Consider the following 47,980-nt stretch of genomic DNA (forward strand, 5'->3'; position numbering starts at 1 on the left):
GGCAATAGCGCTACGCACGACGATTACTTTAACTGGTATACCGATAGCCTGGTTAGCGCACTTGGTGTTGATGGATGGAATGGATTGGGAACTACATGGGAACGTACTCGCCACCAACTACCTGCAGTTTTGGCGGGCAAAAGCAATGTGATTTTCCGCTTAGGATTTAAAGCCGATAAAGCCAACAACGATTATGGCGGCACAGCAATTGACAACTTCAAGCTATACGAGGCCCCATTTGACATTGGAGTAGAGAGCATTTTAAGCCCTTCAACTGCATGCGACCTCAGCCAAAACCAGCCCATACAGGTAAGGATACGTAACTATGGGATTAGAAATATGCAAACGGGCGATACCGTTGTGGTTAAGGTGAATATTGACCACACCATGGTACCCGACACACAGACCGATACCATGGTGCTAAGTACCCCACTGAACGCAGGCAGCTTTATGGATTACACCTTTAGCCGAGGCTTTAACATGAACATTAGCGGAAGCTATACCGTTGAAGCGCTAACTCAAATAGAAAACGATCCCGTTTTCTACTCATCGTCACCCAATGACACTGCTACAACAATAATTGCCGTTCAGAAGCCCTATGTAGAGCTTGGTAACGATATTTGGACGCTGCAACCCGACACGGTTGTACTGGATGCAACCAATCCCGATCCGCTTGTAACCTACAAGTGGTACAAGGCTCCGGATAAAGTAACCGTAATTGACACTTTACATACCTATAAAGTGGAAGATGTAAATGGCGGCAAATACTATGTACGGCTGGATAATAGTATCCCCTGCCGGGCTTGGGATTCAGTTACCGTTCACCGCTTAATCCGCGATGTAGGAATACCCGCTTTCGATAGTCCTGTAAGTTCATGCGAACTCTCGGACAAAACACCCATTAAGGTTTATGTGAAAAACTATGGAACTGACACCCTAACAATTGGAAGCACTATCAGGTTAGGCTATATTTTTAACGGCAATCCAAAGGTTGAATCTGTTTGGGTTTCCGATAGAACAATACTCCCGGGTGACTCAACAATCTTCACCTTTTCTGATAGCCTCGATATGCAAGCAATTGGCTCCTATACCCTTAAAGCCTGGGCTAATGTTTTGCTCGATAACGATGCAAATAATGATACCATAAACTCAACCATATACGTTTGGGGATATCCAACCTTTAGCTTTGCAAAAGACACTATTCATCACACGGGAGCATCGTACCCAGTAGATGCTGATAGTATTTGGTATGCATACTACTGGCACAACGACGGGTCAACCAACCGAATCTTTGTACAAACCCAAACCGGTTGGGCAAAAGTAACAGTTTATGATACCCACAACTGCCCTGCGACTGACTCTGTTTACATTGATCTCACCTTTTCCGATATTACCATTGACACTCTGCTGGTTCCTCAAACTGCCTGTGAGATTAGTGGATTGGTATACCCTAAAATAATAATCAGAAATGCGGGTACTGTTACTATTGCATCGGGCATTGACATTAACCTAAGTTACAAGGTTAATGGAGACACCAAGGATACACCCACTCTAACACTCGATGCTAACTTCCTTCCTGATGAAACTAAAGAAATCATTTTTGGTACTGGTATCGATATGTCTGTTCCGGGAACGTATAACTTTGAGTTTGTCGCCAAAACTGCAAGCGATAACAAACCCGAGAACGACACTTTAAGACAAACCGTTTACATTTATGGCTATCCAAGTCTTGAACTGGGCGATTCAGTATTTACCCGTAACAACAGTTACCTTTTAGATGCCGGATCAGGACGCGATAGCTACCTGTGGAACACTGCTGAAACCACCCGAACCATTACCGTTAACCAAACCGGTTGGTATGAGGTAACCGTTACTGAGAATGGTTTTTGCTCAACCATCGACTCGGTTTACGTAACCTTCCTAAAGCACGATTACTCAATTACCCAGGTGGTCAACCCAACCACATCGTGCAGCACCCCTGAAAAGCAAACCGTTAGCATTAAGTACACCAACATTGGCAACGATACATTAAAGGCAGGGCAGCAGGTAAGGTTTGGTTACCAGATAAATGAAAGCTACTTTGCAGAGGAAACATACACCCTTTTATCGGACTTACGCCCGGGTCAGTTCATGCTCTACAACTTCACGGAAAAGATTGACCTTTCGCAACCCCACACCCACGACATGATTGCATACGGAATTTACACCGGCGACACAAATACTTCGAACGATACGCTAATGATCTCGTTTACAATAAATGAGTCGCCCGTAGTTAATTTGGGCCCCGACAGGGTTGACCGCACCGGAAGCGTAACACTCGACGGTGGTGAGGGGACAGGTTACACCTACCTGTGGCAGGATAATTCAACCGATAGGTACTACTTTGCTGAGAATACGGGAACCTACTGGGTGGAAACAACCGCGCCAAACGGATGCTCCGATAGGGATACCGTTAACATTACTATCCTCCGCCCCGATTATAGAGTAACAACTATTATCGCACCCAGTACATCGTGTACCTTAAGTGCAACCGAACAAGTTCAGGTTGAGGTTGAAAACGCTGGAACTGATACACTTCAGGTTGGACAAAACCTATTTGTTTCGTACGAGGTGGATAACATCCTACAGCAAACCGAAGCAATAACCATGACCTCAAAGTTTAAGCCAGGCGACAAGTTAATCCATACCTTCACCAAAACTTTCAACTTTAGCACACCTGGTTCATATACCATAAAGGCCTACACCACCTCAAACGATGATGTAAACCCATTTAACAATTCTTCTTCAAAGACCATCGATGTATGGGGACTTCCCAATGTAAACCTTGGTATTGACACTGCCATTTGCCAGGGTACATCTCATACACTCAATGCAGGTGCAGGGTTTTCATCGTACCTGTGGAGCACCAGTGCTACTACCCAAACAATAGATGTTTCAACTGCCGGACTATACTGGGCTGAGGTATCCGATACCCATGGCTGCACAAAGCGCGACACAATAGTAATAGGCATAAATCCTTTGCCTACTGTTACCCACGATCCTCTGGATGCCGTATGCTTCGATGAACCCGAATTTACCCTTTCAGGGGGCAACCCATCTGGAGGTATTTACAGTGGTCCCGGAACCAATACTACTACCTTTAATGCATCGAACGCTGGCGCCGGTACCCACACCTTAACCTACACCTATACCGATGCAAATGGTTGCAGCAATAGCACTAATGTTGACATTACCGTTCATCCGCTCCCCGTAGTTGATTTAGGGCCCAACCGCTCAACAACTGAACCTCTCACCCTTGATGCAGGTAGTGGCTTTGTAACATACCTATGGCAGGATAACTCAACTAACCAAACGTTTACCGTTAATCAATCGGGGCTATACTTTGTTACCGTTACCGACAATAATGGCTGCCATGGCTACGATGAGGTTTACATCACATACCTGGAAACTCTAGACATTATTGTTTCAAATCTGCTTTCACCCGTTGATAAATGTCACAATAGCCAAACCGAGACGGTACGTGTGGAACTTTTGAACCGTGGAACTAAAACCTTTACCACAGGCGAAACCATAGAGGTTAACTACTTTATTGGCACATCAACACCTGTAAAGGAGCAATACACGTTTACATCGAACCTACCCCAAAATAGTAAGGTTGAGTTCTCGTTTAGTAATCCAATATCGTTAAGCACTGGACAGTTTAACTTCACATGTTTCACAACCATAGCAGGCGACAATGGCGATTCAACTGAGTTCACTGTTAATGTTTGGGATTTGCCAAGTTTTGACTTTGGCTCCGACACCATTAAACATTCACTTCCATACGAATTACAGTCAGGGATAGGTGGTGTAACCTACCTTTGGAACACCGGTGCAACCAGCCCCACCATAACCATCTCAAACGGACAGTGGGGCAAGTACTGGTTAAGGGTAACCGACTCGCACGGATGTATTGCTTCCGATACTGTTGTTGTTTGGTGGCCGGTTAGCGCTGAAAAAATTACTGATACCCCTTATAGAGTCTCCATATATCCCAATCCTGCAAACGATGAACTTTACATTCAGGTTGATGGTGATAGAACCAGCAACTACAAGATTGAATTCATCGCACCTTCAGGCTTAACGGTTGAACAGGTTGAAATTATTCAATCCAATAGCTTTACCCAAAGGTTTAATGTAAATAGGCTGCAAGCGGGAATGTACTTTATCCGAATCACCAATAGCCAGGGCGAAACCTTAATCAAAAAGGTTATCATAGGAAGAAAGTAAAAAGTCCCTTAAACCCCAAATAGAGCCGGAGTTAACTCTGGCTCTATTTTTTTTACCTTAGATTTTTTTCCAAACGCCAAAAACAAAACGCTCCATTGAACACATTACACAAAGCCATAAAACTAGCTATCTTTGAACAAATCAATTTTGGTAACGTTATATTAAAAAATCTACATTTATGGATAAAATAAGCATTCAGGCCGATTGGCTAGACGGCATGGCCTTTGAAACTGAAGTTAATGGCCACAAACTCATTATTGATGCCGACGAAAAGGTAGGAGGTACAAACCGTGGGCCGCGGCCTAAACCCCTCATGCTGGTTGCCCTTGCCGGGTGCACAGGAATGGATGTGGTTTCGATACTCAAAAAGATGCGCGAGGATGTAAAAAAGTTCCGCGTTAGCGTTGAAGCCCTCCAAACCGATGATCACCCAAAACATTACGTTGAAATGAAGGTTATATACGAGTTCTGGGGCAACAACCTCAACCCTGAGAATGTTAACAAGGCTGTTAAACTTAGCGACGAGAAGTACTGCGGTGTTAGCGCAGCCTATAAAAAAGGCATGAAACTAACTCACGAGGTGATTATACACAACGAATAGCCAAAATGGAAATTACGAAAGATATTAGCATTGAAGAGCTGGTTGAACAGGTTCCAGAGGCTGTATCGTTTCTTAGAGAGAAAGGTATTGTATGCCTCATTTGCGGTGAGCCTGTTTGGGGAACCCTGTACGAAATTGCCTCGCAAAAGGGTTTTTCCGATTTGGAAATCGAGGAGTTGGTTGAAGGGATAGCAAGGTTAAAGGATAAAGGATAAAAATTTAAAATTTCAGATTTCAGATTTCAGATTCATGATTGAAGGTGGTTTCTTAAACCATCAACCATCAACCATCAACTAATATGTTATCACAGAGTTACACAGTATAACACGGTGTTTCACAGAATGGCATTCACGAACAACGAGCAACGACTCACGAACAACGTTACTTGTCATTCTGAACTAGTCGAGGAATCTCGATTTATTTAAGATTTAAAATTTAAAATTTAAGAACTCACTTGTTAACACACGTCTTTCGACACGCATATTATTCGCCCTAAAAGGGCAAATCACATTAGCCCAGGGTTTTAACCCTGGGTATTGTGGTATTAAAAATTTTAGGCGATGCACGCATTACTTATTCCAAAGAGAAACACTGAATTGTTGCATCGCAACTGAAAAACATTCCAAAGAGCAAAAAGTATAAGAGAATGAAGACGCAGAGAGATGCTTCGGCGAGCTCAGCATGACAAAGGAGTCGTTGATACATAAGGTAATTGTCATTCCGAGTCCCGATTATTTCGGGATAGACTATGTCGAGGAATCTCATTAATGAAGAGTTGTAGGTGTAAAGTGATGCTTCGGCGAGCTCAGCATGACAATAGTTTCACGAACAACGAGCAACGACTCACGAACAACGCTACTTGTCATTCCGAGCTAGTCGAGGAATCTCATTAGTGAAGAATTGTAGGTGCTAAGAGATGCTTCAGCGAGCTCAGCATGACAATAGATTCACGAATAACGAGCAACGAACAACGAGCAACGAAGACCGTTTCCAGCCCCGTAGGGGCGAAATATTTGTAACCCAATGACCACTCCCATATGCATAGCGATGCACGCAATACTTTTTCCAAAGGGCATGGGTGATGCGTTGCATCGCAACAGATAATCAATGCAAAGAGCCATTTACAAGTACTTTCATGCCTTGACACAAGAAAGAACTAAAGAAAATCCATAATAAAAATTTGCATTTGTTAAATACTTTTTCGATATTGCACGTGTAAATGTGAAATTAAAATGATTCGATACTCCAAAGCCAATAATAATTCCAATTTCAACAACAACCTGTTGAAACGGGAAGGTTTTGGCGTTTGGTGAGCAAGAAACAATACTAGTTCAAGGCCTTCCTTAAAAACAGGAAGGCCTTTTTTGTTTAACACACTCCATATGCTGCAAAGAGTAAATAATAACAACAATAATCGTCCGCCACCCCCCGGGAATGGTTATGCTTTACCCTGCCCTTCCCGGTAATTCCGCGAAGGGCATTCTTTTTTCAAACTTCTAACTATCAACACTAACCAAAATAATAAAACAATGGAATCTAAAGTTTTTGAAACACTAACAGGCGACATTTGCCGTTCGGTTGAAACCGAGGACGCTATCACCCTAATCAAGGAGACCTTTCCAAAGCTACTAGCAAAAAAGCTAAACCTGCGGCGGGTTACCGCACCGCTTATAGTTGAGGCTGGTCTTGGCATTAACGACGATTTAAACGGCGTTGAAACGCCCGTAAGTTTTACCTCCAATTCCATTGGCAAACGAATTGAAATTGTTCAATCGCTTGCAAAATGGAAGCGATTAACACTTGCCCGTTTGGAATTGCCCTGTGGTAGCGGAATATATACCGATATGAATGCACTAAGGCCCGATGAAACCCCCGATGCAATACACTCAGTTTACGTTGACCAGTGGGACTGGGAAAAACGTATCGATACATCGGAAAGAGGCGTGGAATACTTCCGTAAAACAGTTAATGCCATTTATGAAGCCATCTGCGAAATGGAAATGGTGGTTGCCGCTCACGTCGATGGGATTACTCCTGAGCTACCCAAGAGCATTCATTTTGTACATTCGGCAGAATTGGAGGCAATGTACCCAACCCTATCGCCGCGTGAGCGAGAGAATGTTATATGCAAACAGTTTGGAGCAGTTTGCATCGAAGGGATTGGATACCCGTTGTCCGATGGTAAACCATCGGATGGAAGAGCCCCCGATTACGATGATTGGTCAACACTACGCCCCGATGGATATAGAGGTCTAAATGGCGATATTCTTGTTTGGCACAAGCCACTTGGAATTGCCCTTGAACTCTCATCGATGGGAATTAGGGTGGATAGCGCAGCCCTAAAGCTACAGCTGCAGATGCAAGGTTTAGAGCATCGAAGTAAATTGCACTACCATAGCTTGCTACTAAACGGGAAACTTCCACAAAGCATTGGGGGAGGCATAGGGCAATCGCGACTCTGCATGTTTTTACTCCGCAAGGTACATATTGCACAGGTGCAAGCATCGGTTTGGCCGGAAGGACAAGGGTAAGGGATAAGGGATAAAGGATAAGGGATAAAGGATAAAGGATAAAGGATAAAGGATAAAGGGTAAAGCGTGAACCGTGAACCGTGAACCGTTAAACGTGAGCCGTTAAATGGGATTGAACAATAAGCGCCCCCCTGTTATCACGAAGGATAATGGATAAAGTTTAGAGGAGGTTAATACACAAGGTTCTTTTTACGAATAACGAATCACGAACAACGCTACTTGTCATTCCGAGTAATATCCTAAAAACTAACACACATGATTTTGTCATAAAAAAAGGCATTGTTGGTTTTAATTTTTCCTAATACACTCCTACCCAAATTAACGCGCGCTGAATGATTGCGTGCGTTTTTTTTACATAACTGAAATGTATCTTTCAAATTATTACCATTTTACTAACTAAACTTACATTTTAAACCTTTTTGTTGTAAAACATCTAAAAAAATGAAGCGATTAAAACAGAATTACTTTAACTTTGTCATATCACAATATGTCCAATTCATTAAACTGTTGGAATCATGCAAAATTTAGACTGGAAGAATCTTCCTTTTGGTTACGTTAAAACCAATTATAACGTTCGATGCTATTACAAGGATGGTAAATGGAGCAGCCTTGAGGTATCGGATTCAGAATATATTAACATTCACATGGCCGCTACGGCCCTGCATTACGGCCAAGAGGCCTTTGAGGGCATGAAGGCCTACCGGGGTAAAGATGGGAAAATTCGTCTTTTCCGATGGGATGAGAACGCCCAGCGGCTTCAACACTCAGCTGAGGGGATTTTAATGGCACCAGTGCCCAAAGAACTTTTTTACGAAGCAGTGGTTAAAGCCGTAAAACTGAACGAGGAGTTTGTACCGCCATTCGGAACTGGAGCATCGCTTTACATTAGGCCTTTGCTATTTGGCTCTGGCGCCGAGGTTGGCGTTCGGCCTGCTAAGGAATACATGTTTGTTGTGTTTGTTACTCCCGTAGGGCCATACTTCAAGGAAGGCTTCAACCCTGTTAAAATTGCCATTGTTCGCGATAGCGACCGAGCAGCCCCACTGGGTACCGGTACCTTTAAGGTTGGCGGAAATTACGCAGCCAGTCTTCGGGGGGTAGAGAAAGCCCGCAAAGCAGGATACAGCTCACCAATGTACCTCGATGCCAAGGAGAAAAAGTATATCGATGAGATTGGTGCAGCAAACTTCTTCGGGATCAAGGACAACACCTATATCACCCCTAAGTCAACATCTATATTGGGCTCAATAACCAATAAGAGCATTGTCCAACTAGCCGAGGATTTAGGACTTAAAGTAGAACGCAGGCCTGTACCCGTTGAAGAACTCGAAACCTTTGAGGAGGTTGGAGCATGTGGTACAGCCGCAATTATTTCGCCTATTGGCGAGATTAAGGATTTGGAAACTGGTAAGGTTTACACTTTCTGCAAGGATGGAAAACCTGGGCCAATCTCAACCAAACTTTACGAAACCCTGGTTGGTATTCAATACGGCGAGCTTGAAGATAAGCATGGATGGGTAACCGTGATTGAGTAAGATAGATAAGGATAAAGGATAAAGGGTAAAAGGATATCTTTTGTGTGACGATAGAAACTTTAAAACCCAGATAACTTATTTTAAGCAAAACCGGATTAATAGTTCAACCCTGAACTTTTCCGGTTTTGTTTTTTTTGGGGAATAATAACGCCCTTAAAAAGTAAAATCTTAAACAGTCAGTCAACTAAGTAAGATTTTTTATCTTTACAATTAACAAAATCCATAGGCTAACCAATAAACGTAAACCATTTAAAACTATGAAATTTTTAAAAAAAATTATTGCATTTGCACTTATTGCCATTGCGCTACAGTCATTTGCTCAAACCCAAACAATCAGGCAATTTACCTTGCCCAACGGATTAACTGTTATACTTGATGAACAACACGACCAACCCGAAGTGTTTGGTCTGATTGCAGTGAAAACTGGCGGCAAAAACGACCCCGCCGATGCTACCGGAATGGCCCACTACCAGGAACATATGCTTTTTAAGGGAACAACCACGCTGGGAACCATTGACTGGGAAAAGGAGAAACCACATATCGACAGGATATTTCAGCTTTACGATTCGCTTGGCAAAACCAAAGATCCCGAAAAAAGAGCATTAATTCAGAAAGCGATAAACGAAGAGTCCGTTGAGGCAAACAAATATGCCATACCCAACGAGATGAATAACCTGCTGAATGAAATGGGTTCAACCCTAATTAATGCCGGCACAGGTCCTGATTACACCCTATACTACAACAAATTTCCGGCAAGCCAGGTGGAACGTTGGCTCGACCTATACGCCCATCGGTTCACTGAACCCGTATTTAGAGGTTTTCAGGCAGAACTCGAAGTGGTTTATGAGGAGAAAAACCTTTACAACGACCAGTTCCAAACCCGTTTACTTGAGGAATTCCAGAAATATTTTTTCAAAAATCACCCTTATGGACAACAAACCCTGATAGGAAGCATTGAGGATTTAAAGAATCCTTCGCTTACCAAAATGTATGAGTTTTTCAAAACATATTATGTGCCCAACAACATGGCCCTAATCCTATCGGGCGATTTTAATTCCGATGAAATTATTCCCGCCATTGAAGAAAAGTTTGGCAAATGGCAGCCCCGAGAACTGCCTGAACCCCGAAAATGGGATGAGGCTCCCTTTAACGGACGCGAATTCCACGAGGCAAAACTTAGCCCTATAAAGCTTGCAATACTTGGATATCGCGCTCCAAACGCTACCGATCCCCGTAAGCCTTTGCTCGATGTTACTACCCGATTACTTAACAACAGCTACTCTACCGGTTTGCTGGACAAGCTAACGCTCGATGGAAAATTGCTTGCAGCTCAAGCCATGATGATGCCATACTACGACCACGGAGCAATAATCCTTCTTGTTGTTCCCAAGGTGGTTGGTCAAAAACTTGAAGATGCCGAAAAATTGGTTCTCTCTGAAATTGAAAAGCTTAAAAAAGGGGAATTTGATGAGAGCCTGTTGGAAGCAATAAAGCTTGAAATTTACCGCAACACTAACACAAAACTCGAAAATATTCAGAACAGAGCATTAACCCTCAGCGAAGCCTTCACCCAAGGTAAAAGTGTTGATGAGGCGTTCACCTACCCCGAAAAGGTAAAATCGATAACCAAGGCCGATATTGTAGCTATTGCTAACGAGGTTTTTGGCCCTAACTACCTTGCCTTTTACTCCAAAATGGGCTTCCCCAAAAAGGAAAAGATAGCCAAGCCCGACTTCAAGCCCCTACTCTCAAATACAAAAGCCCGAAGCGCTTATGCCCAGCATTTCGACTCGCTCCCTATTCGCACCCCTAACTTTAAGTTCATTGATTTTGATAAAGATTTGAAAGTGGTTGAACTTGCCGGTGGGCATAGGATCCAATGCGTTGAAAACCCCAAGAACGATATTTTCTCTTTGAATATTGAGTTTAAAGTAGGTAAAACTTCACTGCCATTGCTTGGATTTGCTGCACAGGGTATGGCTTTAGCCGGAGCAGGCGAATACGATGTAAACGCACTGAAAACTGAATTTGCCAAGTTAGGCTCATCGTATAACATCTGGGCTAATGAAAATAAAACTACAATAAACATTAATGGCATTGAAAGCAACCTGGAACCCACACTCAAACTTGTTGGCTTACTGCTTAGCGACCCCAAACTTGAACAATCAAAAATTAAAACGATTGTAGCCAACGAGAAGGCAACGCGTAAGATGGAACGCTCCGAACCCGACAACGTGGCCGATGCACTAGTTGAATATGGGTTATATGGCGATGATTCCTACTATACCAAACGGTTATCCATGAGCAGTGTAAAAAAGCTAAAAGCCCAAGAGTTGGTTGATGCTTTTAAGCAAGCGGCTGGTTATACTGCCACCATAAGCTATTGCGGTAACACCAGTGCCGATAAAATTTCCGATATAATAGCCAGCTACTTACCACTCTCCTCAAGCCCTATGGTTGACACAACACCCCTCGATAAACCTGCTAAACAGTACACCGAAAACACCATCCTTTTTGTCAATAAACCAAAGGCACGCCAAAGCAAGATGTTTGTATTTATTAATGGCAAACCCTTTGAAATTGGTGATGCTGCATACATCGATGCCTTTAACGACTACTTTGGCGGAGGTTTTTCCGGCTTAATGCTTCAGGAAATACGCGAATACCGCTCACTGGCATATTCTACAGGGGGCTCGTTCCGCTACCCGCTAGAAAATGGTAAACCGGTTAACTTTATTGGTTATGTTGGAACCCAGTCCGATAAAACGCTTATTGCTATGGAAACCCTCGATACCCTTATCAGGCAAATGCCAGCAAAACCTGAACGTATTGAGATGATTAAAAGCCATCTGGAGCTATCGGCACAAACCAGCCGGCCAAACTTCCGTAATATTTCATCAACTGTTGATGTGTGGAAAAAAAGAGGCTTTCCGGTTGATCCACTAATTATTAAACTACCAATTTACCGGGGTTTAACATGGGAAAACATTGATGAATTCTACAAGGATCGCATGAAAAACAACCCTGTTGTTTACATGATTGTTGGCGATGAAAAGAATATCGATATGAAGAGCCTTGCTAAATACGGCAAACTAGTAAAAATCAAAGAAAAAACACTTTTCAGCAAGTAGTTCCTATTACAGTATTACAATAAAGGCAGTCCCTAATTGACTGCCTTTATTTTTTTCACTAAATTTCGATTGCCAAAAACAAAATACCATGAAAATCAAAATCATATTAATAATAGCTGTTGCAGCGACACTGGTATCGTGCCAAAGGCAAGGCTCGTCAGATATTGACAGCACTGCATACCTGGAAGAGATTACCATAAAACAGCTGCAGGACGGTTATCGCGAAAAGCGCTTTACCGTGGAGAAGGTTGTAAACGACTACCTGAAACGCATTGAACTCCTTGATAAAGAAGGCCCTTGCCTGAACTCGGTTATAGCCATCAATCCCGATGCGCTAAAAATAGCCAGGGAGTTAGATGAGGAATTAGCACAAGGCAAGGTTCGTGGCCCACTTCATGGAATTCCTGTAATCCTAAAGGATAACATTGATACGCGTGACTCTATGCCAACCACTGCCGGTGCAACGGTTTTAAGGAACTCCTATGTAGGACGCGATAGCTGGATTGCTGCAAAGCTTCGCGAAGCCGGTGCAGTAATAATAGCCAAGGCAAACCTGAGCGAATGGGCTAACTTTAGGGCGAGTCGTTCATCGAGCGGATGGAGCGGAGTTGGCGGGCAAACCCGAAACCCATACGAGCTTGACAGAAACCCCTGTGGGTCAAGTTCGGGGTCGGGCGTGGCCGTATCGGCTAACCTTTGTGCATTTGCCATTGGCACTGAAACTGATGGTTCAATCATGTGCCCGTCGAACAACAACGGGATTGTGGGCCTAAAACCCACAGTTGGGCTTATTAGCCGCAGCGGTATAATTCCCATCTCGTTCACCCAGGACACACCAGGCCCCATGTGCCGTTCGGTTTCCGATGTGGCCTACTGCCTTGGAGCAATGGTTGGCCCCGACCCAAACGACCCAAAAACACTTGACCCTAACGCCAGGTTTTATAACGACTACACCCAGTTCCTCCGACTTGACGGGCTAATGGGAAAACGTATTGGATTTATTACCAACGCATCGGGCTTTCACCATAAGGTTGACACGCTCATGAGCAAGGCCATAAGCGATTTGCGCCGTTTTGGAGCCGAGGTGTTTGAGGTTAGCCTGCCCATACCTCAAGAAGTAAACAGTGCAGAATTTCAGGTGTTGCTCTATGAGTTTAAGGATGGGCTTAACCGATACTTTGCCAGTTTAGGCGAAAAAGCACCAATTAAAAGCTTAGAGGAGTTAATTTCTTTTAACCGTGCCGACACTATTGAGCTGCGCCACTTTGACCAACATCTACTTGAACTTGCTCAAGGCAAAGGCGACCTAAACTCGCCTGAATATATAAAGGCACTTGAGACCATGCAAAAAGGGATAAGGCAGAATGGAATTGATAAAGTGATGGACGAAAACAAACTTGACCTACTCATAATTCCAACAGGTTCACCTGCATGGAAAACCGATTTGATTTTAGGTGATAATTATATAGGTGGGAACACTTCGTATGCAGCCATGGCTGGTTACCCAAGCATTACCGTTCCAATGGGGAATATTGATGGTTTGCCTGTTGGTATCTCGTTCATTGGGCGCGCCTGGTGTGAGTCAACACTTATTGAAGCAGCATACTCCTACGAGCAGGGAACAAAACACAGAATAGCGCCTAAGTTCAAAACCTCCAAGTAAGACATTGATGGTTTGTTATTTAGCATGTTAACCGAGTTGGGCACTTCAGTAAAAACTAAATTACGCCCCTACGGGGCTTGACGCGTTGTTCGTTGTTCGTGAGTCGTTTTTCGTTGTTCGTAAAATTGACCTCACCCCAAGCCCTTTTCCTTGAAAGGAAATTGATCGGAAGAAGCAAGCAGTGGCATAAAAGCCTGACCCGAGAATGGGTCGGGGGTGGAACGTGGCGGCGGTTATAGTAAGCGATACCACATGAGCCACGCCGTAGGCGTGGCGAATAGTATCGCGTGGCAGTTCCACCCGCGGGGTACCCATCGGGTCGGGCTTTTCAGCCTTGATTTTCTTTGGTTCTTTCTTGTATCAAGACAAGAAAGAACTTTTAGAAGGCTCTTTGCCATGTATTTCAGTTGCGATGCAACGTTTCCTTCTAGCTCTTTGGGCTTTGTATTGCGTGCATCGCAAAACATGGGAGTATTCATGGGGGTACAAATGTTACGCCCCTACGGGGCTGGAAACGGTCTTCGTTGCTCGTTGTTCGTTGCTCGTTATTCGTGAATCTATTGTCATGCTGAGCTCGCTGAAGCATCTCTTAGCACCTACAATTCTTCACTAATGAGATTCCTCGACTAGCTCGAAATGACAAGTAGCGTTGTTCGTGAGTCGTTGCTCGTTGTTCGTGAAACTATTGTCATGTTGAGCGCAAGCGAAACATCTCAATGGGTCGATTAGAGATCCTTCGCTACGCTCAGGATGACTAATGGAGTGTTTACTTTGATAACTTAACGACACTGACTCTCCATACTCAAATTTTGTGACATATAGATTTTTAATAGGTTGTGATGGAAATTGATTTTCGAAGATTACTGATTCATATGCAAAATGCTTATACTTTGCCTACTTTTTTTATCAACCTATATGATTTTTAAGAAAAATCATGTAGGTTTGTATGATAGTGAAGCAAGTATTTATACTTGTGCCCTAACATTAATATGTTGGCTATGCAAAAATATCTACTCGCACTAATTGCTGTTTTGGCGTTTAGTTTTGTACATGGGCAGCAAGCCGGGGGTAAAAAGCGGCAACCTAAAGGGCCATACCCCAACGACTGGGTTTTGGTGGAAAAGGGTGGCTCTTTTGGATTTATTTCCAGCACCGGAAAGGAGATTATTAAGCCTCAATACACACGTATTCATCCTTTCGATGAGTTTCAACGGGGATGGGCAATGGTTGAAAAGGATGGATTTTTTGGATTTATCTCGGCCGAGGGCAAAGAGATTATCAAACCCCTGTACACAAAAATTTACCCCTTTGGCGACTTTAACCGCGGATGGGCAATGGTAGAGGTGAACGGTAAGTTTGGATTCATATCGGTTGAGGGTCGCGAAATCATCAAGCCAATTTATAGTAAAATTTACCCTATCGGCGAGTTCTACAAAAACTTAGCCATGGTTGAGAAAGATGGATTAATTGGCTTTATATCGCTCGATGGAAGGGAAGTTCTAAAACCCCAGTACCAGAAGGTGCATCCGTTTGGCGAATACCAAAAGGATTGGGCATTGGTTGAAAAGGATGGTTTTCTTGGCTTTATCAATGGCGAAGGGAGAGAAATTGTCAAGCCACAATACTCAAAAATCGGTCAGTTTAATGAGTACCAAAAGGGTTGGGCGTTAGTACAGCGCGACAACTACATGGGATTTATTAACTCCGAGGGCAAGGAAATCATTAAACCCCAGTACACCCAGATCATGCCTTTTGACCAGGTGCAGAGGGGTTGGGCTCTTGTGGAGCGCGATGGCCTTTGGGGTTTTATTTCGAGCGAAGGCCGGGAAGTGGTAAAACCAAAGTACGAAAAGATTAGCCTTAACGATTCCACTGCCTTCCAAAAGACAAGGCCATAATGGAATACTTTGATTCTTGCTGGGTTTAATCAAAGAACTTGTTCAAACAAACCATAATCTAGTAAAATATGGGTAGATTCCGAATTGAAGCCAAATGGGCATTAATATTTTCGCTAATGACCTTGGCTTGGATGGTGCTAGAAAAGGTATCGGGGTTACACGGGAAATATATTGATTACCAGTATTACCTCACAAATCTTTTTGCTATCCCGGCTATAGCTGTTATGGTTCTGGCATTAAAGGATAAAAAACAAAATTTCTTTCATGGCAACATGAGCTACCTGAATGGCTTAATTACTGGTATTGTGCTCTCCCTATTCATTGCGATTTTAAGCCCCTTAACCCAGTGGATAATATCGTATGTGATTTCACCCGAGTATTTCCCAAATGTTATAAAACGTTCTGTGGAATTGGGTTATTACAAGTCTGTTGCCGAAGCTGAAGCCTTTTTCAACTACAAAAATTTTGCTATTCAGAGTGCTATTGGTGCATTGGTAATGGGAATTTTAACCACTGCTATTGCTATGATTTTTATTAGGACAAAGGGTTCGAATAAGTAACCTTATCGCATTCCTGCTGTCAACCTACTATTAATAGTTTACCACATTTAATCAATTCAAAATTTAATATAAGTTTTACCGCCATAAACTTCATAATTAGAATTTTTTATATATTTGTTGCCATCGAATGCCATTCTTTTTAGATAAAGAAGGGTTTGAATTATAGAGAAGAGCGGAGAGAACAGGCTCAATGAAGCTCTAGCAACCTGCCCCCCAAAAGGCAAGGTGCTAAAACCTGACCCGAGAGGGTAATTATAACTCTAAACTCTGATGTTATGCAAAGTAAACATCTCAACAGTATTGAATTGTGCGCAATCAGTTCTTTTGCGCTAAAAAATTTACTTTTTAGGCTTTCCCACTCTCTTTCAATGCGAATGCGCCCCTGCGCGCAATAGCTAATTCATAAAACCTATTGGTTTTAGCCTGCATGCCGTTTGCGGCGGGCTAAACAATTGCCTACGCATAGGCAAAAATCTTACACTTTACCATTTCCAATAAAAATATTGAGACAATGAACAATACATATCATTTTGACACCCTGCAGGTTCATGCAGGGCAAGGGGTGGATACAAACACGCTTTCGCGGGCTGTACCCATATACCAAACCACATCGTACCTTTTCCGGAATTCAGAGCACGGGGCAAACCTTTTTGCCTTAAAGGAGTTTGGGCATATTTACACACGATTAAGCAACCCTACAACCGATGTACTTGAGCAACGGCTTGCTGCACTAGAGGGAGGCAAAGCGGCTGTGGTGGTATCGTCGGGGCATGCGGCGCAGTTTATAGCGCTTACCAACATTATGGAGTCAGGCGATAATTTCGTGAGCTCTCCCTACCTGTATGGCGGAAGCCATAACCAGTTTAAGGTCACCCTTAAACGCCTGGGCATTGAGGCAAGGCTTGCAAAAAGCCTTAAACCGGAAGATTTTGAATGCTTGATTGATAGTAAAACCAAAGCCATTTACGTTGAAACCATTGGAAACCCAAGCTTTAACATTCCCGATTTTAAGGCACTTGCAACCCTGGCAAACCAACACCAAATTCCACTAATTGTTGATAACACCTTTGCAGGTGCTGGTTACCTATGCAGACCCATTGAATGGGGGGCTAACATTGTTGTGGAATCGATAACCAAATGGGCAGGAGGGCACGGAACCAGCATGGGTGGTGCCATAGTTGATGCAGGCAACTTCAACTGGGGAAACGGAAAATTTCCACAGTTTTCGGTGCCATCGGAGGGTTACCATGGGTTAGTATTCTGGACTGCATTTGGCGAGGATAGCCCTCATGGAAACATTGCATTTGCCATTAGGGCAAGGGTTGAAGGGTTACGCGATTTTGGCCCAGCCATCAGCCCTTTCAATGCTTTTCAAATATTACAAGGAATTGAAACTTTATCGCTGCGCATGGAAAAGCATTGCAGCAATGCCCTTGCGCTTGCCAAGTGGCTCAAAACAAACAGGTATGTTGAAAGGGTTTGCTACCCCGGACTACCCGATGACCCAAACCACATTCAAGCAAAAAAATACCTTAAAAATGGCTTTGGGGGAGTATTGACATTTACACTCAAGGGTAACCTGGAGCAAACCCAAATGTTTGTCGATAGCCTTAAGCTTGTTAGCCACCTTGCTAATGTTGGCGATGCCAAAACGTTGATTATCCAACCCGCTGCTACAACTCACCAACAACTTAGCGAAGAGGAACGCCTTGCAGCGGGCGTGTTGCCAAACCTACTTAGGGTTTCGGTTGGCATTGAGCACATCAACGATATTATTGCAGACTTTGAACAGGCTTTTCAAAAAATCTTTAGCTAACTCAAAGCAATTTAATACATTGTGGCAGAAATCTTTTAAAAAAACCGACATGAAAGTAACGGAAGGCAACCTGGAACTTAAAACACTCCAACTTGAATGTGGCGAAGTGCTATACGATGTAAACATTCGTTACCATATACTAGGCGATATTCAAAAAAATCCCAAGAGAGTTATTTGGATTTGCCATGCCTTTACGGCCAACAGCAATCCGGCCGACTGGTGGCCCGAGATGGTTGGACAAGGGAGGTTGTTCGATCCTGAAAAATACACTATTGTATGCGCTAACATCATTGGCTCATGCTATGGCTCAACCGGGCCTATGAGCGTTAACCCAAAAACAGGCAAACCTTACCTCAGGAGCTTTCCGTTAGTTACCTTCCGCGATGTAGTAACTGCGCACCAAATCCTTAAGGAGCACCTTGGTATTGACAAGATATGGGTATTAACCGGCGGTTCAATTGGCGGATTCCAGGCCATGGAATGGGAATGTTTGTATCCAGGCACAACCGAGAATCTTATACTGATTGCCACTGCTGCCGAGGCATCGCCTTGGGTTAAAGCATTCAGCCAATCGCAACGGCTTGCCATACTTGCCGATGGAACCTTTGACGGTGCTAATCCAAAAGGAGGTAAAGCAGGGCTTAAAGCAGCGCGTAGTATTGCGCTGCTTAGCTACCGCGGACGCAGCAGCTACAACCTTACCCAACAGGATAGTGACCCAAATCAGCTATCGGACTTTAAAGCCTGTACATACCAGGACTACCAGGGCGATAAACTGGTTAAGCGGTTCGACGCCTACTCCTATTTCTCCCTGAGCCTAATGCTCGATAGCCATAACATGGGCAGAGGTAGAGTGAGCAATGAAGCGGCGTTAAACTCAATAAAAGCACGAACACTGGTTGTGGGTATCGATAGCGATATACTTTTCCCGGTTGAGGAGCAACATTTCATTGCAAACCACATCCCAAGCGCGGTTTACCGCGAAATTCATTCCCAGTTCTGCCACGATGGATTTCTGATTGAGTACCAACAGCTAACATCAATTATCAGCGAATTCATCAACCTTTAAAAAATCAACAGAAATGGAAACTTTAACAATCACAAATACACGTAAAAACTTAAAGTCAAACGGAGTAAACCAACAGGTTATTGGTCTTTTCGGACTTGGCAATGTGGGCAATGCGCTTTACCACGTAATTTCCGAAATTCCAAAAAGCAAAGCATACATAAAGCGCATCTGTGTTAAGCAACGCCATAAAAACAGGGAGGTTCCACACGAATTAATTACCTACAATGCAAAGGATATAATTAACGATGAGGAAATTAACCTGATTGTTGAACTTATCGATAACGCCGATGAAGCATACCACATCGTAAAATCGGCGTTACTTAGCGGCAAGAGTGTGGTTTCAGGGAACAAAACCATGCTGGCACACCATCTTCCGGAACTAATTGCCATACAGCATGAAACGGGAGCGGCTTTGCTTTACGATGCTTCAGCATGCGGGAGCATACCTGTAATTCGGAACCTTGAAGAATACTACGACAACGACCTTTTAAAATCGATTCGTGGCATCCTTAATGGCTCAACCAACTATATCCTTTCCAACGTATTCAGCCAAGGGGTGGATTATCATTGGGCGCTAAAACAAGCACAGGAACTGGGCTTTGCCGAAAGCAACCCCGATTTTGATGTGCTAGGATTCGATGCACTCTATAAGCTGATAATACTTGCCGTGCATGGATTTGGTACATACGTTCACCCTAGCGATGCCTTCTGCTATGGCATAAGCAATCTTAAGGCTTACGACATACAGTTTGCCCGCGAAAAGGGGAAAAAGTTCAAGTTGGTTGCTCAGCTCCAAAAGCTAAATGCCGACTACTTTACACTTTTTGTTATCCCAACACTGGTAGAGCCCTCGGACTATATCTATAATGTTGAGAATGAGTTTAACGGGGTGGTTATTGAGGGTCAATACTACGACCGGCAATTCATGTTTGGTAAGGGTGCGGGCGGATACCCAACCGGTTCGGCTGTGCTGAGCGATATTACAGCTCGCTTCCATAACTACCGCTACGAGTATAAAAAGCAAAAATACTTTACACCACCAGCCTATTCAACAGACGTTGAGCTGGAGCTCTATATCCGATACCACAACCTAACTGATGTCAGTATTTTTGGAGAACGCAAGGTTACAGAACAACATTTTGCCGCTGATTACCGATGGGAAATAGCATGGGTAAAGCTCAATGAGCTTATCAGAGTAAAGGAGTTGCTTCCAAAGTTAAACCTGTTTCTTGCTTTTACCGGTAACTTTAGGTTTAACCCTATTGACAAGGCACTATCAAGCAGGGTAACTTGTGCTGATGATTACCAACCTATTGTTGATGCATTCTGAACATCGATTTTATGGAAAAAACAACAGTTTTGAGGGAGTTACTGAAAAGCAGGATACTGGTGCTGGATGGTGCCATGGGCACCATGATTCAAAGGAATAGGCTAAAGGAAGAGGATTTTAGAGGCGATATTTTCAAGAATCACCCCGTAAACCTTAAGGGCGACAACGACCTGCTTAACCTTACCCGCCCCGATGTGATAGGGCAGATACACCGTGCCTACCTTGAGGCTGGAGCCGACATAATTGAAACCAACACCTTTAACTCCACACGAATTTCGCAATCGGACTACGGGCTGGAGCACAAGGTTTACGAGCTAAACCTTGCCGGAGCAAGGCTTGCCCGTTCCATTGCCGATGAGTTCAGTAATGCCAATCCACAAAAACCGCGATTTGTAGCCGGTTCCATAGGGCCAACCAACCGTACTGCCAGCATGTCGCCCGATGTGGAGCGTCCTGGCTACCGTGCAGTAACCTTTGACCAGCTTGTAAGCGCATACACAGAGCAAGCTGAAGCGCTTATTGATGGTGGGGTTGATATCCTGCTAATTGAAACCATATTCGACACTCTTAACGCCAAAGCTGCGCTGTTTGCCATTTCAGAGATACTTGAACGCAGATGTATCGATATTCCTGTTATGGTGTCGGCAACCATAGCCGATAACGGGGGACGATTGCTTACCGGGCAAACCCTTGAGGCATTTGTCTGCTCTGTATCGCACTTCCCGCTCCTAAGCATTGGCCTGAACTGCGCCTTTGGCGCAGAACAGATGTATCCGTTTCTCGAGGAGCTTTCGGCTATTACACCATTTTTTGTTAGCGCACACCCCAATGCCGGGCTACCAAATCAGTTTGGGGAATACGACCAATCGGCACAGGAAATGGCTGAAATTGTAGAGCATATGCTAGCCAATGGGCTGGTAAACATTGTAGGAGGATGTTGCGGAACCACCCCAAAGCATATTGAACTTGTTGCCAACCTGGCCCAACGCTATAAACCCAGGATTATACCAGAAATTCCACGTCATACTCGACTAAGCGGTTTGGAATTGCTTGAGATAAGACCCGAAAGCAATTTCATCAACATTGGCGAGCGAACCAATGTGGCAGGGTCAAAAAAGTTTGCCCGCTTGATAGCCGAAGGTAAGTATGCCGAGGCCCTTTCGGTTGCCCGCGAACAGGTTGAGGGTGGCGCCCAGGCTATTGACATTTGCATGGACGACGCCCTAATTGATGCTCCAAGAGCAATGACTGAATTCCTAAACCTGATTGCATCGGAACCCGACGTTGCGCGTATTCCTGTAATGATTGATTCATCGCGTTTCGATGTAATTGAGGCAGGGCTGAAATGCACTCAGGGGAAAAGCTTAGTAAACTCAATAAGTTTGAAAGAGGGTGAAACGGAGTTTGCCCGTAGGGCAAAAGTTATTAAACGGTATGGCGCCGCAGTGGTTGTGATGCTTTTCGACGAAAGCGGGCAGGCTGTTACTACCGAGCACCGCTGTCGCGTTGCTGAACGTAGCTACCGAATTTTAACCGAAAAGGTTGGCTTTTCGCCTGAGGATATCATTATCGACCCAAATATCCTTGCCATTGGAACAGGCATGGTTGAACATTCAACACAAGCCGTTAGCTTTATTGAAACCATTAAATGGATAAAACAGAACCTACCCTACGCCAAGGTTAGCGGTGGCGTTAGTAACCTTTCATTCTCGTTCAGGGGCAACAACCTGGTAAGGGAGGCCATTCACTCGGTATTCCTTTACCACGCCATTCAGGCAGGTATGGATATGGGTATTGTAAACCCATCGCTGCTGATGGTTTACACCGATATTGAACCAAATCTACTTAAACTCACTGAGGACTTAGTGCTAAATCGCCGGCGCGACGCAACCGAAAGGCTTTTGGCCTATGCCAGTAAGCTTGAAGAAACCGACCTGCAGTATCACAAAACCGACGATTGGCGATTACTACCCGTTGAGCAAAGGCTTAAGCACTCGCTTATCAAGGGAACCGATGAGTTTATTCAGGTTGATGTGGAGGAAGCCTACAACAAGCTGAAATCGCCTATCGGTGTAATTGAGGGGCCATTGATGGATGGAATGCGCGAAGTAGGCAATCTTTTTGGTACAGGTCGGATGTTTCTACCTCAGGTTGTTAAAAGTGCGCGCGTAATGAAACAGGCTGTAAAGGTTTTGGAACCCTACCTCGGAGCGCAAGCAATGGATTCACAGAGGACAGAACAAAAGAAAATAGTACTGGCAACCGTAAAAGGCGATGTTCACGATATTGGTAAGAATATTGTTGGTGTGGTTCTCGCCTGCAACGGTTACAGCATCATCGATTTGGGGGTTATGGTACCTGCCGAGAGAATTGTGGAAGAAGTAAAAGCAAGTAAAGCCGATATTGTTGGCCTTAGCGGCCTTATCACACCCTCGCTCGACGAGATGGTACATGTGGTAAAGGAACTAAAACGAAACGGCATTAACATCCCGGTTCTCATTGGTGGTGCTACCACATCGGAACTGCATACTGCCCTGAAAATCGCACCTGAATACCCGGGAACAGTCGTCCATGTTAGGGATGCCTCACAGGCAAGCGGCATTGTTGCCAGCTTGCTGAGCACTGACAAGTCCGCAAGTACCATAAATGACTACCGAAAGCGTTACCAGCAACTACGCGAAAGTTATTCAGGAAGTAAAACTGTTTTAGTTCCAATTGAGCAAGCTCGCAAAAATAGCCTTAAGCTGAACTGGGAAAACTACAAACCAGTTAAGCCGAAGCAAACAGGCATCAATACCTTAAGCAATATCGATGTAAATGAGCTAATTCCCTATATCGATTGGACATTCTTTTTCAGGGCATGGGGTTTAAAGGGCCGTTACCCCGATATACTTACCGATCCTGTTCATGGCAGCGAAGCACAAAAACTTAAAGCGGAAGCCGTGGCCATGCTCAAGCAAATCATTGACCAGAAACTTTTAACCCCCGAAGGGGTTTACGGAATATTCCCAGCCGCTTCCAGTGGCGACGATGTTATTGTGTACACCGACGAAACCCGAACATCGCCCCTAACCCATTTGCCGTTCCTGCGAAACCAGGAGCAAAAGCCCGAGGGCGAGCCAAATCTATGCCTTTCCGACTTTATTGCGCCAGCAAATTCAGGCATTAACGATTGGTTAGGATGTTTTGCGGTTACTACTGGCTCCACCACTGCAACACTTATTGAGGAATACCGGAAAAATGGAAACGACTTTGCCGCCATTATGATTCAAATTTTGGCCGACAGGCTTGCCGAAGCTTTTGCTGAGTGGCTACACCTAAAAATCCGAAAGGACTTCTGGGGCTACTCACCCAACGAGTCGCTAACCGTGGAACAGCTGCTGCAGGAAAAATATGTAGGCATAAGGCCTGCTCCGGGTTACCCGGCTTGCCCCGATCATCGTGGTAAGCAATGGATTTTTCAGCTTCTCGATATCCCACGGAATGCTTCCATAAGCCTTACTGAGAATATGGCCATGAACCCATTGGCCTCAGTGGCAGGCTTCTACTTTGCCAGTAGTGCAAGCAAGTATTTCAACGTTGGTAAAATTGATAACGACCAGCTGGCGGACTATGCCAAACGAATTGGTGTTAGTACAACCGAAGCAGCCCGATTGTTTCCAACCTTTTTAGCAAACCAATAAATTTAATGAAATGAAGGTAATCGATATACTTAATAATTCAAAGTCAACGCTTTTTTCCTTTGAACTTTTACCGCCGCTCAAGGGGCATAACATTGAAACCATTTTTGCCACAATCGACAAGCTTTTGCCCTACAACCCGGCATATATAAATATAACCTACCACCGCGAGGAGGTGGTTTACATGCCCAACGAAAATGGGATACAGGTTCCGGTAAAGGTTAGGCGGCGCCCCGGCACCATTGGACTTGCCGCTGCAATACAGCAGAGGTACGCAATTGACGTTGTCCCCCATATTATATGCGGCGGATTTGACGCCCACGAGACAGAGGATGCCCTTATTGACCTCGATTTTTTGGGAATACATAACATACTCGCAGTGCGTGGCGATGCCGATAAGATTACGGGCAGGTTTGAACCCAGGGCAGGAGGACATAGGTATGCCATTGACCTGGTGAAACAGGTTACTGACCTGAACCGTGGCGTTTACCTTGAAAAGCTGATGGAGAAACCCAAACCAACTAACTTTTGCATAGGGGTGGCTGGGTACCCAGAAAAACACCCTGAATCGCCAAACTGCGAGTCGGATATTCACTACCTAAAGAAAAAGGTTGAAGCCGGAGCAAGCTACATAGTTACCCAAATGTTTTTCGACAACAAGCTTTACTTCAACTTTGTTGATAAATGCCGTAAGGCCGGAATAGCTGTCCCCATCATTCCCGGGCTGAAGCCCATCAGCATAAAGGAGCATCTTAGCATTCTTCCCAGGGTGTTCGATGTTCATATACCTCAAGCGCTGGTTCTTGAACTTGAAAAGTGTAAGACAAACAACCAGGTAGCGCAGCTTGGAGTGGAATGGGCAATTGAACAATCAAGGGAGCTAAAGAGTTCGGGAGTAAAAGCCATCCATTTCTACACCATGGGTAAGGCCGACAATATTGCACAAATTGCAAAAGCCGTATTTTAGCCATTGTTTGCATTGCTTCCACTTATTATCCTGAGCAGAGCGCAGGAAAATTTTCATTACTTTCTTAATGATATTTTCAGCCCTCTATCCCCAAAACGTCTAGCTAGGAATGCTTGTCATGTTGAGCTAAGCGAGAAACCTGAAAAAAAGCGATACAGAGGGATCCTTCGCTCCCCGCCAAGGCGGGACAGGTTGCTCAGGATGACAAAAGGAGTGATTTTTACCAACTAAACTGACAGTGAATCAGCACCCCTTAAAAAAGTTTTTGGATTACCGCCGTAAAAGTCGTATCTTACGAAAAAATCTACTACGCCTATGGCTCAGAAAAAAGTGGGCGAAAAGAGGTTTGAAGGTAGCTTTGAATACGATGGCGAACTTAAGTATAGGCTGATATTTGAAAAATCGCCTATTGGTTTATTTCAGTATAACACCGATGCTGTTATCACCGAATGCAACGACCGTTTTGTTGAGATACTCAAATCAAAGCGCGAGTTGCTGGTTGGTTTGAACATGCATAAAATTAACGATAAATCGGTATTGCCGGCCATACTCGATGCACTTGATGGAAAAAACGGATACTACGAAGGGCCATACACAACCACAACCAGCAACGCTCAGGTTTACGTTTTACTGAAAGCAGTGCCATTAACCAACCCTAAAACCGGACAGGTTGTGGGAGCAATGGGAATTGTAGAGGATATTTCCGATCTTTACCGAACACAGGAGGAGCTAACCATCAAGGAGGAACGTTTCAGAATCCTATCATCGCTCACTTCCGATTCGGCTTCAATACTCACCATTCAACCCGACGGCTCGTTTAAACGTGAGTGGCTAAGCTCCACTCTAATGGTTCAGCTTGGCTATAAGCCCGAAGATGTTGATTCATTTGAAAAATGGGCAACCATTGTCCACCCCGACGACATTGATGCTTTCAAGAAAGCCATTGGGACTATCACCCAGAAAGGCGAGAAAGTTACATTAGAGTTTAGAATAAAGGCCAAAAATGGCAAAGTGTACTGGATTGAGAATACTGTTTACCCTGAATTCGATAGCAGCGGAAAACCTTTCCGACTGATTAGCGCAGTAAAGGACATTACCGCTAAAAAGGAACAGGAGCAGGAACTTCAGCAACAGCGCAACCTATTAAAATCATTAGTTGACAATGCCCCGCTTGGCATTTGGGTTGTTAACCCCGACGGCTCATACCCAATAATAAATCCATGGTTTAGCCAAAACATAGGCTATGGCACATCGCAATTCTCCATGACCGAGGAGGAGATTGCCCAATGCCGCCGTAGCGATATGCAGGCACTAAACTCCGATGGGCCAATTGAAACAACCGAGGAGGTTACTTTTACCGATGGCAAAAAGCACATTCTTCAAATATTCAAGCAAAAGCTAACGTCTACAACAGGTGAAACCATTGGGGTTTTGGGTATTGCAAACGACATTAGCGAACGCACCCAGTACGAGAAGGCACTTGTTGAGGCATTGGAAAAGGCTGAGGAGAGCGACAGGCTAAAAACAGCATTTCTGGCTAACATGAGCCACGAAATTCGCACACCCCTAAACGGTGTTATTGGCTTTGCCAAGTTTCTCAGAAACTTCCCTGATACCACGCCTCAGGAGCGCGAGAAATTCCTGGGAATAATTAGCACCAGCGCCGATCATCTCCTTACCCTAATCAACGATATTATTGATATCTCAAAGATTGACGTTGGGCAGCTAACCATTAACCCCGAAGCGGTTAACATTAACGACCTGCTTAACGAGATATACACTTTCTTCTACAACGCAAACCCCGACTTACCCAAGCGTGAAATAGCTTTTAACTACACCACCTCGCTGCCCGACTCCAAGGCCATGGTTAATGCCGACCGCATGCGATTACGTCAGGTTCTTACAAACCTTATAAACAACGCCCTTAAGTTCACCGATAAGGGGAAAGTGGAATTTGGCTACAACATAAATAGCGAAACCAATGAGTTTGAGTTCTTTGTAAGCGATACCGGTATAGGTATTGCCAAGGACAAGCAGGAAATTATTTTCCAGCGTTTCCGTCAGGCCTATACCGATATAACCAAGCAGTACGGTGGTACTGGCTTAGGACTGGCTATCTGCAAATCGTTGGTTGAGCTTATGGGCGGCAGAATATGGGTTGAATCGGAAACGGGCAAGGGCTCCACTTTCCGTTTCACATTACCTATTAATGCTCCTACAACCCAAAATAGGGGAAAGGTTTACGGGTACGAACTCCAGGAACTGAAAAACCTACTCAAAGGCAAATCCATTCTTATTGCCGAGGACGACCCCAACTGCATGTACTACCTAAAAACGGTACTCAAGGACTTTGACATTAACATACTTGAGGCTGATAATGGCCTACTGGCAACTGAGATCCAGTATCAGCATCCCGAGATAGCCGCCATACTTATGGATATCAAAATGCCGGTGATGAATGGCTACGATGCCATTAAAAGGATACGCTCCACCAACGCCCAGGTGCCAATTATTGTGCAAACTGCGCACACCTTCAGCAATGAGCGGGCAATAAGCATAGCCTTAGGCTGCAACCAGTTTATAACCAAACCCATTGACCCAAACTCGCTCTACCAAAGCCTCTACTCAGTATTGAAGGAAAGCCGTAGGGAATAAATTCATAAAATACTTTTTATAGTAAAGCTGTAGCCCGATAGCTTTATTGGAATGTTTATACACATTTCAACCGTATTCCAAACCGCTAAAACCAAACAGCCAAAACCTGACCATGATAAATGAAATTTCCATTTGACGATTTCAAGGTATTTTATTAAGGCTCTAGACTATGAAATATTTTTCAACAGGCATAATCAAAGGCTCTCGGTTTAATGTGATGTTTCGCTAGCGCTCAACATGACAAAAACCAGTTTTACCGGGAAGTTTTTTCCGAAATAATGGGATTAAACAAAACAAAGAGAAACTGGCTTTCTGACACCTTGATTCATACGATGGAGCAATATAAGGCAAGTCCAATTCATTTAGTTTGCTATCTTTTCACCGCTCGCGGTTCACTTCACACTTTTTTTTGCTATCTTTGCAGTTGACTTTTGGGGGTGCCCTTAGGGCTGAGATCATACCCTTTGAACCTGATCCGGGTAATGCCGGCGAAGGGAAAAAGAGTTTGTCAACATCTCACAATTTCCCCCTTTATAGTTATTCAGGATTTGCGGCTTAAATGCCCGAACCTGGTTTATGTTTAACTATTTAAAGGGAAAAAAACATGAAAAAAATTGCATTTGTGCTCTATGCACTTCTGCTTGCAGGTTTTACCATGCAAGCAAATCCTACCGAGAATCTGGGATTTACCATTTACGGACAGATTACCGACACCTACGGCACTCCGTTGGTGGGTGCTACCGTTAAGCTGGAAAACACCTTTTTGGGTACCTTCAGCGGTTTCAATGGGTACTATCGGCTTACACAGGTTCGGCAGGGTAGTTACACCCTTGTTGCCTCGTACCTGGGGTACGAATCCGTTCAGGTTGAGGTTAAGGTTAATGGCGATATGGAGTTGAATCTTGAGCTAAAGCAATCGTCGCAGTACCTCGATGCAGTTGTTGTATCATCAACCCGAGCTTCGAGCCGCATGCCCATTGCACAAACCACGCTCAACCGCCAGGAACTTAAGCAGGCCAACACCGGAGGCGACACGCCCTACCTGCTGGAAATGTTACCATCGGTGGTAGTATCATCGGAAAGCGGCATTGGAATTGGCAACACAGCCTTCCGCATTCGCGGAACCGATCCAACCCGCATTAATGTAACCATTAACGGGGTTCCGCTCAACGATGCTGAATCGCAGGGGGTTTACTGGGTGGATTTACCCGATTTTGCAGCATCGGTCGATAATGTACAGGTGCAGCGCGGGGTTGGAACATCAACCAACGGTGCCCCTGCCTTTGGCGCTAGCGTAAACTTCCAAACCACAACCCTTACCCCTGAGCCTTACGCAGCCGTTGACCTACTTGGCGGGTCGTACAATACCTGGAAAACTTCGGCACGGATTGCTACCGGCCTGATGAAGAACGGGTTCAGCATGGAAGGGCGGTTCTCGCAACTCCACTCCGACGGGTATATCGAACGAGCCAACTCGGATCACAGGTCGATGTTTGTTACTGCAGCCTGGAATGGCGAGCGCAGCCTTATTCGCGCAAATGTTATTCATGGCGAGGAGCATACCGGAATTACATGGGAGGGCACACCCGACTATATGATGAGTACTAACCGCCGCTACAATCCCGCTGGCGAGTATGTTGATGATCAAGGGGTAACCCGCTACTACGACGATCAGAAAGATAATTACTGGCAAACCCACTACCACCTCATGGGTACCCACTCATTCACAAACAACCTAACCGCAAATATCACCCTACACCTAACCGATGGCAGAGGCTACTACGAGGAGTATAAACCCGATCGTAAACTCTCAAAATACGGATTGCCAAACTTTACAATTCGCGATACCATCATTAAACGTACCGACTTTATTCAGCAGAAATGGATGGACAACATCTTTTACGGGGGGATAGCCACAATGCTTTACCGCTCAGGGATATTTGAGTATACATTCGGCGGAGGTTGGAACCGTTACGATGGCGACCATTTTGGAAAAGTTCTTTGGAGTAAAATGAATATCGGTTTACCCAATAAATATGAGTGGTACAGGAACAATGGTGTAAAAACCGACTGGAATATATTCTCAAAGGCTATCTGGCAGGTATCCGATGCCATTTCGGTTTTTGCCGACATTCAGTACAGGGGTATTAGCTATAAGCTAAAGGGAATTGACTCCGATGTAATTGCATTGAACCAGGAACATAGCTGGAATTTCCTGAATCCCAAGGTAGGGGCAACCTATAGCTTTAGCTCAGGGCACGAGGCTTACATCTCGTATGCAATTGCTCACCGCGAGCCCGCCCGCAGCGACCTAAAGGATGCACAAAAGGGCTCAACCGATTTTACTCCTAAGCCCGAAAGGCTGAACGACTGGGAAATTGGCTACCGCATGCGCTTACAAAACCTTTCGGTTGATATCAACTACTACTACATGCTTTACAAGGATCAGCTTGTACTTACTGGCGAGCTCACCGATGTTGGTTATGCCCGAATGGCTAATGTTCCCAATAGCTACCGTACCGGTTTTGAGTTTACCTTTTCCGCTAAACCAGCCAGCTGGTTTAAAATTGACGGAAACACAACCCTGAGCAAGAACATCATCAAGGACTATACAAACTTTGCCAACCTTACCAATAATCCAACCGATTGGAACGACCTGCAATCGCCTGTAGCTGAACCTCTCGGCAACACAACAATATCGTTCTCGCCTTCGCTGGTAGCATTTACACGCTTTACAATTATACCTGTTGAGAATTTTCAGTTTTCGTGGCTAAGCAAGTATGTTAGCAGGCAGTATATCGATAACACCGAAAACAGAAACCGCAGCCTTGATCCTTACTGGGTTAACAACTTTATAACAGAGTATAGTTTAAAGACAAAATCGAATAAATCGATTTTTGCTCAGATTTCGGTGAACAACTTTTTCAATATCAAGTACTCCGCCAACGCCTGGGTATACCGCACACTATTCCAGAGCGGCGATCCTGAGTATGTAAGCATTGGTTACTACCCCCAAGCCGAAAGACATATTATGGTTAGGGTTGGCATCGAGTTTTAATTTGAAAAAATGATGATTAGTAAATGCAAATGTTAAGAGATAGGGAGTTGGTTTTGGCATTCAGGGTAAGAAAGCATTAAAAATCCTGAACTCTAAGAGCAAATTCCCTATCTTTACCTTTTACCCTTTAACCCTTTACCTTTATCCTTTATCCTTTATCCTTTATCCTTATCCTTAAACCTTTATCCTTAAAATGAACTGGCTACAAAACAACTACATTGAGTTAATTGGTGCAATCACCGGCCTTATTTACCTTTACCTTGAGATTAAGCAAAGGGTTTGGCTCTGGCCGCTGGGCATAATAACCTCGGCTTTCTACATCTACATTTTTTACGAGTCGAAGTTTTATGCCGATATGGGCCTGCAGTTTTACTACCTTTTCATAAGTATTTACGGCTGGTACCACTGGTTGTTTGGCGGAGCCGTAAAGGCTAAAAACTCATTACCTGTTACAAACACCCCAAAAAGCAACTACTTGCCTTTACTTGCGGCAAGTGTTGCTTTTTTTGTAATAATCCGGCACATACTAGTTCACTACACCGACTCACCGGTTCCCACAGGCGACTCTTTTACCACAGCGCTTAGCATTACTGCAACCTGGATGCTCGCCCGGAAATACATTGAGCACTGGTGTTTATGGGTGATAGTCAATTCCGTATCGCTTGCTCTATACCTTTACAAGGGACTCTACCCAACATCGGTACTGTTTGTTTTTTACACCACCATGTCGGTTGTAGGATATTACCAGTGGAAAAGGGAAAAATCCAAAACAATAACTCAACCATAAGAACAAATCTTACTCATTTAAAAAAAACAACATTATGAAAGCAGTTATACTGGCCAACGGAGAATTTCCCTCGCATCCAAAACCGCTCAATGAGCTGCTAAATGCCCCATTGCTGGTATGCTGCGATGGCGCCATCGATAGGCTTGAGAATCTTGCCATAACACCCAATGCCCTGGTAGGCGACCTGGATTCCGTTAAGGAGCATCTCAAGCGCAAGTACGAAAGCATACTCTACTACGACCCCGACCAAAACACCAACGACCTTACAAAAGCCGTTAAATGGTGCTTGAACCATAGGATTAAAAACATTGTGATAGTTGGCGCAACCGGAAAGCGTGAGGATCACACGTTGGGAAATATTGGATTGCTATGTAACTACGCCCGAATGGGAGTTAATGTTACCATGCTCACCGATACTGGCATGCTACTACCCTTACTGGCATCTACCAGGATTGACAGCTATGCAGGCCAACAGGTATCAATCTTTTCGCCAAACAATCAAACTGTAATTTACACCAAGAACCTAAAATACCCGATTGTAAACCAAACTTTGCCGGAACTATGGATGGGAACGCTGAACGAGAGTCTAGGCGACTGGTTTGAGTTAACCTTTTCACCCGGCCCAGTAATAATTTACAAGAAATACTAAATTTTAATTTATAACCATCCTATCATTCTATATATCATTATATTAGTAATTTTAACCTTTGATTAATTTTGATTTTAGTTTCATTTTATTACTTTTACAGCGGGACTAATCAAACGTTTATTGTATTATGAAACACTTAAATTCCGTAATCACCGGAACGGGTAGCTATGTGCCAACCGTTCGGGTTAGTAACCGTGAGTTCGCCCGCCATACATTTTACAACAAGGACGAAACCGCCATCGAAACGCTGGTCGACGAGGTAATTTCAAAGTTCAAGGACATTACCGGCATTGAGGAGCGACGCTGGGTAACCGACGATTTATGTGCATCGCACATAGGCGCCATAGCAGCTGAGCAGGCAATTGCCGCAGCCGGAATCGACCGTGAAACCATTGACCAAATTATTGTGGCTCACAACTTTGGCGATGTAATGCATGGAACCATTCAAACCGACATACTGCCAAGCTTGGCGTCTAGAATAAAGCACCATTTGGGGATTAAAAACCCAGCGTGTATCCCATACGATATACTTTTCGGGTGCCCGGGATGGGTACAGGGCGTTATTCAGGCCGATTCCTACATTAAATCGGGGCTGGCCAAACGCTGCCTGGTAATTGGAGCCGAAACCCTATCGAGGGTGATTGACAAGCACGACCGCGATTGTATGATATTTGCCGATGGAGCTGGCGCCACAATTGTTGAAGCACTGGAGGAGGATGAAAAAAGAGGCGTTATATCAACAGCAATGATGTCGCATACGGTTAATGAGGCTTTTTACCTTTACCTGGGCAAATCGTACCACCCTGAGGCCGACCCTACCATTCGCTACATCAAAATGGAAGGCCGAAAAATATACGAGTACTCGCTTGTTAACGTACCAGTTGCTATGAAAGTGGCTATGGATAAATCGGGGATTGATCCCAAGGAACTTAAAAAGGTAATGATCCACCAGGCAAACGAAAAAATGGACGAAGCCATTGTTCAACGTTTTATCCGCCAGTGCAAGATTGACAAAACCACAACCGAACTCATGCCTATGATGATAAAGGAATTGGGCAACAGCTCAGTGGCAACGGTTCCCACCCTTTACGACCTAATCCTGCGAGGGGAACTACCCGAACACAGAATAGGGAAAGGTGATGTTATAATGTTTGCATCGGTTGGTGCAGGAATGAATATTAACGCAATAGTTTACAAACAGTAATAAGTATTACAGCCGGACTAATTGCTAGAGGAATGAGGCGGAATAGGTGGAATGTGATGGAGTTAAATGAAGTTAGAGGAAGGTCAAATTCGTTAAACGTGAACCGTGAACCGTTAAACGGGATAGAAAAATATGTAATACCCACAGTCATTCCGAAGGATAAAGGTTAAAGGATAAAGGCAGCTAAAGGTTCTTTTAAGAACAACGGTTTACGAACAACGGATCACGAACAACGATCAACTAATCCCCTCATCCCCTCTTTTGGCGAATCACCTTCATGTAACTTGCTACCAGCCCCGTAGGGGCTAAGTATTTGTAACTCCATACCTACACCCACGTGTATAGCGATGCACGCAATGGCATTCCACAGAGCAACGGTGAAGCTTTGCATCGCAAATGAAGAGCATGATAAAGAACGATAAAAGGCATTAAGGGCATAAAGGGACAAAGAGATGCTTCGGCTAGCTCAGCATGACAATGTGAGTGAGGGGTCAGTGATGTTGTCATTCCGAGTTAGTCGAGGAATCTCCTTCTTGTTTCCAGTGGCCAGCCACGTAGGGGCGGAACATTTGTAACTCCATACCTACACCCTCGTGTATAGCGATGCAGGCTAGGACTTTCCAAAAAGCAAAACTGAAACTTTGCATCACAAAGGAAAAGCATGGCAAAGAACCATTCACATGTTCTTTCTTGTCATGATACAAGAAAGAACCAAAGAAAATCAAGGCTGAAAAGCCTAACCCGATGGATGCCCCGTGGGTGGAACTGCCACGCGATACAATTCGCCACGCCTGCGGCCTGGCTCATGTGGTATCGCTTACTAGACCCACCGCCACGTTCCACCCCCGACCCATTGCCGGGTCAGGCTTTTATGCCTATGCTTTCTTCTTACGCTCCATTCCCTCTCAGGGATAGGGGTTGGGTTGAGGTTAAAAAAGTGAACGCGTCTTCCAGACGCGTTCGAGCAAGGGGAAGCATTCATCACAAAGCGAAGAGTACAGCAACTGTTGGTAGCACGGATTACAAATCCGCGCTAGCGGGTATTTGGTGGAGTTAGAGGAAAGTTAGAGGAATAGTAAAAAATGAACAGTTAAACCCAAGTACAATGAATTAACAGATTTTTTCTATTATTTATCTAGGTTAAGAGAGAGAGGAAGCACGCAGCACTGGCGTGCTTTTTTATGGCTGATTCCCGAGCAGGTCGATATAAACCGGGAGGTGATCGCTGAAACCACCATGGTAACGGTACCCAACGAATGTTCGGAAAGGCCTATTACCACTGTACTGCTTATCGGGCTCAAGCAGCTGATCGCTTTCAAAAACCGCCGCCTTTTGCGGCGTGGTGTATAACCTATGTTTTCCGCTTAAAAGGCTTTGCGACACAATAATTTGATCAATAATTCCCCATGTACCCTGGTACTTATAACTTCCAAAACCACGGCTTTTAAGAATAGCAGCAATGTTAATTAACCCCGATGGGCAGTTGGGGTCGTTCCGTTCACTTGCTCCCAAGCCTTCAACCACCGGGGCGCTCTCTGGCTCATCGTTCAGGTCGCCCATTACAAGTATTCGGGCTTGAGGGTAGAAAACCCTTATTGAGTCGATCTTGCGCTTGAGAGTACTTGCAGCGGCAAACCTGCCGCTTTCCGATTCCAGCTCGCCACCATACTTGGATGGCCAATGGTTTACAAAAACATGTAGAGTATCGCTTCCCAGCATACCGCTTACATAGAGAATCTCACGCGTTTTACGCGCCGAATCATCAGGAAAAACAACAGGGACAAACTCACGCTCCTGAACCTTAAACCTATCGGGGCGGTAAAGCAGAGCCACGTCGATTCCGCGAGGGTCAGGCGACTCACGGTGGACCACTCTGTACTCAAACTTGCTGAGTGGGGTATCGTTTACAAGCTTGTGGAGCACAAAACCATTTTCAACCTCGCAAAGGCCAACCAGCACAGGAGGATCGAATTCACCTACGGCCATTATTACCTTGTAAATACCATTGATTTTTGTCTCCATCTTGTTCCATGTCCAATAGCGCTGGCCAGTGGGGGTGAACTCATCGTCGCGGGTTAGCGAGTCGTCGAATGGGTCAAAAAGATTCTCGACATTATAGAACATCACCCTATGCCTTGATGTGGCCTGGTTTTGAGCAAGCATTATAATGGGCAAGCCTGCTAAACAGACTAAAAAAACAAGCCTAAACAGGCAAAAAACTCGGTGTTGTAGGCTGCGTTTCATTCTCCAGAGGTTTACTCAACACGTTCAAAGGCTCCCAAATCGGGTTTACCATCGGCAAGTCGGTTAACACCCTTTAAGTCGACAGGAAAACCCGTGGCAATAGTAATGTCACCTATGTCCTTTGCTGGGCTAAGGGTATCGAGCTCAAAATTCCACTTGGCAACATCCTTAAACCTGGGGTCTTCGCGAATAACCCGGGTAAAATGCTCAGGGTCATTCAGGTTGTAGGTTGAAGGCACCCTAAGGATACAGTCGGAAAAAGAGTAATTGAAATTAGCATTAACCGGTTGGCCATTATACTTATAATCCAGCCCTAACTCATTGGATATGCTACCATAAATAATAGAATTAAAGAATGATGCCTCGTTCAAATCGCGGGGTTCAACCAGAACCGGCCCACCAGGAACAAGTTGGTATGTATAGTAGTTGTTGAGCAGGAGCGCAGGCCCTTTCCTGAACATGTAGTCGCCCCAGTAGTTAGATATTGTGGTATGGTAAAACCGGTAAGCCCCCCCAAGGGTAAGAGCCACACTTGAGTAGGCAGCATTGTAAAAAAGGCAGTTGTCAACCTCCAGCTTTGCCCCACGGGCAAGCAGGTTAACGTAACTGGAATTGCCTATTTTGGAGTGCGAGAGCACAAGGGTTGGCACACCCGGTGTAAAGCAGGTATCAACCATCAACCCAATAATGGCATTCCTAATATCAGCCCAAGAAATGGAGTTATTCCGGGAGCCTGCACTCAACCACACCCCACCCCATTGTCCGCCCTTGTCAAAGTAAAACTTTTCCAATCTATCGCCCTGCATGGTTACTGGCAAGCTAGCCGAACCTTCAACCTTTAGGGTTCCCGCTACTACAAACTGTGCGTTGTTATGGAAGTGTAATCGTGCCCCAGCAGGAATGGTAAGGGTAGCATTCTTATCCACAAAAAGGTAATCGTAAATCAGATGGGGTTTATTAACGGGGAAAACCGAATCGGCTTCAATGGTTACTCCGTTATGCATGTAAACATCCTGCCCCCAGGCAACCAGCTTAACATCCTGGACGTTAGTATTGGTAACAAAAACAATGGAATCAGGTATTAGCAAGGGTGCATCGCCAAGGGTAGGGTTAACGGTTACTTCAACCATAACAAAAAGGCTATCGCCGGAACGTAAAGGAATATCGTTCACCAATGGGCCTGGGCGTCCGTCAACATTTATTCTGTATGCCGACGTGCTGCCACCAGCCAACGATACTGACGAAATCCGCACATCGCTTTTACTCCTGTTGTAAACCTTTAGGTAACGGGTTGATGAACCAATGGTGGTAAACACGGTATCGAACAGCACCGTATCCGTGCTAAAGGTTAACTTGATTGATGGGCTGGACGAAAAGTTATCGTTTTCGCACGACCACAGCGCCAACAAAAACAGAATGATAACTAAAAACCGATTTAATACCTTTTTAAACATCAACAAAAAAATATTTTTCTACTTTTGGTAAAAACTCACAACAAAGATAGCTTAACGGAAATGAAGACAAGCTCATTATCAATATTTTTAACTATAAGTATAGCTGTTATGGCATGCACTAAACGGCAAAAAGCCGATTTAATTGTTACCAATGCAACGGTTTACACGGTTGACTCAGCATTCACAGTAGCTCAAAGCTTTGCCGTTAGCAATGGCAAAATAGTAGCCGTGGGAACAAACAATGAGATACTCTCAGCTTACTCTGCCGACACCATATTGGATCTAACAGGCAAATTTGTATACCCCGGATTTATTGATGCCCACTGCCACTTTTTAGGGTACGGGCTAAACCTACCCAAGGCATGGCTTGCGGGGGCAAAATCGTGGAACGAGGTGGTTAACCGGCTGGTTGAGCATCAAAATATATACCCTACGGAATGGGTTGAAGGCAGGGGATGGAACCAGAACGAGTGGGAAATCAAAGAGTTTCCAACCAACGAGTTACTCAACAAAGCATTTCCAAACAAACCAGTTTTTATAGTTAGGATTGATGGCCATGCCGCCATTGCCAATAGGAAAGCTCTTGAATTAGCTGGCGTAACTGCCAGCACAAAAATATCGGGTGGCGAAATAGTAGTTAAAAATGGCTCACCCACCGGGGTTCTCATTGATAATGCCATGGAACTGGTTCGTAAGCATATACCCACACCAAGTAAGGAACAAAAAGCGCAAGCTCTGCTAAATGCTCAGCAAAACTGTTTTGCCGTTGGGCTAACCGGCGTTCACGATGCTGGCCTCGATGCCGATGAGGTTGAACTTATCGACTCGTTGCAGCAAGCAGGGAACCTTAAAATGCGCATTAACGCCATGCTTAACCCTACCCATGACAATTTTGAAAAGTACATCAGCAAGGGTATATATAGCACAGCGCAATTAACGGTTAGGTCGATAAAAATTTATGCCGATGGCGCATTGGGTTCACGTGGCGCACTGCTACTCAAGCCCTACACCGACGATCCTAAAACCCGGGGTATTCAGGTGGAACCAACTGAAAAACTTGATTCGGTTTGCAGCTTGGCATACAAGCATGGCTACCAGGCATGCACACACTGCATTGGCGATGCAGCCGTTAGGCTGATGCTTGATATTTACAGCAAGTACCTACCCAAAGGCAATGATCTACGATGGCGCATTGAGCACTCACAGGTGGTTGATCCAGCCGATTTGCCGCGTTACGGGGAGTATGATGTAATCCCATCGGTTCAAACCACCCATGCCACATCGGACATGTTTTGGGCTGTTAACCGTCTGGGCGATAGGGTTAAGAATGCCTACGCCTACCAAAACCTTTTAGTGCAAAACGGATGGCTGCCTAACGGTAGCGATTTCCCGATTGAGGACATCAACCCGCTATATGGTTTTTACGCTGCCGTAGCGCGCAAAAACCTGAATGGTGAACCCCAGGAGGGATTTCAGATGGAAAATTCCCTTACCCGCGAACAGGCCATCCGAGCCATGACCATTTGGGCTGCTAAGGCATGCTTTGAGGAAGATGTAAAGGGAAGTATTGAGGTTGGAAAGTTTGCTGATTTTGTGGTACTTGACTTGGATCTAATTAATTCCGAAATTAGTAATGTCCCTAAGGCACAAGTTTTGCAGACCTTTATTAGCGGCAAGAATGTATTTACTAGAAACCAATGATGATAGAAATAGTAAAAGCAAACAAAAGCAACCTGCTTGAGGTACTTTACATTATAAGGGAGTGTTCCAGGCAACTGATAGAAAAAGGAGTTAAGTACTGGAACAACAGCCTGGCCGACAGCTTTGAAATATCCACCGATATTGAATCGGGCTACATCTACCTTATCAAATACAACTATGTACCAGTAGGTACTATTACCTTGAGGCTTTTACCTAAAAATGAGAGTTTACAGCTTGAAAGGCTTGCTATATTCCCGGCATACCAAAAGAAAGGTCTAGGTCAAAAACTCATCGAATTTGCAAAGGAAACTGCCAGGGAAAAAGGAGTAAAAAAGATACTTGGCTCAATTCCGGTTGACGATGCCGACCTAATACACCTTCTGGAACAGAATAATTTTGTAAAAAAAGGCGAAAGTATCCCAGTTGAAACAAATCCAATTGCAGTTGAACTTGAGCTATTACAATAGTTCAAAAAAAAGAAATTCCTCCAACACCTGAATTGAAAAACCTAAAAAGTAGTATTATTAAAAAATGCTAGAACGTTGGGCATGGTAGCGCCTTCCATCGCTTACGGACAACGGTTTTAAAGGTCATGGCCAACGATATCTCATGCGACCCGCCAGAGCCTATCCCTAGCCTCGATATGGTAAAGTCATAGCTGTAACCTACGCTCAGATTATCAAACTTGTATCCAACCATAAAGGCCAGGGCATCGATACGTTTATTCACTTTACCCTTAGGCATCCCTCTCCACCAAAACCCAAAACTCAAAGGCTCATTCATGAAGTATAGCCCCAAATCGAGCTGCTTATACTCGCCTTGCACCCTAAAGTTAAATGCTCCGGTTATACTTTGCTCTATTTTACTCATCAAAAAGCCCTTGGTAATATACCTGTAACCGCCGTAGAGGGAGAACTTGAAAGGAGTTCGAGCCTCATCGTTGTAAAATGAGTTTACCGGCTTAAGCATATGATCCCAGGTAAAGCCCACCCAGGTGTTATAGGAATACATCATGAGCGATGATGAAACATCGATATCCCAAACTGCCGATTTACCTGGATATATCAGCGATGTAGGCGGAGCAGGATCAAGGGCTAGCTGATCGCCAAAAGTTAGGTCGAAGAAGTTTATCGAAATCTGCTGGATGTAAAAGCCTAAACCGGGTCGCAGGTGAATATCGGGAGTTGGGGTAAAATCGTATGAGTATAGCGTACCCATTCGGGTATTGCCGTAATTACCAGCACCAGCCTGATCACGTTGTGCAACAAGCCCGAAACCGCTATGAAAAACACTCATGTTGTAATCCCATGAAACGCCATAGGTATGAAACCCCTTTGGCACCCCCATCCATTGGTTGCGGTAGTTAGCAACCGCTCTTTGTCCGGGTACACCTCCAGCAAACGAAGGGCCTAGATACAATGGATTAGAATAGAACTGGGTAAAATGCGTATCCTGTGCATGCACTCCGATAGCACCAGCACTCAAAATCAAAATCAAACCCAAAAAAACTCTTTTCATAGCTCAACTACCTTAACAATGTTACAGTTCCTCGCTGATCAAATACTTTTCCGTTTGTAAATGTTCCTATTGCGCGCCAAACGTAAACTCCCTGTTCAGCCAAACGGCCGTTAATATAGCCGTCCCATCCCACTTTCACGTCGGAAGAGGTAAACACTTGCTCACCCCATCGGGTAAAAATCATCAGCTTGTACTCAACAACACCGTAGTGAATGGGGTGGAACACCTCATTCTTCATATCATGCTCATCGTAAGCACCACCATTGGGCCCACTGGGATTAGGCTTAAATGCATCGGGGAACTTAACGTAGCCAATTCCTTCAACCCAAACAGCAGGATACTTTGATATTGAATCCCTACAAATGGCATCGCTATACTTTCTTTCAGCCCAAAGTGAAATTCGGAACTCACCCATTTCCTTGTAGGTATGAGTAGGATCTTTCTTGTTGATATACTTTGTTCCATCGCCCATATCCCAATCGTACGAACATGAATCGCAATCGGTTGTGAGATTCTGTAAACGTACGGTAGCGTCGGGCAACATTACCCGTGAAGGGTAAGCAACAAAATCGGCATTGGGCATTGGGTAAACGTGAATTATCCCGTAGGAAAAGCTTTCACCACCCTCGCCCGATGCTCTTAGCTTAACCCTATAGTAACCCGGATTCTGGAAAACGTGAACAGGTTGGAATTCCTTTACTGTTGGACTACCATCGTCAAAATCCCACTCGTACTCCTCGCCGTAAAGCGAGTTGTTGACAAAATGAACCTCGTGGGGTGCACATCCGTTAGCCATGCTCTGCGTAAAACTGGAAATTGGCTTTGGCGGCATCAGGTACACAATCTTTGAGGTTGAGTCCTTACAGTGAGGGCTGTTTATTACAAGTGAAACATCGTAGGTAAACCCTTTTTCCTTATGTCCCCAACGGGTATAGGTGTGTGTTCCGGGATTTTTCTCTGTGCTTGTAGTATTGTCGTCAAAATACCACTTGTAACTCCAGGTATTGGCTGCAGGGGCCGATTGGTTAATTATGGTAAAGGTATTATCAGGAAACTCCTTGAGTGGGGGCTCAACACCTATTAACGCCCTAGGTGTAGCCCAAACGGTAATTTGCTTCACGGTATCGTCAACACAGTCGAACTCAGAACGGGCGGTTAGTTTAACATTGAAAACCTTATCGTTTTCAGTTTCATTCAGGAACGACTGCGATGGGTTGGTGGATGATGAGGTAAACCCATCGTCAAAATCCCATGTAAACAGCATTGCATTGGTGGACAGGTTGGAGAACTGCACGTCGTGTGGGCTACAGCTTTGGTAACCCGGGGCAACATCAAAATTGGCAGTAACATGTGGGAATACCTGAATGGTTTGCGACACGGCATCGTCGCAGCTGTAATTATTTATGGCATGCAGCCAAATTTGATACGATTGGGTAACACTTTGGTTATTATCGAATACATGTACCATATTTAGTGGCGAGGTTGTTGTACTATCGGCACCATCGCCAAAATCGTAATGGTAAGTTAGGTTTGAACCCAACGTTTTATTCTCAATTTCAACATTAAATGGTGGGCAAGAGATGTAATTACTTTTTAGTTCCATTGCCGCAACAGGACGAGGGAATACTGTCACATCCTTTTTAACTGAGTCGGTACATCCGTGCTCACTGGTTGCTTTAAGCGTTATGGTAAAGTTCTTTTCATTTTGGGTTGATGTATTCCTATACTCCTGCTCAACATTAGCAGAATAGGCATAATTGCCATCACCAAGGTTCCAAACATATTGGTTATTGGCGCTAAAGGATTGGGTTTGATTGATAAACTGCACCAGATGCGGAGTACAACCTGTTGGGTTATAGGTAAAGTCGGGGTAGATACGTGGGTATATGCTTAGTGGCAACTCAAGGGTATCGGCACAGCTCGTATCGTCCTTATACTGTGTTACCAGAGTAACCGTGGGGTTTTGGATGGTTAATCCGGAGTTGGTATAGGTATGCATTCCGGGTTGCTCAACATTGGTTGTGGGGGAGCCATCGCCAAAGTTCCAGCTATACTGGTATAAAGCTGAAGTGGAAGTGTTGTTAAAACTAATATTAACCGGAGAGCAACCGGCGGTTTTATTCCACGTAAAGGCTGCTTCAACCTTGGGGTTTACTGTAATTGTTCGGCTTATGCTGTCGCTACAACCTATTGCATTTTTGGATTTGAGCCATACTGTATAGGTGGCTAGATTATCCTTCCTAGTATTGATAAAACCTATTCCCTGAGGGGAGGTTTCCGTGGATCGCATTCCGTTGCCAAAATCCCAGGTATAGCTACCCAAACCAGTAGAACTGTTAGCAAAATTAACCGTTAGCGGAGTACATCCCCTATCGGTATCTAAAATAAAATCAGCAATTACCTTGGGGTAAATATCAATAAATGGGACGCTTTTAGCGCTAGAGCAGGTTAGTCCGCTATTGGTATGCGACTGCGTTGCGGTTAGAGTTATTGTTGGTTTAATAATGGTGTTAGGTAGGTCATTATCGAAGGTATAGACATGGGAAAGGGTTGGACGTGTAGTGGTTTGCTGCTGGGGCACGCCGCCCAATGAGTAACCATAGTCCCAGCTAAAATTGGTTCCATTAAGCGATGTATTGGTAAAATTCACATTGAAAGGCACGCAAATGCTATCATATAGCATTGTAAAATCTGCCTCAACCCTAGGATGAATGGTTACTGGAACTACTACAGATTTTGAGCACCCATTAGCATTAGTTGCCCACAGGGTAACGTTGAACTGCTTATCGGTTGATGTTCTATTATCAAAATCGTGCGTGATATTATCCTGTAGGGTTGAGGCAAACGATTGTCCATCGGCAAAATCCCAGTAGTAGAGCAAATTGCCTCCGGTTGAACTATTGGTAAACTCAATAGGTGAACCAGGGCAGGCAAACTGCGATAAAGCACTTGCTTGAGGTACAACATGGGGATAAACAGTTAAGGTTTTGGTAACAGGTTGACTCACACAATTACCATTTGCATTTGAGGTAATCAGTGAAATTGTATGGGTTTTAACATTGTCGGGGTCTGAGTTATCGGCCTGGTATGTAAATGGAGTTCCATTGGTGCGATTCTCGTTGGGGAAAAGTCCATCGAATGTCCATTGGTACTGGGTAGCACCAACGCCTGTTGGCGTAAAGGTAACATTGAAAGGAGTACAATTGCCATCCATTTGCACGGTAAAACCATTGGTAAGTTTGGGGTGAACGGTAACCGTTCTGGTTTCGGAATCGGAGCAGCCGTGAATGTTTGACACGGTTAGGTTAACAGTATATGATCTACTATTTTGCGTATCGTCGTTATTAAAAGTATGCGAAACCGTTTGAAGGTTTGAGGTAAGGCCATCGCCAAAGCTCCAGCTTGTGAACTGGGGGTGATTGGTTGTTCCATTTACAGTACTGTTGCTTACAAAATTAACCGATGCACCCTCGCAAATTGTTTGGTCAACGCCAGGAGTAAAGCTGGCGGTTACTGCCGGGTAAACCCTTACCGGTATCGCAGAATTATCAGTACAACCAGCATTATTGCGTACCCTGAGCGATACGTTGTAGAGTTTCTCGGCACCTGTTAGGTTGTCCTGGGTGCGCGGAATAACTGATGGTACAGTTGCCGATGTATAGGTTTGATCAGTATTGCCATCGCCATCAAAATCGAACTCGTACTGGCTTATACCAGGGTGAGTGGTTAAATTGATATTGTAGCTGTGAGGGGCGCATCCTGCGAGGTTATCGATACTAAACTCTGGTTTGATATAGGGATAAACGGTAAGCGTTTTGGTAACTGCCGATTGGCAACCATGTTCCGAAATTGCTATTAATGAAATGTTAAAAGATTTATCGGATCCGGTAGTATTAGTAAATACATGCGAAGGCGAAACCTCCATTGATGTTGATCCATCGCCGAAACTCCACTGGTATGAGCCGTTGGTTAATACGAAACCTCCGGTATAGGTACAGGTATTATTTAAGACGAGCGACGCTGGGTTACACTGTGCACCTGCAGGTAAATTGAAATTGGCAGTAACTTCAGGGTAAATAGGTATGGGCAAACCTAACTGCTTTGAACGTGTACACCCGGCACTGTTGGTTACGGTAAGTACAGGCTGGAAGTTTCGGGTAGTGCCGCTTTGGTTTACTTCCTGGCGTGTAAACACGCTTTGTTGACCAGCCTGAGTGTAGGTTGCATCTGGTGTACCATTGCTATCCCAATCCCACTGGAACTGGTTAATGCCGGGAAATTTCTGAACGGTAAAATTTAAATCGACTGGCGAGCAGTTACCTGTGGGTGTTACAGAGAATTGTGCATCGACAAATGGCTGAACCGTAACAGGGAATAGGTTAGAGAGATACTCACAACCATACTGGTTTAAGGCCTTGAAGCGTATATTGTAGCTACGGGCAAACGCATCGTTATTCTGCAGCTGGTATGTTGTACTTTGCTGGGTTGATATAATGTTTGTATTTGCGCCGTCAATCAAATGCCACTCAAAGGTATTGGCATTGGTTACATTGGTTGCAGCAAGGTTTACATCTAAGGGGGAACACGTTAAATCGCCACTTGCGTTTACGTTAACATTTGCTGTAGGAGTGGGGTTTACTGTTATGGTTTGAGAGTACTCATTAATGCATCCTCCGCTATTTTGAACCCTCAACCTGATGGTAGTGGGTAGCGGGCTGCCCCCGCTATTTGTTTTACTGAAAGTCCAGTTTGCAGGGTCGGTGCTATCAAAAGCACCATCACCATCCTTATCCCATTGCCAGGCGGTTATACCTCCTGTGCTGTTGTTTGTTACCAAAACACTAAATGGCGAGCAGCCTGTTACCCGCTCAACAGCAAAGTTTGCCCTTATATAGGGTTGCACGGTAACAGGTACTGGCTTTGTGACTGAACAAAAGTTATACTTATCGGTAAGGGTAAGCTGAGCGTTGTAAGTAGTTGGAGCACTATTGTAGTTATAATAGGTGTGAGCCGGGTCGGGTGAAGCCGAAGTAGCCCCATCGCCAAAATCCCAGCGGAACGTTGCTGTTCCATGGTTTCCTGTTGGATTTGCCTTAAAGTTCACAGTAAGCGGATGGCAGTTATTGGGATCGGACTTGCTATCAATTACCGGACTAATATCGATGTGCGGGTATACCAGAATATCTTTCTTAAACGACTTAACACAAATACCAGTATTATCGGTTACTACCAGCGATAGGGTATATCGCAAGGTATCGGTAGTACTATTTAAGAATGGAGCTGAAGGGGTAAATGTTACATTGTTGTTTGTCCCTTCGCCCGGATCATCAATATCGCCATCGTTGTTAAAGTCCCAAACGTTACTGGCAGCGCCTACTGAATTGTTAATGATTTGAGGGCTAAAAGGAGCACAGCCAGCAAACTGGTCAGTTGTGAAGCTTGGAACTACAGGTTCCGAGACCAGAAAGTTAACCTCGCGGGTATCGGAAAGGCCGCATGCCCCACTAACAGTAACATTATACTTTATGGAATGTGTAATGTTGGAGGCAACTGGTGTTGGGCTTGAAGGATTATCGAGAAAATCGTGAGGTGTCCATTGGTAATGGGTTCCCCCACTGGCATATAGCTGACGCGACTCGCCCCAGCAGATTTTATTACCACCAGCCTCATTAACCACCACAAATGCATTGGGGTTAAATGAGTTAAAATCGGAAAAATACCCGTAAAAAGCATCGGCATTAGGGTGTCCGTTTAGAATACCTAAATGGAAAACATCCTTTTCATTGGCAAGCAGGTATGCCTCATCGACCCCAGCCTGAATGTTATCGGCCTTGAACCGGGCATATCGCCACTGATTGAACGGAGCGGTTGCTCCCACATCCTGATAGCTTGCAGGGTTATTGAGCCCTGGAACTATTGCAGTAACATCGTTGCCGTTCTTGTCGTAAAGCTTAAAGCCATCCTCAGCCCCCTTGCGGACAAGTATATTCATATAAAATTCGTAGTACTTGCCGCCGTAATTAGCCTTTGTTCTGTTAAACCCAACCCTGGTTGACCCGGTACATGTTGATATGGTTGGTATAATTGCACCGGCCACCTGGGTATTAATGCCGTTTCCAAAGCCCGATAGATGGTAAACATACACAGGCTTATCGGTTTCAATATTGGTAATTAGATTTGCTGCTGGAATTTGAACCGGTAGAACGCCACGCTCGTTTATTGTAGCAACCACTGCTCCATTCACCTTTACCTGAGTGTTGTTCTGGGTGGCAACAACGTAAACATATTCCTGAGCATTATCCAATACCCCTCTTACCACAGCGTAATGAGTCCCAATATGGTCAATTGGTACAAGCTGATCGCCAACAAAATCGACTCCACCACCTGGGCTAACCATATCGTGCCTTGTATTTATGGCAATATCACCACCACTAATCACCTCAACCTTAGTTCCTGCAAGGGTATTATTAGGGTCAGTTTTGTAGTTAACATTGCTATCGTTTTTATAGGGAGCAATAATTGCGGTTTCGCCCCTATTCAGGGTTATTGTAAAGGGTATGTTAGCTGGCTTAAAATTATTAGGCCAAACAAAAACGTCTTTGGTTGGAGTAATGGTTATTTGCGTATTATCCTCCGTGGCAACTATATCGAATGAACTATAGGGCCTGTATAAATAGTTAGAATTATTAGCTACATATGAACTAATTGGATAGCTAGTTTCGAAAGGAATGTAAAATGATTTACCTAATGCATTCTTTCCTTTCAAAGCAAGTAATTCCATATTGTAAATAGCACTAATTTCATAGTAAATGGTTACCGGAGTAGTAGCCTCAATGTGTAAACCCTTGTTGTTTCGGTTTATGGTTGAAGCATTGGAGGTTGTCCAACGCAAACGGTTTTCAATGGATGTAAGAGCAGTTGTTTTGTCGTCGCCTATCAGGTTTAAGGCCGCCAGGTCAATGGTTTGGGTTTTATTTGCAGGAATATTGAAAACCAAAGGGCTCCCACCATTGAAATTAGCCTGATTGGCTGGCATGGTTATGGTTACCGTGCTCGATAACGACCCTGTAGTAATTCGCAGGTAAACCGGATATCCCTTATTAGCAGGGTTTGTTTCATCACCATCAAAATGATATCGGTTTATTTCCGGAACACTGAACCAAAACTCGGTATCGGTTTGTGCAGATATGCTAATACTAAACAAAAGCAGAATTACCGGAAAAAGCAATCTAAATCTGTAAACCCTCATTACTAAATCCATTAAAAAATTTTTCAAAATTATTTAAATGAACCTTTTGAGTCAACCCTAAAAAAATAATCATCTCTATCAATATTCCATTTTATCATATTTTTAGGGCATTGGCACATTGTAAAACTGCTATAAAATGTTTTAAAACATATTTTTTGATGTAACCTTTATTTTTGCCTAACTAAAAAAGTTGGAATTTTGTATCGATTTTTTAAAAATATTGTAATGAAGCAACTTGTCACTGTATTACTTCTTCTGCCAATACTAGGCTACTCACAGGTAAAATACTTAAGCGAGGGATTTGAGGCTGGGGTAAAACCCACAGGGTGGAGCGAGGAAAAAGTAAGTGGGAACAGGTACTGGCGATACCAAAATGGCGGTTACGCATCGAGCAGTGCCCCACAATACAGA

General features: G+C 44.4%; 28 protein-coding genes and 2 riboswitches. Of the genes, 23 read left to right on the plus strand and 5 right to left on the minus strand.

Translation table 11 applies throughout. The features are described 5' to 3' along the window. The 7 genes from WHS63_RS08695 to WHS63_RS08725 form a co-directional block, all read left to right on the plus strand. On the plus strand, positions 1 to 4,269 hold a 4,269-nt coding region (locus WHS63_RS08695; RefSeq protein WP_445204768.1), incomplete at its 5' end, for a T9SS type A sorting domain-containing protein. A 178-nt stretch (positions 4,270 to 4,447) separates the two neighbouring features. Then, a complete protein-coding gene (locus WHS63_RS08700; protein ID WP_445204769.1) occupies positions 4,448 to 4,870 on the plus strand; it encodes an OsmC family protein in 423 nt (140 codons plus the stop codon). Positions 4,871 to 4,875: 5 nt separating this feature from the next. Further along, positions 4,876 to 5,085: a hypothetical protein gene (locus WHS63_RS08705; RefSeq protein ID WP_445204770.1), complete on the plus strand. Its 210-nt coding sequence runs from the start codon at positions 4,876 to 4,878 to the stop codon at positions 5,083 to 5,085. 1,314 nt (positions 5,086 to 6,399) lie between these two features. Further along, positions 6,400 to 7,401 carry an aspartate--ammonia ligase gene (gene asnA / locus WHS63_RS08710; RefSeq protein ID WP_445204771.1) on the plus strand — a complete coding sequence of 334 codons (1,002 nt, stop codon included), beginning with the start codon at positions 6,400 to 6,402 and terminating at the stop codon, positions 7,399 to 7,401. A gap of 515 nt (positions 7,402 to 7,916) precedes the next feature. Further along, positions 7,917 to 8,936, plus strand: a complete 1,020-nt coding sequence (locus tag WHS63_RS08715; RefSeq protein ID WP_445204772.1) for a branched-chain amino acid aminotransferase — start codon at positions 7,917 to 7,919, stop codon at positions 8,934 to 8,936. A 257-nt stretch (positions 8,937 to 9,193) separates the two neighbouring features. Continuing rightward, entirely contained in the window at positions 9,194 to 12,067 is a 2,874-nt protein-coding gene (locus WHS63_RS08720) for a M16 family metallopeptidase (protein ID WP_445204773.1), read from the plus strand. Between the two features lie 88 nt (positions 12,068 to 12,155). Continuing rightward, entirely contained in the window at positions 12,156 to 13,730 is a 1,575-nt protein-coding gene (locus WHS63_RS08725) for an amidase (protein WP_445204774.1), read from the plus strand. Between the two features lie 60 nt (positions 13,731 to 13,790). Here WHS63_RS08725 and WHS63_RS08730 read toward each other — a convergent pair whose 3' ends face one another. Continuing rightward, complete coding sequence (locus WHS63_RS08730) at positions 13,791 to 14,045, minus strand: hypothetical protein (protein WP_445204775.1); 255 nt, start codon at positions 14,043 to 14,045, stop codon at positions 13,791 to 13,793. A 683-nt stretch (positions 14,046 to 14,728) separates the two neighbouring features. Between WHS63_RS08730 and WHS63_RS08735 the strand changes: the two genes are divergently transcribed. From WHS63_RS08735 to WHS63_RS08795, 13 genes are all read left to right on the plus strand, one after another. Beyond that, a complete protein-coding gene (locus tag WHS63_RS08735; protein ID WP_445204776.1) occupies positions 14,729 to 15,628 on the plus strand; it encodes a WG repeat-containing protein in 900 nt (299 codons plus the stop codon). 68 nt (positions 15,629 to 15,696) lie between these two features. Beyond that, positions 15,697 to 16,188: a DUF4199 domain-containing protein gene (locus WHS63_RS08740; RefSeq protein WP_369490201.1), complete on the plus strand. Its 492-nt coding sequence runs from the start codon at positions 15,697 to 15,699 to the stop codon at positions 16,186 to 16,188. 157 nt (positions 16,189 to 16,345) lie between these two features. After that, positions 16,346 to 16,449, plus strand: a riboswitch (SAM riboswitch). 250 nt (positions 16,450 to 16,699) lie between these two features. Continuing rightward, positions 16,700 to 18,004 (plus strand): O-acetylhomoserine aminocarboxypropyltransferase/cysteine synthase family protein, encoded by a 1,305-nt coding sequence (locus tag WHS63_RS08745; RefSeq protein ID WP_445204777.1) that lies wholly within the window; start codon positions 16,700 to 16,702, stop codon positions 18,002 to 18,004. A gap of 49 nt (positions 18,005 to 18,053) precedes the next feature. After that, positions 18,054 to 19,073, plus strand: coding sequence for a homoserine O-acetyltransferase family protein (locus WHS63_RS08750; RefSeq protein ID WP_445204778.1), 1,020 nt, complete (start codon positions 18,054 to 18,056; stop codon positions 19,071 to 19,073). A 13-nt stretch (positions 19,074 to 19,086) separates the two neighbouring features. Further along, complete coding sequence (locus WHS63_RS08755) at positions 19,087 to 20,403, plus strand: homoserine dehydrogenase (RefSeq protein ID WP_445204779.1); 1,317 nt, start codon at positions 19,087 to 19,089, stop codon at positions 20,401 to 20,403. Positions 20,404 to 20,414: 11 nt separating this feature from the next. Further along, positions 20,415 to 24,086: a methionine synthase gene (gene metH, locus WHS63_RS08760; protein WP_445204780.1), complete on the plus strand. Its 3,672-nt coding sequence runs from the start codon at positions 20,415 to 20,417 to the stop codon at positions 24,084 to 24,086. 10 nt (positions 24,087 to 24,096) lie between these two features. After that, a complete protein-coding gene (gene metF / locus WHS63_RS08765) occupies positions 24,097 to 25,050 on the plus strand; it encodes a methylenetetrahydrofolate reductase [NAD(P)H] (RefSeq protein ID WP_445204781.1) in 954 nt (317 codons plus the stop codon). A 315-nt stretch (positions 25,051 to 25,365) separates the two neighbouring features. After that, the gene (locus WHS63_RS08770) at positions 25,366 to 27,705 is read left to right on the plus strand and encodes a PAS domain S-box protein (protein ID WP_445204782.1); all 2,340 of its coding nucleotides are present in this window, start codon (positions 25,366 to 25,368) and stop codon (positions 27,703 to 27,705) included. Positions 27,706 to 28,128: 423 nt separating this feature from the next. Further along, a riboswitch (TPP riboswitch) is annotated at positions 28,129 to 28,219 on the plus strand. A gap of 90 nt (positions 28,220 to 28,309) precedes the next feature. Continuing rightward, positions 28,310 to 30,763, plus strand: a complete 2,454-nt coding sequence (locus tag WHS63_RS08775) for a TonB-dependent receptor (protein WP_445204783.1) — start codon at positions 28,310 to 28,312, stop codon at positions 30,761 to 30,763. Between the two features lie 193 nt (positions 30,764 to 30,956). Beyond that, on the plus strand, positions 30,957 to 31,550 hold the full coding sequence (gene pnuC / locus WHS63_RS08780) for a nicotinamide riboside transporter PnuC (RefSeq protein WP_445204784.1): 594 nt from the start codon (positions 30,957 to 30,959) through the stop codon (positions 31,548 to 31,550). Positions 31,551 to 31,584: 34 nt separating this feature from the next. Then, entirely contained in the window at positions 31,585 to 32,199 is a 615-nt protein-coding gene (locus WHS63_RS08785) for a thiamine diphosphokinase (protein WP_445199903.1), read from the plus strand. A 127-nt stretch (positions 32,200 to 32,326) separates the two neighbouring features. After that, positions 32,327 to 33,403 (plus strand): 3-oxoacyl-ACP synthase III family protein, encoded by a 1,077-nt coding sequence (locus WHS63_RS08790; RefSeq protein WP_445204785.1) that lies wholly within the window; start codon positions 32,327 to 32,329, stop codon positions 33,401 to 33,403. A 744-nt stretch (positions 33,404 to 34,147) separates the two neighbouring features. Further along, a complete protein-coding gene (locus WHS63_RS08795; protein WP_445204786.1) occupies positions 34,148 to 34,318 on the plus strand; it encodes a hypothetical protein in 171 nt (56 codons plus the stop codon). A gap of 264 nt (positions 34,319 to 34,582) precedes the next feature. Here the strand turns inward: WHS63_RS08795 and WHS63_RS08800 are convergent, their stop codons facing one another. Together WHS63_RS08800 and WHS63_RS08805 are read right to left on the minus strand one after the other, a co-directional pair. Further along, positions 34,583 to 35,647 carry an endonuclease/exonuclease/phosphatase family protein gene (locus tag WHS63_RS08800; protein ID WP_445204787.1) on the minus strand — a complete coding sequence of 355 codons (1,065 nt, stop codon included), beginning with the start codon at positions 35,645 to 35,647 and terminating at the stop codon, positions 34,583 to 34,585. An 11-nt stretch (positions 35,648 to 35,658) separates the two neighbouring features. Next, a complete protein-coding gene (locus WHS63_RS08805; protein WP_445204788.1) occupies positions 35,659 to 37,101 on the minus strand; it encodes a hypothetical protein in 1,443 nt (480 codons plus the stop codon). Between the two features lie 108 nt (positions 37,102 to 37,209). Here WHS63_RS08805 and WHS63_RS08810 point away from each other — a divergent pair, with 108 nt between their 5' ends. Both WHS63_RS08810 and WHS63_RS08815 read left to right on the plus strand, forming a co-directional pair. Further along, positions 37,210 to 38,802, plus strand: coding sequence for an amidohydrolase (locus WHS63_RS08810; protein ID WP_445204789.1), 1,593 nt, complete (start codon positions 37,210 to 37,212; stop codon positions 38,800 to 38,802). Further along, positions 38,799 to 39,269, plus strand: coding sequence for a GNAT family N-acetyltransferase (locus WHS63_RS08815; protein ID WP_445204790.1), 471 nt, complete (start codon positions 38,799 to 38,801; stop codon positions 39,267 to 39,269). The genes WHS63_RS08810 and WHS63_RS08815 overlap by 4 nt, the downstream gene beginning before the upstream one ends. Positions 39,270 to 39,336: 67 nt before the next feature. Here the strand turns inward: WHS63_RS08815 and WHS63_RS08820 are convergent, their stop codons facing one another. After that, entirely contained in the window at positions 39,337 to 40,320 is a 984-nt protein-coding gene (locus WHS63_RS08820) for a PorP/SprF family type IX secretion system membrane protein (protein WP_445204791.1), read from the minus strand. Between the two features lie 7 nt (positions 40,321 to 40,327). Next, positions 40,328 to 47,581, minus strand: coding sequence for a PKD domain-containing protein (locus WHS63_RS08825; protein WP_445204792.1), 7,254 nt, complete (start codon positions 47,579 to 47,581; stop codon positions 40,328 to 40,330). 213 nt (positions 47,582 to 47,794) lie between these two features. On the opposite strand from WHS63_RS08825, the gene WHS63_RS08830 reads away from it, so the two are divergent. Further along, the coding region (locus tag WHS63_RS08830) for a hypothetical protein (RefSeq protein WP_445204793.1) at positions 47,795 to 47,980 on the plus strand (186 nt) is incomplete at its 3' end.

Source organism: Tenuifilum sp. (assembly GCF_037481895.1).
GTDB lineage: Bacteria > Bacteroidota > Bacteroidia > Bacteroidales > Tenuifilaceae > Tenuifilum > Tenuifilum osseticum.

Coding starts and splice junctions, on each gene's coding strand:
- WHS63_RS08790 (WP_445204785.1), top strand. CDS start 32,327: ATGAAACACTTAAATTCCGTAATCACCGGAACGGGTAGCTATGTGCCA.
- WHS63_RS08810 (WP_445204789.1), top strand. CDS start 37,210: ATGGCATGCACTAAACGGCAAAAAGCCGATTTAATTGTTACCAATGCA.
- pnuC (WP_445204784.1), top strand. CDS start 30,957: ATGAACTGGCTACAAAACAACTACATTGAGTTAATTGGTGCAATCACC.
- WHS63_RS08785 (WP_445199903.1), top strand. CDS start 31,585: ATGAAAGCAGTTATACTGGCCAACGGAGAATTTCCCTCGCATCCAAAA.
- WHS63_RS08815 (WP_445204790.1), top strand. CDS start 38,799: ATGATGATAGAAATAGTAAAAGCAAACAAAAGCAACCTGCTTGAGGTA.
- WHS63_RS08730 (WP_445204775.1), bottom strand. CDS start 14,045: ATGGGTACCCCGCGGGTGGAACTGCCACGCGATACTATTCGCCACGCC.
- WHS63_RS08770 (WP_445204782.1), top strand. CDS start 25,366: ATGGCTCAGAAAAAAGTGGGCGAAAAGAGGTTTGAAGGTAGCTTTGAA.
- WHS63_RS08795 (WP_445204786.1), top strand. CDS start 34,148: ATGGATGCCCCGTGGGTGGAACTGCCACGCGATACAATTCGCCACGCC.
- WHS63_RS08740 (WP_369490201.1), top strand. CDS start 15,697: ATGGGTAGATTCCGAATTGAAGCCAAATGGGCATTAATATTTTCGCTA.
- WHS63_RS08820 (WP_445204791.1), bottom strand. CDS start 40,320: ATGAAAAGAGTTTTTTTGGGTTTGATTTTGATTTTGAGTGCTGGTGCT.
- WHS63_RS08745 (WP_445204777.1), top strand. CDS start 16,700: ATGAACAATACATATCATTTTGACACCCTGCAGGTTCATGCAGGGCAA.
- WHS63_RS08700 (WP_445204769.1), top strand. CDS start 4,448: ATGGATAAAATAAGCATTCAGGCCGATTGGCTAGACGGCATGGCCTTT.
- WHS63_RS08705 (WP_445204770.1), top strand. CDS start 4,876: ATGGAAATTACGAAAGATATTAGCATTGAAGAGCTGGTTGAACAGGTT.
- WHS63_RS08715 (WP_445204772.1), top strand. CDS start 7,917: ATGCAAAATTTAGACTGGAAGAATCTTCCTTTTGGTTACGTTAAAACC.
- metF (WP_445204781.1), top strand. CDS start 24,097: ATGAAGGTAATCGATATACTTAATAATTCAAAGTCAACGCTTTTTTCC.
- WHS63_RS08805 (WP_445204788.1), bottom strand. CDS start 37,101: ATGTTTAAAAAGGTATTAAATCGGTTTTTAGTTATCATTCTGTTTTTG.
- WHS63_RS08755 (WP_445204779.1), top strand. CDS start 19,087: ATGGAAACTTTAACAATCACAAATACACGTAAAAACTTAAAGTCAAAC.
- WHS63_RS08825 (WP_445204792.1), bottom strand. CDS start 47,581: ATGGATTTAGTAATGAGGGTTTACAGATTTAGATTGCTTTTTCCGGTA.
- WHS63_RS08725 (WP_445204774.1), top strand. CDS start 12,156: ATGAAAATCAAAATCATATTAATAATAGCTGTTGCAGCGACACTGGTA.
- metH (WP_445204780.1), top strand. CDS start 20,415: ATGGAAAAAACAACAGTTTTGAGGGAGTTACTGAAAAGCAGGATACTG.
- WHS63_RS08735 (WP_445204776.1), top strand. CDS start 14,729: ATGCAAAAATATCTACTCGCACTAATTGCTGTTTTGGCGTTTAGTTTT.
- WHS63_RS08775 (WP_445204783.1), top strand. CDS start 28,310: ATGAAAAAAATTGCATTTGTGCTCTATGCACTTCTGCTTGCAGGTTTT.
- WHS63_RS08800 (WP_445204787.1), bottom strand. CDS start 35,647: ATGAAACGCAGCCTACAACACCGAGTTTTTTGCCTGTTTAGGCTTGTT.
- WHS63_RS08720 (WP_445204773.1), top strand. CDS start 9,194: ATGAAATTTTTAAAAAAAATTATTGCATTTGCACTTATTGCCATTGCG.
- asnA (WP_445204771.1), top strand. CDS start 6,400: ATGGAATCTAAAGTTTTTGAAACACTAACAGGCGACATTTGCCGTTCG.
- WHS63_RS08750 (WP_445204778.1), top strand. CDS start 18,054: ATGAAAGTAACGGAAGGCAACCTGGAACTTAAAACACTCCAACTTGAA.